Source organism: Mycobacterium sp. 1482292.6 (assembly GCF_001672995.1).
Lineage (GTDB): Bacteria > Actinomycetota > Actinomycetes > Mycobacteriales > Mycobacteriaceae > Mycobacterium > Mycobacterium europaeum_A.
Genome location: NZ_LZKV01000064.1, coordinates 1 through 53,841, shown reverse-complemented (window position 1 = coordinate 53,841; position 53,841 = coordinate 1). Strand labels below are relative to the sequence as shown.

General features: G+C 68.3%; 49 protein-coding genes, 1 tRNA gene, 1 other RNA gene and 3 pseudogenes. 29 read left to right on the top strand and 25 right to left on the bottom strand.

Features of this window, described 5'->3' with window-relative positions; all coding sequences use genetic code 11:
• Positions 1 to 475, top strand: a pseudogene (locus tag A5624_RS05660) (type I glutamate--ammonia ligase); the annotation flags it as partial.
• A 65-nt stretch (positions 476 to 540) separates the two neighbouring features.
• Here the strand turns inward: A5624_RS05660 and A5624_RS05655 are convergent.
• The gene (locus A5624_RS05655; protein ID WP_066862831.1) at positions 541 to 1,152 is read right to left on the bottom strand and encodes a TetR/AcrR family transcriptional regulator; all 612 of its coding nucleotides are present in this window, start codon (positions 1,150 to 1,152) and stop codon (positions 541 to 543) included.
• A gap of 62 nt (positions 1,153 to 1,214) precedes the next feature.
• Positions 1,215 to 2,612, bottom strand: a complete 1,398-nt coding sequence (locus A5624_RS05650) for an FAD-dependent oxidoreductase (protein WP_082990493.1) — start codon at positions 2,610 to 2,612, stop codon at positions 1,215 to 1,217.
• Positions 2,613 to 2,828: 216 nt separating this feature from the next.
• On the opposite strand from A5624_RS05650, the gene A5624_RS05645 reads away from it, so the two are divergent.
• From A5624_RS05645 to A5624_RS05640, 3 genes are all read left to right on the top strand, one after another.
• Positions 2,829 to 5,393, top strand: a complete 2,565-nt coding sequence (locus A5624_RS05645; protein ID WP_369827441.1) for an adenylate/guanylate cyclase domain-containing protein — start codon at positions 2,829 to 2,831, stop codon at positions 5,391 to 5,393.
• Positions 5,394 to 5,420: 27 nt separating this feature from the next.
• A complete protein-coding gene (locus tag A5624_RS29435; RefSeq protein ID WP_369827440.1) occupies positions 5,421 to 6,023 on the top strand; it encodes a hypothetical protein in 603 nt (200 codons plus the stop codon).
• A gap of 197 nt (positions 6,024 to 6,220) precedes the next feature.
• The gene (locus A5624_RS05640) at positions 6,221 to 7,234 is read left to right on the top strand and encodes an NAD(P)-dependent alcohol dehydrogenase (protein WP_066862825.1); all 1,014 of its coding nucleotides are present in this window, start codon (positions 6,221 to 6,223) and stop codon (positions 7,232 to 7,234) included.
• Between the two features lie 69 nt (positions 7,235 to 7,303).
• Here A5624_RS05640 and A5624_RS05635 read toward each other — a convergent pair whose 3' ends face one another.
• Both A5624_RS05635 and A5624_RS05630 read right to left on the bottom strand, forming a co-directional pair.
• On the bottom strand, positions 7,304 to 7,783 hold the full coding sequence (locus tag A5624_RS05635) for a hypothetical protein (protein ID WP_066862822.1): 480 nt from the start codon (positions 7,781 to 7,783) through the stop codon (positions 7,304 to 7,306).
• A gap of 103 nt (positions 7,784 to 7,886) precedes the next feature.
• Positions 7,887 to 8,450, bottom strand: a complete 564-nt coding sequence (locus A5624_RS05630; RefSeq protein ID WP_066862864.1) for a TetR/AcrR family transcriptional regulator — start codon at positions 8,448 to 8,450, stop codon at positions 7,887 to 7,889.
• 142 nt (positions 8,451 to 8,592) lie between these two features.
• On the opposite strand from A5624_RS05630, the gene A5624_RS05625 reads away from it, so the two are divergent.
• The 5 genes from A5624_RS05625 (at position 8,593) to A5624_RS27245 (ending at position 12,943) form a co-directional block, all read left to right on the top strand.
• Positions 8,593 to 9,162, top strand: a complete 570-nt coding sequence (locus A5624_RS05625; RefSeq protein WP_066862819.1) for a carboxymuconolactone decarboxylase family protein — start codon at positions 8,593 to 8,595, stop codon at positions 9,160 to 9,162.
• An 81-nt stretch (positions 9,163 to 9,243) separates the two neighbouring features.
• Positions 9,244 to 10,215 (top strand): hypothetical protein, encoded by a 972-nt coding sequence (locus tag A5624_RS28920; RefSeq protein ID WP_066862816.1) that lies wholly within the window; start codon positions 9,244 to 9,246, stop codon positions 10,213 to 10,215.
• A 92-nt stretch (positions 10,216 to 10,307) separates the two neighbouring features.
• Entirely contained in the window at positions 10,308 to 11,267 is a 960-nt protein-coding gene (locus tag A5624_RS05615; protein WP_066862813.1) for an NADP-dependent oxidoreductase, read from the top strand.
• Positions 11,268 to 11,317: 50 nt separating this feature from the next.
• Positions 11,318 to 12,487 (top strand): 12-oxophytodienoate reductase, encoded by a 1,170-nt coding sequence (locus tag A5624_RS05610; RefSeq protein WP_066862810.1) that lies wholly within the window; start codon positions 11,318 to 11,320, stop codon positions 12,485 to 12,487.
• A 36-nt stretch (positions 12,488 to 12,523) separates the two neighbouring features.
• Positions 12,524 to 12,943 (top strand): zinc-binding dehydrogenase, encoded by a 420-nt coding sequence (locus tag A5624_RS27245; protein WP_082990490.1) that lies wholly within the window; start codon positions 12,524 to 12,526, stop codon positions 12,941 to 12,943.
• A 378-nt stretch (positions 12,944 to 13,321) separates the two neighbouring features.
• On the opposite strand, the gene A5624_RS05600 is transcribed toward A5624_RS27245, so the two are convergent.
• The 8 genes from A5624_RS05600 to A5624_RS05565 all read right to left on the bottom strand — a co-directional run bounded on the left by A5624_RS05600 (position 13,322) and on the right by A5624_RS05565 (position 25,060).
• A complete protein-coding gene (locus tag A5624_RS05600; protein ID WP_066862804.1) occupies positions 13,322 to 14,182 on the bottom strand; it encodes a TIGR03619 family F420-dependent LLM class oxidoreductase in 861 nt (286 codons plus the stop codon).
• Positions 14,179 to 14,823 (bottom strand): PaaI family thioesterase, encoded by a 645-nt coding sequence (locus A5624_RS05595; RefSeq protein ID WP_066862801.1) that lies wholly within the window; start codon positions 14,821 to 14,823, stop codon positions 14,179 to 14,181. The genes A5624_RS05600 and A5624_RS05595 overlap by 4 nt, the downstream gene beginning before the upstream one ends.
• Positions 14,820 to 17,804 carry a bifunctional [glutamine synthetase] adenylyltransferase/[glutamine synthetase]-adenylyl-L-tyrosine phosphorylase gene (locus tag A5624_RS05590; RefSeq protein WP_066862798.1) on the bottom strand — a complete coding sequence of 995 codons (2,985 nt, stop codon included), beginning with the start codon at positions 17,802 to 17,804 and terminating at the stop codon, positions 14,820 to 14,822. Before A5624_RS05590 ends, A5624_RS05595 begins: the two co-directional genes overlap by 4 nt.
• A gap of 72 nt (positions 17,805 to 17,876) precedes the next feature.
• Entirely contained in the window at positions 17,877 to 19,217 is a 1,341-nt protein-coding gene (glnA, locus tag A5624_RS05585; RefSeq protein ID WP_066862795.1) for a type I glutamate--ammonia ligase, read from the bottom strand.
• Positions 19,218 to 19,340: 123 nt separating this feature from the next.
• Complete coding sequence (locus A5624_RS05580) at positions 19,341 to 19,712, bottom strand: DUF732 domain-containing protein (RefSeq protein WP_066862792.1); 372 nt, start codon at positions 19,710 to 19,712, stop codon at positions 19,341 to 19,343.
• 618 nt (positions 19,713 to 20,330) lie between these two features.
• On the bottom strand, positions 20,331 to 21,899 hold the full coding sequence (locus A5624_RS05575) for an alpha/beta hydrolase (protein WP_156748843.1): 1,569 nt from the start codon (positions 21,897 to 21,899) through the stop codon (positions 20,331 to 20,333).
• 154 nt (positions 21,900 to 22,053) lie between these two features.
• The gene (locus tag A5624_RS05570; protein ID WP_156748841.1) at positions 22,054 to 23,616 is read right to left on the bottom strand and encodes an alpha/beta hydrolase; all 1,563 of its coding nucleotides are present in this window, start codon (positions 23,614 to 23,616) and stop codon (positions 22,054 to 22,056) included.
• A gap of 52 nt (positions 23,617 to 23,668) precedes the next feature.
• A complete protein-coding gene (locus tag A5624_RS05565; RefSeq protein ID WP_066862862.1) occupies positions 23,669 to 25,060 on the bottom strand; it encodes a wax ester/triacylglycerol synthase family O-acyltransferase in 1,392 nt (463 codons plus the stop codon).
• A 145-nt stretch (positions 25,061 to 25,205) separates the two neighbouring features.
• On the opposite strand from A5624_RS05565, the gene panB reads away from it, so the two are divergent.
• Together panB and A5624_RS05555 are read left to right on the top strand one after the other, a co-directional pair.
• Positions 25,206 to 26,054, top strand: coding sequence for a 3-methyl-2-oxobutanoate hydroxymethyltransferase (gene panB, locus A5624_RS05560; RefSeq protein ID WP_066862859.1), 849 nt, complete (start codon positions 25,206 to 25,208; stop codon positions 26,052 to 26,054).
• Positions 26,055 to 26,231: 177 nt separating this feature from the next.
• Positions 26,232 to 27,422: a 1,4-beta-xylanase gene (locus A5624_RS05555; RefSeq protein WP_082990495.1), complete on the top strand. Its 1,191-nt coding sequence runs from the start codon at positions 26,232 to 26,234 to the stop codon at positions 27,420 to 27,422.
• 10 nt (positions 27,423 to 27,432) lie between these two features.
• Here A5624_RS05555 and A5624_RS05550 read toward each other — a convergent pair whose 3' ends face one another.
• On the bottom strand, positions 27,433 to 27,813 hold the full coding sequence (locus tag A5624_RS05550; protein ID WP_066862783.1) for a heme-binding protein: 381 nt from the start codon (positions 27,811 to 27,813) through the stop codon (positions 27,433 to 27,435).
• Positions 27,814 to 27,997: 184 nt separating this feature from the next.
• On the opposite strand from A5624_RS05550, the gene A5624_RS05545 reads away from it, so the two are divergent.
• Together A5624_RS05545 and A5624_RS05540 are read left to right on the top strand one after the other, a co-directional pair.
• On the top strand, positions 27,998 to 28,246 hold the full coding sequence (locus tag A5624_RS05545; RefSeq protein ID WP_066862780.1) for a hypothetical protein: 249 nt from the start codon (positions 27,998 to 28,000) through the stop codon (positions 28,244 to 28,246).
• 99 nt (positions 28,247 to 28,345) lie between these two features.
• Positions 28,346 to 29,890 carry a CYTH and CHAD domain-containing protein gene (locus tag A5624_RS05540; RefSeq protein ID WP_066862777.1) on the top strand — a complete coding sequence of 515 codons (1,545 nt, stop codon included), beginning with the start codon at positions 28,346 to 28,348 and terminating at the stop codon, positions 29,888 to 29,890.
• A 74-nt stretch (positions 29,891 to 29,964) separates the two neighbouring features.
• On the opposite strand, the gene rnpB is transcribed toward A5624_RS05540, so the two are convergent.
• An RNA gene (gene rnpB, locus A5624_RS05535) (RNase P RNA component class A) lies at positions 29,965 to 30,365 on the bottom strand.
• Between the two features lie 78 nt (positions 30,366 to 30,443).
• Between rnpB and A5624_RS05530 the strand changes: the two genes are divergently transcribed.
• The gene (locus A5624_RS05530) at positions 30,444 to 31,154 is read left to right on the top strand and encodes a 2OG-Fe(II) oxygenase (RefSeq protein ID WP_066862853.1); all 711 of its coding nucleotides are present in this window, start codon (positions 30,444 to 30,446) and stop codon (positions 31,152 to 31,154) included.
• A 5-nt stretch (positions 31,155 to 31,159) separates the two neighbouring features.
• Here A5624_RS05530 and A5624_RS05525 read toward each other — a convergent pair whose 3' ends face one another.
• Complete coding sequence (locus A5624_RS05525; protein ID WP_066862773.1) at positions 31,160 to 31,792, bottom strand: bifunctional 2-polyprenyl-6-hydroxyphenol methylase/3-demethylubiquinol 3-O-methyltransferase UbiG; 633 nt, start codon at positions 31,790 to 31,792, stop codon at positions 31,160 to 31,162.
• A gap of 47 nt (positions 31,793 to 31,839) precedes the next feature.
• On the opposite strand from A5624_RS05525, the gene A5624_RS05520 reads away from it, so the two are divergent.
• From A5624_RS05520 to A5624_RS05510, 3 genes are all read left to right on the top strand, one after another.
• Complete coding sequence (locus A5624_RS05520; protein WP_066862771.1) at positions 31,840 to 32,415, top strand: helix-turn-helix domain-containing protein; 576 nt, start codon at positions 31,840 to 31,842, stop codon at positions 32,413 to 32,415.
• Between the two features lie 122 nt (positions 32,416 to 32,537).
• Positions 32,538 to 33,380, top strand: coding sequence for an AraC family transcriptional regulator (locus A5624_RS05515; protein WP_066862850.1), 843 nt, complete (start codon positions 32,538 to 32,540; stop codon positions 33,378 to 33,380).
• Positions 33,334 to 33,735: a VOC family protein gene (locus A5624_RS05510; RefSeq protein WP_066862767.1), complete on the top strand. Its 402-nt coding sequence runs from the start codon at positions 33,334 to 33,336 to the stop codon at positions 33,733 to 33,735. Before A5624_RS05515 ends, A5624_RS05510 begins: the two co-directional genes overlap by 47 nt.
• 3 nt (positions 33,736 to 33,738) lie before the next feature.
• Here A5624_RS05510 and A5624_RS05505 read toward each other — a convergent pair whose 3' ends face one another.
• Genes A5624_RS05505 through cobC form a run of 4 tightly spaced genes read right to left on the bottom strand, consistent with a single transcriptional unit; the run spans position 33,739 to position 37,758 of the window.
• The gene (locus A5624_RS05505; RefSeq protein WP_066862764.1) at positions 33,739 to 34,869 is read right to left on the bottom strand and encodes a bifunctional RNase H/acid phosphatase; all 1,131 of its coding nucleotides are present in this window, start codon (positions 34,867 to 34,869) and stop codon (positions 33,739 to 33,741) included.
• Positions 34,866 to 35,603 carry a zinc ribbon domain-containing protein gene (locus tag A5624_RS05500; protein ID WP_066862761.1) on the bottom strand — a complete coding sequence of 246 codons (738 nt, stop codon included), beginning with the start codon at positions 35,601 to 35,603 and terminating at the stop codon, positions 34,866 to 34,868. Before A5624_RS05500 ends, A5624_RS05505 begins: the two co-directional genes overlap by 4 nt.
• Positions 35,600 to 36,733 (bottom strand): Nif3-like dinuclear metal center hexameric protein, encoded by a 1,134-nt coding sequence (locus A5624_RS05495; protein WP_066862758.1) that lies wholly within the window; start codon positions 36,731 to 36,733, stop codon positions 35,600 to 35,602. The genes A5624_RS05500 and A5624_RS05495 overlap by 4 nt, the downstream gene beginning before the upstream one ends.
• Positions 36,730 to 37,758 (bottom strand): Rv2231c family pyridoxal phosphate-dependent protein CobC, encoded by a 1,029-nt coding sequence (gene cobC, locus A5624_RS05490; RefSeq protein WP_066862754.1) that lies wholly within the window; start codon positions 37,756 to 37,758, stop codon positions 36,730 to 36,732. Before cobC ends, A5624_RS05495 begins: the two co-directional genes overlap by 4 nt.
• Before the next feature lie 90 nt (positions 37,759 to 37,848).
• Between cobC and A5624_RS05485 the strand changes: the two genes are divergently transcribed.
• The 3 genes and pseudogenes from A5624_RS05485 to A5624_RS05475 all read left to right on the top strand — a co-directional run bounded on the left by A5624_RS05485 (position 37,849) and on the right by A5624_RS05475 (position 39,858).
• Positions 37,849 to 38,529 (top strand): HAD-IA family hydrolase, encoded by a 681-nt coding sequence (locus A5624_RS05485; protein WP_197497874.1) that lies wholly within the window; start codon positions 37,849 to 37,851, stop codon positions 38,527 to 38,529.
• Positions 38,522 to 39,019 (top strand): annotated as a pseudogene (locus A5624_RS05480) (low molecular weight protein-tyrosine-phosphatase). The gene A5624_RS05485 and the pseudogene A5624_RS05480 overlap by 8 nt, the downstream one beginning before the upstream one ends.
• Positions 39,019 to 39,858 (top strand): SURF1 family protein, encoded by an 840-nt coding sequence (locus A5624_RS05475; protein WP_066862751.1) that lies wholly within the window; start codon positions 39,019 to 39,021, stop codon positions 39,856 to 39,858. The pseudogene A5624_RS05480 and the gene A5624_RS05475 overlap by 1 nt, the downstream one beginning before the upstream one ends.
• Here A5624_RS05475 and A5624_RS05470 read toward each other — a convergent pair.
• Entirely contained in the window at positions 39,840 to 40,763 is a 924-nt protein-coding gene (locus tag A5624_RS05470; RefSeq protein WP_066862847.1) for a cobalamin biosynthesis protein, read from the bottom strand. The genes A5624_RS05475 and A5624_RS05470 overlap by 19 nt on opposite strands.
• A gap of 207 nt (positions 40,764 to 40,970) precedes the next feature.
• Between A5624_RS05470 and A5624_RS05465 the strand changes: the two genes are divergently transcribed.
• Positions 40,971 to 41,366 (top strand): VOC family protein, encoded by a 396-nt coding sequence (locus A5624_RS05465; protein WP_066862841.1) that lies wholly within the window; start codon positions 40,971 to 40,973, stop codon positions 41,364 to 41,366.
• A gap of 5 nt (positions 41,367 to 41,371) precedes the next feature.
• Here the strand turns inward: A5624_RS05465 and A5624_RS05460 are convergent, their stop codons facing one another.
• Positions 41,372 to 42,490, bottom strand: coding sequence for an epoxide hydrolase family protein (locus A5624_RS05460; RefSeq protein WP_066862748.1), 1,119 nt, complete (start codon positions 42,488 to 42,490; stop codon positions 41,372 to 41,374).
• Between the two features lie 91 nt (positions 42,491 to 42,581).
• Here A5624_RS05460 and A5624_RS05455 point away from each other — a divergent pair, with 91 nt between their 5' ends.
• A complete protein-coding gene (locus A5624_RS05455; RefSeq protein WP_197518925.1) occupies positions 42,582 to 43,238 on the top strand; it encodes an adenosylcobinamide amidohydrolase in 657 nt (218 codons plus the stop codon).
• A gap of 44 nt (positions 43,239 to 43,282) precedes the next feature.
• The gene (locus A5624_RS05450) at positions 43,283 to 44,080 is read left to right on the top strand and encodes a DJ-1/PfpI family protein (RefSeq protein WP_066862745.1); all 798 of its coding nucleotides are present in this window, start codon (positions 43,283 to 43,285) and stop codon (positions 44,078 to 44,080) included.
• A 27-nt stretch (positions 44,081 to 44,107) separates the two neighbouring features.
• On the opposite strand, the gene A5624_RS05445 is transcribed toward A5624_RS05450, so the two are convergent.
• From A5624_RS05445 to A5624_RS05430, 4 genes are all read right to left on the bottom strand, one after another.
• Positions 44,108 to 44,179, bottom strand: a tRNA-Val gene (locus A5624_RS05445).
• 44 nt (positions 44,180 to 44,223) lie between these two features.
• Positions 44,224 to 44,685 carry a peroxiredoxin gene (locus A5624_RS05440; RefSeq protein WP_066862738.1) on the bottom strand — a complete coding sequence of 154 codons (462 nt, stop codon included), beginning with the start codon at positions 44,683 to 44,685 and terminating at the stop codon, positions 44,224 to 44,226.
• Positions 44,685 to 45,107 (bottom strand): DUF3052 domain-containing protein, encoded by a 423-nt coding sequence (locus tag A5624_RS05435; protein WP_066862735.1) that lies wholly within the window; start codon positions 45,105 to 45,107, stop codon positions 44,685 to 44,687. Before A5624_RS05435 ends, A5624_RS05440 begins: the two co-directional genes overlap by 1 nt.
• Positions 45,108 to 45,191: 84 nt before the next feature.
• Positions 45,192 to 45,779, bottom strand: a complete 588-nt coding sequence (locus tag A5624_RS05430; RefSeq protein ID WP_066862732.1) for a hypothetical protein — start codon at positions 45,777 to 45,779, stop codon at positions 45,192 to 45,194.
• 184 nt (positions 45,780 to 45,963) lie between these two features.
• Between A5624_RS05430 and aceE the strand changes: the two genes are divergently transcribed.
• The 6 genes and pseudogenes from aceE to kasB all read left to right on the top strand — a co-directional run.
• Entirely contained in the window at positions 45,964 to 48,753 is a 2,790-nt protein-coding gene (aceE, locus tag A5624_RS05425) for a pyruvate dehydrogenase (acetyl-transferring), homodimeric type (protein WP_066862728.1), read from the top strand.
• Positions 48,754 to 48,940: 187 nt separating this feature from the next.
• On the top strand, positions 48,941 to 50,266 hold the full coding sequence (locus A5624_RS05420) for a CdaR family transcriptional regulator (RefSeq protein ID WP_066862725.1): 1,326 nt from the start codon (positions 48,941 to 48,943) through the stop codon (positions 50,264 to 50,266).
• 140 nt (positions 50,267 to 50,406) lie between these two features.
• On the top strand, positions 50,407 to 51,315 hold the full coding sequence (locus A5624_RS05415; RefSeq protein ID WP_066862722.1) for an ACP S-malonyltransferase: 909 nt from the start codon (positions 50,407 to 50,409) through the stop codon (positions 51,313 to 51,315).
• Positions 51,316 to 51,402: 87 nt separating this feature from the next.
• Positions 51,403 to 51,750: a meromycolate extension acyl carrier protein AcpM gene (gene acpM / locus A5624_RS05410; protein ID WP_007770614.1), complete on the top strand. Its 348-nt coding sequence runs from the start codon at positions 51,403 to 51,405 to the stop codon at positions 51,748 to 51,750.
• Positions 51,747 to 52,997, top strand: coding sequence for a 3-oxoacyl-ACP synthase KasA (gene kasA, locus A5624_RS05405; protein ID WP_066862719.1), 1,251 nt, complete (start codon positions 51,747 to 51,749; stop codon positions 52,995 to 52,997). The genes acpM and kasA overlap by 4 nt, the downstream gene beginning before the upstream one ends.
• An 80-nt stretch (positions 52,998 to 53,077) precedes the next feature.
• A pseudogene (gene kasB / locus A5624_RS05400) lies at positions 53,078 to 53,841 on the top strand (3-oxoacyl-ACP synthase KasB); the annotation flags it as partial.

Below are 53,841 nucleotides of genomic sequence, written 5' to 3'. Positions count from 1 at the left end.
CCCCACGGTGAACTCCTACAAGCGCCTGGTGCCCGGCTACGAGGCCCCGATCAACCTGGTCTACAGCCAGCGCAACCGGTCGGCGTGTGTCCGCATCCCGATCACCGGCACCAACCCGAAGGCGAAGCGTCTCGAGTTCCGCTGCCCCGACTCGTCGGGCAACCCGTACCTGGCGTTCTCGGCCATGTTGATGGCCGGCCTGGACGGCATCAAGAACAAGATCGAGCCGCAGGCCCCGGTCGACAAGGACCTCTACGAGCTGCCGCCTGAGGAGGCCGCCAACATTCCGCAGGCGCCCACCCAGCTGTCCGCGGTGATCGACCGGCTCGAAGAAGACCACGAATACCTCACCGAGGGCGGCGTGTTCACGCCCGACCTCATCGAGACGTGGATCAACTTCAAGCGCGAAAACGAGATCCTGCCGGTCCAAATCCGGCCGCACCCTTACGAATTCGCGCTGTACTACGACGTCTAAAGACGTCGAGAACCAACGACGGCCACCCGGTCGGCGATCGGCTCCACGATCGCAGGCCGGGTGGCCTACTGGTATCCGGTTCTGCCCAGCATCGCGGCGAGCTGCCGAAGCAACGAGGTCCGAAATCGATCCGCCGACGGGTTCGGAAAACGCAGCACGCGGGGAATCATTGCTCCGACGAGCGTGGCGAACAACAAATCGACGACGTCTTCGGGCGAGACCACCGGCGCGAACACACCTGCGTCGCGCCCCTCGATGACGGTGCGCACGAACGGCGCGCGGTAGCGCGACCAGCCTTCTTCGCCGTAGTCGCGCAATTCCGCGTCGCGAATGCCGGAGCGCCAGAATTCGATGAGCAGCTGATGGTTGCGCAACGGAGTGTTCAGGTTGCGATCTATCATCGCCACCAGGCGATTCCAGGGATCGGTTTCGGCGTCGGCCACCGCCTCGAACGCGGCAACCTCCATCTCCGTGGCGTGCCGCATCGCCTCGATGAGCATGTCCTCGCGTGAGCCGAAATAGTTCTGCAGCGTGCTGATGGCGACGCCACTGGCCGCCGCGACGTCGGCGAAGCGGGTATTTTCATGGCCCCGCTCCGCCAGCACTGCGGCAGCGGCTTCGACGGCCGCGACTCGGCGCGCGCCGCCGACTCGTCGGGCGCGGCGTTCAACGGGCATTGCTGTATGGTACGAGAATACCAGATTTTGGCAACCCCGGCGGACGTTGTCGATGCGCGGTCTCAGACAGCGACGCGCGGTGGGATGTTGTGGTTGAGGCGGAAGGTGTTGCGCGGGTCGTACTTCGCCTTGACCGTCCGCAGCTCTTCGTAGACGTCGGGCGCATAGGCCCGGCGGGTGCGGTCCTCAGGCGTGTCCGCCGGGCCGACGAAGCTCGGATTCGCCATGTCGTGCAGCCAAGGATCAAGCGCCGCAACAAGTTCGCGGCCCGAGTTACGATAGCCCGCCACTTCGTCGCCTGGGGGCACGACGGTCAGGGCGAACATGGCATAGGCGGCATCCCGCGCACCCACCGCGTTGGGGAAAGCCGCGGGTTTGCTGAAAGACCCTTGCAGATGCCGGATGTCGACGATATTGATCGCGCTACCGGATCCGGGGCCGGCCACGTCGACGATGGCGTCAACGGTGTCTTGGCCCAGTTCCCGAAGCAGCGCGAAATGCTCGACCGCCGGCGCGGGATCGGTTGGATCGTTACTGATGGTGGCGAACTGCGCGTAGGGGATGCTGGCGACACCGTCCGCCAGCACCGGAGCCGCCCGACGCAGCGGGTCGATCAGCCGGGCACCGATGGACGGGTCGCCGACATAGGAGACCCGTACCGATACGGTCAAGCGACCCTGCATGAAGGGCGGAAGGCCGGGCAAGGGAGGTAGATTGAGCAGCGCCAATCCCGTCGTCAACTCATCGGGTGCTGATGCGGTGAGCTCGCGGAAGGCCTTCAGCACGCGCCGGCTGTGTTCGCCCGAGTAGAACAGTGCACCGGCGTACAACGATGTCACTGGGAACAGCGCGAACTTCATCGCGACCACCACGCCGAAATTGCTTTTCCCGCCCAGCAGCGCACCGAAGAGATCGGGTTCGGATACTGCTGATACGCAGCGCAATTGGGCATCCGCGGTGACCACGTCGATGTCAGTGACGTGGTCGGCCGCCCAGCCGTACTTGCGCCCCATCGTCGCGCTCGCCCCGCCGCCAAGGGTGTAGCCGACCACACCCACTCCCGGCGATGACCCCGGCAGTGGAGCCAGCCCGTACTTCGCGGCGGCGTCGACCAGCTGTCCGAACCGAACTCCGGCTTCCACCCGCGCGCAACGGTTTTCGACGTCGATGAATAGGCCCGACATCCGACTGGTCGTGATCATCAGAGTATCCGCGTCGGCGGGCACCGTCGGTCCGTGACCGGTGTTGAGGACGGCGACATAGAGACCGTGCTCGACCGCGAACCTCACCGCCTCGGATACGTCCGCGGCGCCGGCGGCGCCGACCACGACCGCGGGCCGGTGCCGTACCGCCGTGTTGAACACCGCCACTTCGCTGGCGTAATCCGCATCATCGGCCGTGAAGACCGGCCCTCGAACAGCGTCTCGAAGCTGTGAAAGTTTGTCGCGCCACGGTTGCACGGCCGCCGCCCTCCATCTCGGTGAAGTCCCACTACGGTATGACGCTATGGTATGGCCATACCGACAAAAAGGATCGCGGTGTGTCCGAGGTCACAGGGAGCTGGTGCGCGGCCACCCGGTTCACTCCGGCCCCGCCCGACGGGCATGCGCTGGCCGTCAAGTCGGCTTGACCGCGATATCGCGGACACCGTAGATCGGCGGTGAAACGATATCGATGTGGGTGACCGGGTTCGCGGCGCGCGTCAGGCGGCGGGGTCGTGTCGGTCATGCGGCACCGAACTGTCACCGGGCTCGAAGTTCTGTCATCAGTGCGGCATGCCCGTCACACACCCGGACCGCTCGGCTGAGTACAAGCAAGTTACGGTGCTGTTCGCCGACGTGGTTCATTCGATGGATCTCGCCGCGACGCTGGGAGCGGAGCGCCTGCGGGAAATCATGGTCGAACTTGTCGATCTGGCCGCTGCGGTCGTCCAGCGTTACGGCGGCACGCTGGACAAGTTCACCGGCGACGGGATCATGGCGTTGTTCGGTGCGCCGGCGGCGTTGGAGGATCACGCAGTTCGTGCATGTCTTGCAGCGCTCGGCATGCAGCAGGCAACGCGTCGACTGGCCGGCGCGGTCAGCCAGCGGGATGCCGTCGAGTTGCAGTTACGCGTCGGCCTGAACTCGGGTCAGGTGATCGCTGGTGAGATCGGTTCGGCCGCTTTGGGTTACACCGCGATCGGAGACCAGGTCGGCATGGCACAGCGGATGGAGTCCGTGGCGCCGCCAAACGGTGTGATGCTCAGCGCATCCACCGCGCGGTTGGTCGAACGCACTGCGGTCCTCGGCGAGCCGGAGCTGGTCCACATCAAGGGCAACGATCAGCCGGTCCAGGCCCATCGATTGATCGCCGTGCCGGAACGTGATGCCCCCGCCGTCGGCACCGCGTCGAGCCTCGTTGGCCGGCAGTGGGAGATCGCCGCCGCTGAAGGTTTGTTGGCTCGGGCCGCCGGCGGGCATGGCGGCGTGCTTGCGTTGGCCGGACCCGCGGGCATCGGCAAGAGCCGGTTGGTGCAGGAGATCACCGCGCCAACGAGAACACTCGGAGTCGAGGTGTCGCGGGCTTACTGCGAATCGCACACCAGCGAGGTCTCGTTTCAGGTGGTCTCGCGATTGCTGCGGTCGGTGACGGGCATACGGGGCCTTGACGACGGCGCGGCCCGCACCCGAATACGTGCAAACAATCCCGCCGCCGACCCGCAAGATCTGTTGCTCTTGGACGACCTGCTCGGTATCGCCGCTCCCGGCGAGACGCTGCCCGCCATCGATCCCGATGCCCGACGCCGGCGGTTGACCGCCCTGATCCGGGGCATGGTGTTGTCTCGTCGGACACCAGCGGTCTACGTCATCGAGGACGTGCACTGGATCGATGAGGCCAGCGAATCCATGCTGGCCGACCTCCTCGCGGTGGTTCCCCGAACCGCGTCGCTGGCACTTATTACCTATCGCCCCGAATACCGTGGCGCGTTGACGACTATCGATGGCGCCCAGACCTTTGCCCTTGCGCCGCTGAGTGATTCCGAGACCTCAGCGTTGGTCGCTGAGCTACTCGGCGACGACCGGTCGGTCACCGACCTCACCACCCTGATCGCCGAAAACGCTTGCGGAAACCCATTTTTTGCTGAAGAGATGGTGCGGGACCTGGCCGAACGTGGGGTGCTCGACGGCAGCCGAGGAAGCTACCGGTGCGCCAGAGATGTGGCCGACGTTCGGGTGCCGGCGACTTTGCAGGCGACTCTGGCCGCTCGCATCGATCGGCTTGCGCCCCAAGCGAAAAGGACGCTGAACGCCGCGGCGGTGATCGGCTCCCGGCACGATGCGGCATTGCTGGCCAGCCTGGTCGCCAACCCCGACGTGAATTCACTGATCGAGGCCGAGCTGATCGAGCAGGTGATGACCGGCACCCGCACCCAGTACGCGTTTCGGCATCCGCTGATCCGCGCGGTCGCCTACGAGTCACAGCTGAAATCCGACCGGGCCGAGCTGCATCGCCGGCTGGCCACGGTGATGGAGCGGGATCCCGGATCCGTCGACGATAACGCCGCGCTGATCGGCGAGCACCGGGAAGCCGCCGACGACCTGTCCGCCGCCTACGCCTGGCGCATGCGGGCTGGTGCCTGGCTGATGGGGCGCGATGTCGTTGCGGCGCGGCGTAACTGGGAACGCGCTCGCCGGGTGGCCGACACCCTTCCTGCCGATTTCCCCGATCGTGCAACTTTGCGCAGTTACCCCAGAGCGATGTTGTGCCAGACAGCGTGGCGGGCGGGCACCGGCGTTGACGAGACCATATTCGACGAGCTGCGAACGCTGTGCACCGCATCCGGTAACCAAGCTTTGCTGGCCGCCGGCCTATCGGGCGCCGAGTTGTCGTTGACGATGGCCAACCGTCACACCGAGTCGGCGCGGTTGGCTTCCGAACAGATAGCCCTGTTCGATTCCGTCGACGATCCGATGAGCATCTTCGTGGTGATGTCGGCGTCGATGTTCGCCAAGCTGCATGTCGGTGAGGTAGCCGAAGCGCTGCGCGTGGCGCAGGCTGTGACCGATCTGCTGGCCGACGACGGATCCAAGGGCAACATCGCGCGGTGGGGGTTGGGATCTCCACTAGCGGTCGCGGTGCTCTACCGGGCTATGGCCCGCGCGTGTCTCGGCGACCGCTCTTGGCGTGCGGATCTCAGACGCGCCATCGCGATACAGCGAGAGCTTGCCGATGCGGCGATCGTCATCGTGATCACCTAGGGCTACTCCCTGTCCATCGCGAACGGATTGCTGGTACCCGATGCCGCGGCGCTGGCTGAGACCGACGACGTGTTGCGCCATGCCGAAAAGTCTGGCGACGCAGTGGCATTGGCGCTCGCTCAGGTGGCTCGCGGCCTTGTCCTCACGCGCACCGCACCAGCAGATCACAGTGCCGGCGTAGAGCTCATCACCGACGGGCGCGCGGCCCTACTGCTGCAGCGAAACCTGCTCGGCGTATCGATGGTCGACATCGACAGGACAGTTATGGAAGCCGACACCGGGCACCTGGACCACGCCGTCGAAATCGGCCGCGCGACCGTCGATGATCTGATCGCGTCCGGCGAAATGGTGCTACGCGGGGCCGCAATTTCGGCGCTCGTGACTGCGCTACTCAAGAGGAGTGCCGCCGCCGATATCGGTGAAGCGGAGACGCTGATCGAGCGTTTATCTTCTACGCCAACCGAATCCGGGTTCGTCATGACCGACATCTGGGTCGCTAGGTTACGCGCTCTGCTGGCGCAAGCACACGGCGACGTCAGAGCTTATCGCGACCACCGGGACCGCTACCGCACGATGGCGGCAACCTATGGTTTCGAAGGGCACATGGCCTGGGCCAAAGCAATGCCCTGACCTCGGCGCTCGCCACGGCCCGCTATCTTCGAGCTGTCCGCGGTAGCCGTGCGATCGCCGGGAATAGGACCGCACGCAATTGGTTGTGCTGTGGGATGACTGCGATCGCTGAACAAGCCGACGCAACCTCGGCCACGCGACGCTCTGCACGGGTCGATCTCGAATTGATCCAACCCACATCCGAAGGGACTGTCGCCATGCGCGCATACCGATTCGATCATCACGGCGGGCTGGACGGTCTGCAGTTGCACGACGAGCCCGTTCCCGCACCCGAACGCGGAGAACTCCTGTTGCGGATCAAAGCGGTCTCGCTGAACTACCGCGACATCGCGATCCCGCTGGGCCGCTACGTGCGGAAGGCCAAAACCGGTTTGGTGCCGTGCAGCGACGCCGTCGCCGAGGTCGTCGAGGTCGGTGAAGGCGTCGCTGACTACCGCCCCGGCGACAGGGTGGTCGGGACATTTCAACCCAGGTGGTTCGGTGGACCGCTCCCGGCGACCGCAGAGTCCGACAGTTACGGCAGCGGCCAGGACGGATGGCTCACCGAATACAAAGTGGTCTCCCGGGAATCGGTCGTCGCCGTGCCACCCGGCCTGGCGGACGAACACGCCGCCACGCTGCCCTGCGCCGGTGTCACCGCCTGGAACGCGCTGGGCGGTCCCGCACCGCTCCGCGCCGGCCAAACCGTGTTGACTCTCGGTTCCGGCGGGGTATCGGTCTTCGCCGTGCAACTGGCGAAACTTGCTGGGGCTCATGTCATCGCGACGACTTCCAGCACAGACAAGGCACGGATGTTGCAGTCGTTGGGTGCTGACGCGGTGATCAACTACCGCACCGACCCGCAATGGGGCCAACGGGCACGCGAACTAACCGAAGGCCGCGGCGTCGACCGCGTCGTCGAAGTCGGCGGGCCGACCACCATCGAGCAGTCATTGCGGGCGGTCGCCGTGGGAGGGGAAGTGACCCTGATGGGCTTCCTGGGCGAGGACAATCCCGGGATCGACTACTTCTTGCTCAAGGGCAGTGACGCAACAACGCGGTCCATCACGGTCGGCGACCGCACCCAGCTGCACAGTCTCGTGCGGGCGGTCACCGCCACCGGGCTCACACCCGTCATCGACGAAATCTTCGAATTCTCAAATGCCCGAGCGGCATTCGAACGGCTGCGCGACGGAAAGCATCTCGGCAAGCTCGTCATCAGGGTCAGCTGAGCCGGCGTGACGAAACCACCCGCGTGGAGATTGCCGCGCGGGTGGTTTCGCATTTTGCCGCCTCGGCTGTTATCCGCGGCGCGCACAGTCCTTGTCGGCGGGCGCCGACGGCCACGCGCAGGCGTCGATGTCCGTCGCGCCGCCGAAACTTCCTGCGGTGAAGACCCCGAATGTGTTGCCGTTCCTGGCGGTATACGTCGTCCTGCCATCGCTCGAACTGTCGACGATCAGCGTCCAGTGCCCGTCGAGAAGCGCGGTCTTGTAGGCGCTCAGCACCTCGGCCGGCGCTCCATTGACGAAGAAGTGCAGACGGATGCCGCCGTCATGAATGGGATCGGGGCCGTCGGTCCTCTTCGCGGTCGCCGGCGTCGGGACCAGCGACCGCAAGTAGGCGTCGGCGGCGGCCGCGCTCGCGTGCGAGACCGGGCTCGTGACCGTCGTGGCGTGGGGCCCGGACGTGACCGTCGAGAGGCCCACATACGGTGAACCACCGCACGCCGCCGTCACCACCGCGACGGCCGCGGCCGCAACGCAGACACAGGTGCGCATCTTCGACTCCGTTCGGGCAAGGATTCCCGAAACATAGGCGATGCGGCGCAGCGCGAGCGTCCCTTCGCCGCCGTTTAGGTGCCCCGCGGCGCCGAATTAGGTGTCAGGCCGATGGTCCGAAGACCTTCTCCACGGTTCGAGGTATGCGTTTGACGGCGGCCGGTCCGGTGAGGGCCAATTGCAGCAGGTAGCCGGGCAGGACACACAACAACAGGTCGGTGATCGCCGCCGCGTCACGGCTGGGGCGTTTGGGCGATCGTAGGAGCCGTGCCGCGTCCGCGATCGAGTCGCGGAGTCGTTCTGCTAAAACGGGATTGCGCATCGCCTCCGACCAGACGAGCAACGCGATCGCGGCAAATCCATCCTCGGCGTGACGGGCGGTGACGAAGTCGAGGACGGCACCGATGGCCGCTTCCGCGGTCAAGCCGTCCCCGATCGACGCGCGGATCACGTTGACAACCTGATCAAGATTCTCGGCGGCGATCGTCTCGATGACGGCGTCCTTACTGGGAAAGTAGCGGTATACCGCGCCGGAGGAAACACCGGCCTCGTCGACGAGGTCCTGCATCGAAGTGCCATGGAAGCCGTCACGCACAAAGCACCTGCGTGCCGCGGCCAGGATGTGCGCGCGGCGTTCGGCGCGGTACTCGTGTGACACCTTCGGCATCGTCACACCCTAACTCAAACGCACACGATCGTTCGCGTTTGACGTCATCGAGCGGCGGTGGCATCATAAAAAAATGAACGCCCATTCTCTTATCTGAACACCGAACCGTGTGGTGGTTCGGTTTATAAGAAGGGATGAATCAATGAGTGATACACCGCAATTCGGGACTTTCGGCCGGTTTGTGGAGATGCCGGTGCACGCGATGTCACCGGAGATGAAGCAGGCCTATGACTTCACCCGCGAGTTGCGGGGGTTGGTGCCGGGTCCGCACAAGATCTGGCTGGCCAACCCGACACTGTCGAAGGCGATCGTGCCTACCGGGGCTTACTACCAGCGCAGCTCGACGCTGAGTAAGGCGGAGATCGAGATAGCGACCAACCTGGTGTGCGGCCGGTGGCGCAGCGCGTACGCCAGCTACGAGCACGAGATCATCGGCGAGCGGGACGGCGGGCTCGACGCGCGGCGCGTCGAAGCGTTGGTCGCGGGGTTGCCGACATCCTTCAACGATCCACGCCAGCAGGTGGTCTACGAGCTTGCCTCGGCGTTGCTGGCAGAGCGCCTGGTTCCGATGGGGTTGTACCAGCGTGCCCGGGACATGCTCGGCGATGCCGGCATCGTTGACGTGACGGTGCTGCTGGGCTGGTTCACCATGGTGTGCCTGACGCTGGGCGCGTTCGACGTGCCCGCCGACGCTACCGGTTTGGACCAGTGACGCTCCCCCACCCCCTCGGGGGCGGCCGTGGCCTGCACATGCTGCGCAAGTTCAACAAGACACCGAAAGGTAGGACCACCCATGCTTGACGAACCGCTGCCCACGGTCACGTTGGTACCCGTGGCGCTCTTCCCGAAGAATTTCTTCCTGGAAAACCTGGCCGTGCGCGCTGACGGTTCCGTCTTGATAACCGCGGTGCTGCAGAAGGAACTCTGGTACGTCCCCGCCGCCCACAGCGATTCGCTGGTGGAGCCCGTCCTGTTGCATCGCTTTGACCATCCGGTCACCGGCATCGTGGAAGTTGCAGCAGACGTGTTCGTCCTCAGCCTCACAGAGGCCTACACGACCCACGAATCTCTGCTTGTCAGAGTCGATCTCGCCGGCTGGGTTCCCGGCCAACCCGTCATCCCGGAGAACATTTACCGGTTCGACGAACGCGCCCGCGGACTCAACGGCAGCTGCCTGCTCGGCCCCGACGTGCTGGCGATCGCCGACTGCTTCGCCGGCCTGATCTGGCGAGTCGACCTCGCCGGCGACGGCCATGCGGTCACCGCCGACGTGTGGTTGACGCACGACACCATGGCCTTCGACGCCGACAGCGGCCTGTCGCCGCCGCCCCAACCGGGTGTCAACGGACTGCACTACAGCACCCAAACCGGCTACCTGTACTACACCTCGACCGCGCAGAAAGTGTTCATGCGGGTCGCCGTCGACCCCGTGACACGCAACCCTGCCGCGGCGCCGGAGTTCGTCGCCGCGATCGACAACGCAGACGACTTCTGCGTGGACGAGGACGCCGGGTTCGCCTACGTCACCCGCCACCGCGCCAACACCATCGATCGGGTACCGCTGCACCCCGGGCACGGCAGCGAGGTCCGCCACCTCGTCGGCGACCCCTTCGACGAGGCGCTGATCGGACCGTCCAGCGCCGCTTGGGGACGGCGCCCCGACCAGCGCGGAAGACTGTTTTACGTCACCACCGACGGGGGCACCACCGCGCCCCCACGCGGCATCGTGCGCAATGCGGCGCTGCTGCGCGTCGAACTGCTTTGAAACACACTGATCCCCTGCCCTTTTCATTGTTCGTATCGGATGGCACATGTCGACCCTCGGGAATAGGAGCGTCCATGATTGGTTGTGGCGGTATGAAAGCGATCGGTTACACCGAATTCGGTGCTCCTGAGGTCTTGCGTGTCTTGGAGTTACCGGAGCCTCACGCAGGGCGCGGGCATGTTCGCGTCCGCGTCCAGGCGTGCGCTGTCAATCCTGCCGACACAGCGGCCCGGTCGGGCTGGATGCGCAGGACCTATGCGCCAGAAACGCTCCCCGGAGGAAAATACCCCGAACCGCCGTACGTGCCGGGATGGGACTTCTGCGGTGTTGTCGACGAGTCCGCTGATGACGCTGCGATCCCGATCGGCCAACAGGTTATCGGCCTGACGCTCAGCCCGATGGGCGATGTCGGCGCGTACGCCGAATACGTGGTCACCGACGCTCGCTCGGTTGTGCGAGCACCCGGTAACGCCACAGCCGCTGCCGCGTCCACCCTTCTCATGAATGCGCTGACCGCCTACGCCATGCTCGAGGCGCTGGCCGTCCCCGCCGGCGGCACCGTCGCGGTGACGGGCGCGGCCGGAGCTCTGGGCGGCTACGCCGTTCAACTAGCCAAGAGTCAAGGGCTGCAAGTGATCGCGGATGCCGCTGAAACCGATGAGCAGTTGGTGACGGAGCTAGGGGCAGACATTGTGGTCCGCCGCGGAGACAAGGTGGCCGACCACATCCGTGGCGCGATACCTGACGGCGTCGACGGAGTCGTCGACGCCGCACTGTACGAGGACGCGATCGTTCCCGCGATCCGCGATGGCGGCGCCGTCACCTCGGCCCGCCAACACGTCGGCCTCACCGAACGAAACATCGCTTGGCACAGGGTATCCGTGACCGAGCACACCACACGCACCGACGTTCTGAACACTCTGCGCGATCTCGTGGAGCGCGGCGTCCTGACGCTGCGGGTAGCGGACACCCTTCCCGCCGAGCAGGCCGCCGAGGCACATCGGCGGTTAGAGGCCGGCGGGCTGCGGGGCCGGCTCGTACTCACCTGGTAGCTGACACAAGTCGACACACCGCGTCCTGATCAACGGCCGAGAGGAATCGAATGACGAAGAACTTTCGCCCACCTGACTCGTCTCAGGTGGATGACGCTGTCGACATCTCGGGCTTGCTGACTCCGTTGTCGGTAGGCTCGCTGCGGCTGCCAAACCGGTTCGCGCTCGCGCCGATGACGCGCTACGCCACCCCCGACGGCATACCCACCGCGGCATACGTCCCCTACTTTCGGCGGCGCGCCGCGGGCGGATTGGGCCTGTTGATCACCGAATCAGCCCTGATCCCCGACCCGAGCACCGCGACGGACCTCGACATGCTCAGCTACTTCCACGACAACACGAAAGCGGCATGGAAGCCGGTGGTCGAGGCTGTCCACGACGAAGGTGCGGCAATTTTCTCCCAGCTGCTGCACGCAGGCGTCTACCGGGGCCACCAGCCCAGTCTCTTCCCCGACGTCCCCACCGCCAGTCCTTCCGGAATCGACTTCTACGGCGAACCTATCGGTAAGGCGTTGTCCACCAACGACATCGACAACATCATCGCGAGCTACGTGAAGGCGGCCCGCGACGCGCAGTGGGCGGGTTTCGACGGCATCGAAGTGCACGGCGCCCACGGATACCTTCCCGACTTGTTTTTATGGGAGCGCACCAACCAGCGCTCGGATCACTACGGTGGCGCGTTGGCCGACAGGACGCGCTTCCCGTCCGAACTGGTCCGCGCCCTGCGCAGCGAACTCGGACCGGACACTGTGATCAGCTTCCGATTCTCGCAGTGGAAGGCCGACCTCTTCGACGCGCGGATCGCCGACACCCCAAGGGAATTGGAAATGGTCCTCGGCCCGCTTACCGCCGCCGGAGTCGATATCTTTCATCCCTCGACACGTCGACATTATGACGCGGCCTTCCCTGACCTCCGCGGCGCCGACGGTCGACTTAGCCTCGCCGGGTGGACCAAGAAGATCACCGGCCGTCCCACTATTACCGTTGGATCGATCGCACTGACCAAGACCATCGGCGAATCCGGCACCACGGCCGGCGGTCACGCGGACATCGCGTCCCTACATACCCTCGTTCGCCAGTACGAACGTGGCGAGTTCGACATCGCAGCCATCGGGCGTGCCGCCCTGGCAAACCCCGACATCGTTAACAAGATCCACGCCGGACGTAGTCATGAACTCATCCCCTACAACGAGCCCCGACACAAACTCACACTTCGGTGATGAGCGACACGAATCTCATCCGCGAATGAGATCTGAGTGAAAGGACTGTCGCCATGCGCGCATACCGATTCGATTACCACGGCCGGCTGGACGGTCTGCAGTTACACGACGAGCCCGTCCCCTCACCCCAACGCGGAGACGTCGAGGTCGGCGGGCCGGCCACCATCGAGCAGTCACTGCGGGCGGTCGCCGTGGGAGGGGGAAGCGACCCTGATCGGCTTCCTGAGCGAGGACAATCCCGGCATCGACTACTTCTTGCTCAAGGGCAGTGACGCAACAACGCGGTCCATCACGGCCGGCGACCGCACTCAGCTGCACAGTCTCGTGCGGGCGGTCACTACCACCGGGCTCACACCCGTCATCGACGAAATCTTCGCATTTCCAGACGCGAGAGCGGCATTCGAGCGACTACGCGACGGAAAGCACCTGGGCAAGCTCGTCATCCGGGTCAACTGAGTTGGTGCACACCACCACGCTGCAATCGAGCCGCGGTGGTTCGTATTTGCCGCGTTTCTGATTGCCGGCCCGGGGTAGCCGGTTGGTCATGGACGCAACGCTCCCGGCTGCGCCGCTCAATCAAAGCCGGGCTCTGCCTTGGCGCGGCTACATGGAGCGTTCAACGTTGCCGGCGGCTTGTGGCCGGTGGTGCATATGCGAACCTTCGAGGCCGTGCTTGGCCCGAAGGTGGACTGGTGGCTGGTGTATACCGTCGCAGGCCTGATGGGCTGCATCGGAGCGACCCAGTTGAGCGCCACTGGCGAGACGGCATGCCTTCGACTGCGCCGGCGGATAGGGATCGGCTCGGCGTTGACGCTGGGCACGATCGACGTGGCACTAACCGTCGAGCGCGAGGTCCTTGCGGAAGCGTTGCATGCCGTCGATCTTGTCGTCCAGGCTGGCGTCGGGCCCGGCATAGAACATCCACGGCATCGTGATGATGCCGGTGATGCCGGCGTCCTCGACCCGCCGGTAGTCCGCGGTGGTGAACGCGTCGGTCAGCGGTGTCAGGATGGTGAAATCGTCCATGGTCAAACCGTTTTCGGCGCGCAATTCCCGCAGCCGCCCGACCGCCTCGATGGCCCGCTCGGTCTTGATCAAATCGCCGATCCAGCCGTCGTTGCGGGCGGCGCGGCGCAGCGCGACATCGGACAGGCCGCCGACATACACCGGGATCGGCGGCGGGGTGGGTTGCATCTCGAGGCGGGGCGCGGAAAAGAACGCGCCGTCGAACTCCGTCCAGCCCGGCGACCACAGCGCCCGCATCAGCTCGATGATCTCGTCGGTGCGCTTGCCGCGGGCCTCGAATGGCTCACCCATCAAAGCGAATTCCTCGCGGCACCAGCCCACCCCGATGCCCAGCTCCACCCGGCCGGACGCCAGAACCGCGGCGGTGCCAATGGCTTTGGCCGCCGAGAAGGGGTTGCGCATGGCGGGAATGTAGACGGTGTTGACGAACCGCAACCGCGTGGTGACCTGAGCCAGCGCACCCACCAGCACCCAGGGGTCGGGCCAGTCCGTGAAGGGTTGCCAGCGCCGCTGGCCGTCTTTGGTGTAGGGGTACGGCGTGTCCAGCGTCTCGAGGTTGACGACGTGGTCGGGTATGCCGATCCCGTCGTAGCCGAGCTCATCGGCCGCCTTGGCCAACTCGATGATCTCGCGGGTGTTCAAAAACGCGCTGCTGATGTAGAACTTCACTGCAGCTCCTGCGCCCAGGCCGGCTCGATGAAGACGCCGTCGGCCTCGACGGTGACACCGGCGGCATCTGAAATGGTGCCGCGCGCAAAGACTTTGCGGCCGTCTTTGCCGTCGACCCACGCGTCACAGCGCAGCGGACCGAGCGGGGTGCCGCGCAGATATTTCACGGTGATGGTTCCGGTGAACCGCGCCTTGGACAGCCCCTCGCTGGCCGCCTCGCCGAGCATGTGGTCGAGCACCAGGGCGCTGACGCCGCCGTGCACCAGTTTGGGCGGACCCTCGTAGGCCGAGCCGAGGGTGAACTCGCTCCAGCAGCGCCCCTCGCCCTCGTGGTGCACGACGATCGGCGGGGCGATGGGATTGCACACGCCGATCGCGGCGTTGCCCAACGGCAGCGGGCGACCGTTGACGCGGTAGCTCACCCCCATCGGCCGGGTGCGTTGCCGCAGCGACGCGGTGACGGCCTGGATCGTGCGCCGGGCCTCGGCGACGACGTCGTCGTCGGCCTCGGTGCGGATGGTCGCGTCGACGAGCTCACGGACCGCATCGGCCAGCGGAGCGTACAGGGCGGTCACGCGATCGGCCTCCGCCGCGCTGAGCACCTCGAATATGGCGTCCAACGCGCCGGACTCCTGACTCAACTTCCGAACACCTTGCGCACCACCGCTTTTGCCCTTCGCGTCACCCGTAGATAGTTGTCCAGGAACTCCCCGCCATCGTCGGTGGGCCAGCCCGCGGCCACGGCCACGGCGTTGAGCTGGCGTCCGGGCCCGGGCAGCTGGTCGGTGGGCTTGCCGCGGACCAGCACCAGCGCGTTGCGGGCCCGGGTGGCGGTCAGCCAGGCCTGCCGCAACAGGTCGACCTCGTCTGCGGGCACCAGCTCGGCCGCGGCGATCGCGTCCAGGCACTGCAGCGTCGACGTGTTGTGCAGCGCGGGGATCTCGTGCGCGTGCCGCAGTTGCAGCAGCTGCACGGTCCATTCGATGTCGGCCAGTCCCCCGCGGCCCAGCTTGGTGTGGGTGTTGGGGTCCGCGCCGCGCGGCAGCCGCTCGGAATCGACGCGGGCCTTGATGCGCCGGATCTCCTGCATCGCCTCGGTGGACACCCCGTTGGGCGGATAACGGGTTTTGTCGGCCATCAGCAGGAACCGCTGCCCCAGCTCCGCGTCGCCGGCGACCGCGTGCGCCCGCAGCAACGCCTGGATCTCCCACGGCTGCGCCCACTGCTCGTAGTAGGCGGCGTAGGAGGCCAGGGTGCGCACCAGCGGGCCCTGGCGGCCCTCGGGCCGCAGGTTGGCGTCGACCTCCAGCGGCGGGTCGACGCTGGGCGTGCCCAGCAACGCGCGAACCTGCTCGGCGACGCCGTTCGCCCAGCGCACCGCCGCGGAATCCTCGACTCCGGGCGTCGGCTCGCAGACGAACATCACGTCGGCGTCGGAGCCGTAACCCAACTCGGCGCCTCCGAGCCGGCCCATGCCGATGACCGCGATGGCCGCCGGCGCCCTGCCGCTCACCGGCAGGTTGGCCCGGATCATCGCCTCCAGCGCGGCCTGCAGCACCGCCACCCACACCGAGGTCAGCGCCGCGCAGACGTCGGTGACCTCGAGCATGCCGAGCAGGTCGGCCGAGGCGATGCGGGCCAGCTCGCGGCGCCGCAGGGTGCGCGCGCCGGCTATGGCCCGGACCGGGTCGGAGTAGCGACTGGCCGAGGCGACCAGCGCGCGGGCCACCGCGGCGGGCTCGGCGTCGAGCAGCCTGGGGCCCGACGGCCCGTCGCCGTAGTCCTGAATCACCCGCGGGGCGCGCATCAGCAGGTCCGGCACGTACGCGGAGGTGCCCAGCACGTGCATGAGCCGGCGGGCCACCGCGGGCTTGTCGCGCAGCGTGGCCAGGTACCAGCTCTCGCCGGACAGCGCCTCGGACAGCCGCCGGTAGGCCAACAGCCCGCCGTCGGGGTCGGGCGCGTACGACATCCAGTTCAGCAGCCGGGGCAGCAGCACCGACTGCACCCGCCCGCGCCGGCCGCTGAGGTTGACCAGGGCCGACATGTGCTTCAGCGCGGTCTGCGGTCCCTCGTAGCCCAGCGCGGCCAGCTGGCGCTCGGCGGCTTCGGAGGTCATGCCGTGCGCGATCTCCAGCCCGGCCGGGCCGATGGATTCCAGCAGCGGCTGATAGAAGAGCTTGGCGTGCAGCTGGGAGACCCGCAGGTTCTGGTGTCGCAGCTCCTCGCGCAGCACCCCGGCGGCGTCGTGGCGTCCGTCCGGCCGGATGTGGGCGGCCCGCGCCAGCCAACGCACCGCTTCCTCGTCGTCGGCCTCGGGCAGCAGGTGGGTGCGCTTGAGCCGCTGCAGCTGCAACCGGTGCTCGAGCAGCCGGAGGAACTCGTAGGAGGCGGTCAGGTTGGCCGCGTCCTCGCGTCCGATGTAGCCGCCCTGACCCAGCGCGGCCAGCGCGTCCACCGTCGACGCCACGTGCAGCGAGTCGTCGCCGCGGCCGTGCACCAGCTGCAGCAGCTGCACGGCGAATTCCACATCGCGCAGCCCGCCGCTGCCCAGCTTGATCTCGCGGCCGCGGACCTCGGCGGGCACCAGCTGCTCGACCCGGCGCCGCATGGCCTGCACCTCGACCACGAAGTCCTCACGCTCGCAGGCGACCCACACCATCGGCATCAACGCGTCCAGGTAGCGCCGCCCCAGCTCCGCGTCGCCTACGGCCGCACGGGCTTTCAGCAGCGCCTGGAACTCCCAGGTCTTGGCCCAGCGCTGGTAGTAGGCGATGTGCGACTCGACGGTGCGGACCAGTTCCCCGCTGCGCCCCTCGGGCCGCAGACCGGCGTCGACCTGGAAAAACGCCTCGGAGGCCAGCCGCATCATCTCGCTGGCCACCCGGGTGGTGACGGTGTCGGCCTGCTCGCCGACGAAGATGACGTCGACGTCGCTGACGTAGTTCAGTTCGCGGGCACCGCATTTGCCCATCGCGATGACCGCCAGCCGCGGCGGCATCCGGTCGCCGCACACGCTGTTCTCGGCCACCCGCAGCGCGGCGGCCAGCGCGGCGTCGGCCAGGTCCGAGAGGTGGGCCGCCACCACGGTGAACGGGACCACCGGCTCGTCCTCGACGGTGGCGGCCAGGTCCAGCGCGGCCAGCACCAGCAGCTGGTCGCGGTAGCGGGTGCGCAGGCGCACCATCGCCGAACCCGGCGCGGCCAGCGCCTCATCCACGCAGCCGGTGAACACCGCGCGCAGCTCGTCGCGGGTGGGCAGTTTGACGTTGCCGCGCAACAATTTCCAGGATTGCGGCTGGGCGATCAGGTGATCGCCCAGGGCCAGCGACGCGCCGAGCACGCCGAACAGCCGGCCGCGCAGCGGGCGTTCGGCGAGCAGGGCGGCGTTGAGTTCGTCCCACCCGGCGTCGGGGTTCTCCGACAGCCGGACCAGGGCCAGCAGCGCGGCGTCAGGGTCGGCCGCGCGCGACAGCGACCACAGCAGGTCGACGTGCGCCTGGTCGTCGTGCTCGTACCACCCCAGTTGCGCCATGCGTTCGGCCGCTTGCGGATCGACCAACCCGAGCCGGCCGACGCTGGGCAGCCTGGGGCGCTGCGTCGCGGGTTTGGTCACGACCACGACCGTAGCGCAAGCCGCCCGTCTTCAGGCACGAGCGGCGCTAGTGCACAACGGGATATGCCCGATCCGGACCTACAGGGACAGGTAGGTGCTCAGCTCGTATGGGGTGACGTGGCTGCGGTAGTTGGCCCACTCCGTGCGCTTATTGCGCAGGAAGAAGTCAAACACGTGCTCCCCCAAGGTTTCCGCGACCAGCTCGGAGGACTCCATGGCGCGCAGCGCGCTGTCCAGGCTCGTCGGCAGCTCGCGGTATCCCATCGCGATGCGTTCCTCGGCGGTCAGGTCCCACACGTTGTCCTCGGCCTGTGGCCCCAGCACGTAGCCCTTCTCCACCCCGCGCAGCCCGGCGGCCAGCAGCACGGCGAAGGCCAGGTACGGGTTGCAGGCCGAGTCGGGGCTGCGCACCTCGACGCGCCGCGACGACGTCTTGTGCGGCGTGTACATGGGCACCCGCACCAGCGCGGACCGGTTGGCCGCACCCCAGGACGCGGCGGTGGGCGCCTCGCCGCCGCCGACCAGTCGCTTGTAGGAGTTGACCCATTGATTGGTGACGGCGCTGATCTCCGAGGCGTGCTCGAGAATTCCGGCGATGAAGGACTTGCCCACGTCGGACAGCTGCAGCGGGTCGTCGGGGCTGTGGAACGCGTTGACGTCGCCCTCGAACAGGCTCATGTGGGTGTGCATCGCGGACCCGGGATGCTGCCCGAACGGCTTGGGCATGAAGGTCGCGCGGGCGCCGTTCTCGATCGCCACCTCCTTGATGACGTAACGGAACGTCATCACGTTGTCGGCCATCGACAGGGCGTCGGCGAAGCGCAGGTCGATCTCCTGCTGGCCGGGCGCGCCCTCGTGGTGGCTGAACTCCACCGAGATGCCCATGAATTCCAGGGCTTCGATGGCGTGGCGGCGGAAATTCGAGGCGGAGTCGTGGACCGCCTGGTCGAAGTAGCCGGCGTTGTCGACGGGAACGGGCGGCGTCCCGTCGTCGGGGCCCGGCTTGAGCAGGAAGAACTCGATCTCGGGGTGCACGTAGCAGGAGAAGCCCAGGTCGTTGGCCTTCTGCAGCTGGCGGCGCAGCACGTGGCGGGGGTCGGCCCACGACGGCGAGCCGTCCGGCATGGTGATGTCGCAGAACATCCGCGCCGAGTGGTGGTGGCCGTTGGCCGATGCCCACGGCAGCACCTGGAAGGTGGACGGGTCGGGGTTGGCCACGGTGTCGGATTCGGAGACCCGCGAGAAGCCCTCGATCGAGGATCCGTCGAAGCCGATGCCCTCCTCGAAGGCGCCTTCGAGCTCGGCCGGGGCGATGGCGACCGACTTGAGGAAACCGAGCACATCGGTAAACCACAGCCGAACGAAGCGGATGTCCCGTTCCTCGAGGGTGCGGAGGACGAATTCCTTCTGTCGATCCATAACCCGAACAGTATGCAACTGCTGTTAATTCTGTGTTACCGATGCCCGCTCAGAACCATTGCCCACATTGCGGCGCGACGCCACGCGCCGGGGAGCCGTGCGTGCAAAGGCACGCGGTCGCCGCTAGGGCAGCTCGCCTTGATGGCCTGGGCAGTAGACGTCCACCGACGCCGACACGAATTTGACCGCGGTGCGGGTAACGCGGTCGGCGACTATCCGCAGGGACGGGTTTTCCCGGTACGCCGTGTTCACCTCCTCGTCCACGGCGGCCTGGACCGAGGAGCCGTGATCGAGTTCTCCGCAGATCTCACGGGCCCGGTACACCAGGCCCGGCACGTTGTCGGTGGCCGGGATCTGCTTTTGTGCAAGCAACGCCACGAACTGCGCGTCCTGATCCGGGTCGGCCGCCGCGCCGCCCGCGCAGATGACCGCGGCGGCAAGCAGCGCCGAAGTGTTGACCAGAGTCTCGGCGGATCGGGCGATTCGGATGCGCACGGCAGAATCTTCGCTTCTTTGTGTCACCTGCCCGGCCGCTCTCACCTAATGGATACCGAGTGGTAACAGTGGAGGCGGCCGGCACCTGGAATGATCGACATCGTAACCGGTTGTCATCGTGAATCACCACAGCGCTTTCGCGCGAACCCGCAGTTGAGCGGCGCGGCGCGACGGCGGCGTCGGCGCATGACCGCGCTCGCTGCGTATGCGGCGATCGCCGCCTTGATAAGCGCGGCCCCGATGGTGGCCGGGGCTGCGCAGCTGCCGGCGCCTCGGGCATCCGGCGCCCGGGACAGCGGGCCCGCCGCGCTGATCGAGCCCGCTCCGGTAGGAGAGCTCACACCCGATCCGCCCCAGATCCCGCCACCGCCAACGGTCGCGCCGCTCGAGCCACCCGTTGTGGCGCCGCCGCCACCTCGTGCGCAACAACCGCTCTCCCCGCCGCGGCAACAAGGACCCACCCCACAACAGGACGGGCCGCCGCCGGCACCGCCGCCTCCGCCCGAGCCTCCACCGCCGCCTCCGCCGCGGGGCCATGTCCAGCTCTCGCCGTGAGCCAAAAGCCGTGCGGGAGAACCTCTGACATGCGGACCGGACGGCGGGCGGGTGACCCCGCAGTCAGGACTGGCAGTGGTACGAGGCCGGCGGCGGCGTACCGGCGACGAGATACCGGACGACGGCGGTGTCCACGCACTGGTGGCCGTTGAACACCGCGGTGTGCTGGGTCCCGTCGTAGGTGATCAGCGGGCCGCCGAGCTGGCGGGCCAGGTTCACCCCCGCCTGGTACGGCGTGGCCGGGTCGTGCGTGGTGGAGACGACGACGACCTTGCCCGGCGCCATGGGCGGCGCGGCGTGCGGCGCCGACGTCGCCGGCACCGGCCACAGCGCGCACAAATCACGCGGAGCATTTCCGGTGAACTGCCCGTAGCTCAGGAACGGCGCGGCCTGCCGGATCCGCTGATCGGCGCTCACCCAGCTGGCTTGATCCGTCGGGTTGGGCGCGTCGACGCAGCGGATCGCGTTGAACGCGTCCTGGTCGTTGGCATAGTGCCCGTTCTTGTCGCGCCCGTCGTAGTCGTCGGCGAGCAACAACAGGTCGCCGGCGTCGGTGCCGCGGGCCAGGCCGAGCAGCCCGCTGGTCAGGTATTTCCAGTGCGCCGGGGTGTAGAGCGCGTTGATGGTGCCGGTGGTCGCGTCGGCGTAGCTCAGGCCGCGCGGGTCCGCGGTTTTGCCGGGCCTGGTGGCCAGCGGGTTGACCAGCGCGTGGTAGCGGTTGACGAATTGGCTCGGATCGGTGCCCAGCGGGCAGCCCGGTGAGCGCGCGCAGTCGGTGGCGTAGTCGTTGAAAGCCGTTTGGAATCCGGCCATTTGGTTGACGTTCTCGTCGATCGGCCCGACGGTCGGGTCGATGGCGCCGTCGAGCACCATCGCGCGCACGTGGTTGCTGAACTTCTCCAGGTAGGCGGTGCCCAACTCGGTGCCGTAGCTGTAGCCCAGGTAGTTGATCTGGTCGTCGCCCAGCGTCTGGCGCACCAGGTCCATGTCGCGCGCGACCGAGGCGGTGCCGGTGTTGGCCAGAAACGCCGCGCCCATCCGGTTGACGCACTGCTGGGCCAGCTGCCGGTAGAGCTGCTCGATATGCGCGACCCCGCCGGGGCTGTAGTCGACCATCGGCTCGCGCCGGTAGGCGTCGAACTCGGCGTCGGTGCGGCAGCGCAGCGCGGGCGTCGAGTGGCCGACACCCCTGGGGTCGAAGCCGACCAGATCGAAGTTGCGCCTGATCGGAGAGTTCGCCAAATCCGGGGCCATCGCGGCCACCATGTCGACCGCCGAGCCGCCGGGACCGCCGGGGTTGACCAGCAGCGAGCCGACCCGCTGCCCCGACGCCGGGACCCGGATCACCGCCAGCTTGGCCTGCGCCCCCGCGGGATTGTTGTAGTCGATCGGCACCGACACGGTGGTGCACTGCGCGGTCGGGATTTCGCTTGTGTCACTGACGAATTGGCCACAGCTCCCCCACCCCTGCGGCACCGCGGCCGAGGGCGGGTTCGGGCCCGGCGTCTGCCCGGCACCGGGTTCGGGGGTGGCCGCGGCCACCGGCAGCGCGACGACGAAGGTGCCACCGAGCAGCAGCCCGAATGAAAACAGCGCCGAGCTCAAGGATCTCAGGCGCGACATGGCTGTCATCGTTGCAGCCGCGGGTACCCGTCACAGCGCGAAACGATTACGCCTTGGTCTCGGCTCTCAAGTGGCTCGCGCCCTCGCCGAGCGTGCACTCACGGCGCAGAATCGACGAAAACCTCGCCGTGAGTGCACGTTCGGCGGCAGCGTCGCCGGGTGGCTAGCACTTGGCGCCGCTCGGCGGGATGGAACCACCGACCAGATACGCCGTCACGTAGTTGTCGATGCAGCCGTCGCCCTGGAACACCACCGTGTGCTGGGTGCCGTCGTAGGTGAGCAGCGAGCTGCGCAGCTCGTTGGCGAGGTCGACGCCGGCCTTGTACGGGGTGGCCGGGTCATGGGTTGTCGACACCACCACCGTGGGCGCCAGGCCGGGCGCGGAAATGGTGTGCGGCTTGCTGGTCGGCGGCACCGGCCAGAACGCGCAGGTACCCAGCGGCGCGTTGCCGGTGAACTGCCCGTAGCTCATGAACGGGGCGACCTCACGGGAGCGGCGGTCTTCGTCAATCACCTTGGCGCGGTCGGTGATTGGCGGCTGGTCCACGCAGTTGACCGCCACCCGCGCGTCGGTGGCATTGCTGTAGTGGCCGTGCGAGTCGCGGCGCATGTACATGTCGGCCAGGGCGAGCAGGGTGTCGCCGTGGTGGTCGACGAGCTCGGCCAGCCCGTCGGTCAGGTGATGCCACAGGTTCGGCGAATACAGCGCCATGATCGTCCCGATGATCGCGTCGCTGTAGCTCAGGCCGCGCGGGTCGTTGGTCGGGACGGGGCGGCCCACCATCGGGTTGTTCGGATCGACCATCGGGTCGACCAGGCTGTGGTAGACGTCAACGGCTTTGGCCGGATCGGTGCCCAGCGGGCAGGTCGGCTGCTTGGCGCATTCGGCGGCGTAGTCGTTGAACGCGTCCTGGAATCCCTTGGCCTGGCGCAGGTCCGCCTCGATCTGGTCGGCGTTGGGGTCGACGGCACCGTCGAGGATCATCGCCCGCACGTTGTGCGGGAAGGCCTCGGCGTACGCCGAGCCGATCCGGGTGCCGTAGGAGTAGCCGAGATAGGTCAGCTTCTCGTCACCGAGCGCCGCGCGGATGGCATCGAGATCGCGTGCGACGTTGACGGTCCCGACGTTGGCCAGGAAACCCTTGCCCATCTTGTCGATGCAGCGGCCGACGAACTGCTTGGTCTCATCTTCCATGTGGGCCACACCCGCCGGGCTGTAGTCGACGTTGGGCTCGGTGCGCAGCCGGTCGTTGTCGGCGTCGGAGTTGCACCAGACCGCCGGGCGCGACGCCCCCACCCCGCGGGGGTCGAAGCCGACCAGGTCGAAGCGTTCGCGAACCTTCTTGGGCAACGACTGCACGACACCCAGCGCCGCCTCGATACCGGACTCCCCCGGTCCGCCGGGGTTGATCACCAGCGAGCCGATCTTGTCCCCGGTCGCGGGGAAACGAATCATCGCCAGCGTCGCCACGTCGCCGTCGAGGTGGTCGTAGTCGACCGGCACGGCCAGTTTGCCGCACAGCGCGCCGGCCGGAAGTTTGACCTTCGGGTTCGCCGCCCGGCACGGCGTCCACTCCACGGCCTGACCCAGCTTCGGCCCGGACATGACGGCGCGTCCCACCACCACACGGACACAGCCGGCCAGCAGCAGCGCGACGGCAGCCATCGACGTCCAGATCAGCAGCGTGCGCGCGATCTTGGCGCGGCGAGACAGGCCCATGCCCACCTATGCTGCCAGAGGAAACCTGAGATCCGGATGAGCGGCACCGCCGCCGGAGCTACCGCGCGAGCGCAAGCAGCTCTTCGAGCCCCACCGCGAACTCGTCGGCAATCTCCCACAGGTCCGGCACCAGATCCGGACAGGCGACCAGCCCGACGTCGAGTTTGCCCTGCAGCGACATCGCGGTGATGTTGAGTCCCGAGCCGTGAAAAATCGGCCCCAACGGATACATCGATTTGACCTCGCAGCCCAGCAGGTACAGCGGAACCTGCGGCCCGGGCACGTTGGAGACGACCAAATTGTGCACCGGCATGCTGTCGGTGAACCGGGTTCTGGCATACAACCGCATCGCAATACCGAAAACCGCCGGCGCGGCGAATTGCGACCAATCCTGCAGCAGTGATGCGCCGATAGCTGAACTGTGTTCTTTGGCAATCGAATTCGCCTCGGCGATGGCTTTCAGGCGTTCCACGGGATCGTCGATCTGGGTATGCAAACAGGAAAACATCGCCGATACCTGATTGCGGCCGGGCCGGTCGGATTTGCCGTGCACCGAAACCGGGACCGAAGCCACCAGCGACGACTTCGGCATTTCATTTCGGTCGGTCAGGTATTGGCGCAGCACACCGGAAACCAAGGCCATCACGACGTCGTTGACTTTGACGTCGAAATGGTTCTTCACCGTTTTGATGTCGCCGAGATCCAATTCGGCATAAGCGACGTTGCGGCGGTCGCTGATTCTGGCGTTGAAGACGGTCCGCGGCGCCGCGAAGGGACGGGCCATGGTCAGGCCGTCGCGCGCCCGCCGCACGGTGGCGAGCACCGACGAGACGGTGTCGGGCACCACGTTGGCCAGGTGCAGCGGCCGGGTCGCGAAGCGGACCAGCCCGCCCGCCGCGATCTGCCAACCATGGGCTCCGCCGACGCCCTCGGCCGGCTCCGGCGGCGGGGCGTCGGGCTCGGTCGCGCACAACTGCGACATCAGGCTCGCGCCGGTCACCCCGTCGACGCCGGCGTGGTGCACCTTGGTCATCACCGCCAACCGCCCGTCCCGGTGGCAGTCCGTGCCGGCCACGCCCTCGATGACCCACATCTCCCACAGCGGCCGGCCACGATCCAACGGTGTCTCGGCGATGTGGCCGCAGATCTCGGAAAGCTCGGTCCGCCCGCCCGGTGCCGGCACCGCGATGCGGTGCAGGTGACGGTTGATATCGAATTTCTCGTCGTCCACCCAGACCGGGTGGTCGAGGTTCAGCGGACTGTTGGCCAGCTTCTCGCGGAAAGCCGGGATCGCCTTGATGCGCAGTGCCAGCGCGTCGCGCAGCCGGTCGAAGGCATAACCGCCCGGCACCGTCGACGTGTCCAGTTCGATGATCGAGCACACATGCAGAGGCTGCGACGACGTCTCGAGATACAGGAAGCTGGCGTCCAGTCCACTCAGCCGCTGCATGCGCAGCATGGTATGTCTCACACTGCCGCGGCGGTGCAACTGCGCAGAAGAAATGGCAGAATCAGGTAGTCAAACGAACCCGGGGACCAGTCAGGATTGACCCTGCAGGCCACGAGGATCGAACCGACCACCACTAGGGACAATGATGTCTGAGCACAACGTTTACGGTGCCAACTCGCCTGCGCAGCCCGAAAAGCCGCGGCCCAAGATTCGCACCCATCACCTGCAGAAGATGAAGGCCGAGGGCCACAAGTGGGCCATGTTGACGGCCTACGACTATTCGACAGCCCGCGTTTTCGACGAGGCCGGCATCCCGGTCCTGCTGGTCGGCGACTCGGCGGCCAACGTGGTGTACGGCTACGACACCACCGTGCCCGTCTCGATCGACGAATTGATTCCGCTGGTGCGCGGCGTGGTGCGGGGTGCCCCGCACGCGCTGGTCGTCGCCGACCTGCCGTTTGGGAGCTACGAGGCCGGACCGGCCGCCGCGCTGGCCGCCGCCACCCGCTTCATGAAGGAGGGCGGCGCGCACGCGGTCAAGCTCGAGGGCGGCGAGCGGGTCGCCGAGCAGATCGCCTGCCTGACCGCCGCCGGCATCCCGGTGATGGCGCACATCGGGTTCACCCCGCAAAGCGTGAACGGCCTGGGCGGATTTCGGGTGCAGGGCCGCGGTGACGCGGCGGAGCAGACCGTGCACGACGCGATCGCCGTCGCCGAGGCCGGTGCGTTCGCCGTCGTGATGGAGATGGTGCCCGCCGAGCTGGCCACCCAGATCACCGGCAAGCTGACCATCCCCACGGTCGGGATCGGGGCCGGACCGAACTGCGACGGCCAGGTCCTGGTCTGGCAGGACATGGCCGGCATGAGCAGCGGCAAGGCCGCCCGCTTCGTCAAGCGGTTCGCCGACATCGGCGGGGAATTGCGCCGGGCCGCAACGCAATATGCGCAAGAGGTGGCCGGCGGGACCTTCCCCGCCGAAGAGCACTGCTTCTAGATCCACCCCGGCGAATTCCTCACCGCACGCTGCACGCCTGGTCGGCGGCGTTACCGCTGTCACCGCCCAACCGCTGAAAAGCGTTGCGCTACAGCGCTGTACGATTGCCCGTAGAGACCAACCGAACTCTGACGAGCAGGGGTGGACCACATCGACCGGGGGAATCGCGGTGACTCCGTGCACCGTCGAGCGGTGTTGACGTTGCCGCTGCTGGTGGCAGGATGCATGGCTTTGGCCCAGACGCCGCGCGCGTCCGCCCAACCGCCCCGCACCTCGCCGCAGGCGGCCCGGTGGTCACCCGAGCGCGCCAACCGCTGGTATCAGGCGCAGGGCTGGCCGGTCGGTGCCAACTACATCACCTCCAGCGCCATCAACCAGCTGGAGATGTTCCAACGCGAAACCTTCGACCCGCGGCGCATCGACACCGAACTGGGCTGGGCGCGGACCAACGGGTTCAACGCGATACGGGTGTTCCTGCACGATCAGCTATGGGCGCAGGATTACCGCGGGTTTCAGGTGCGCCTCGCCCAATTCGTCGACATCGCAGCACGGCACGGCATCAAGCCGCTGTTCGTCCTGTTCGATTCGTGCTGGGATCCCTTCCCCCAGGCGGGCCCGCAGCGCGCGCCCCGGCCGGGCATCCACAACTCCGGCTGGGTGCAGAGCCCGGGGGCGGCGCGCCTCGACGATCCCGGCTACCTGCACACCATGCGCGGCTATGTCACCGGGGTGCTGACGCAGTTCCGCAGCGACGACCGCGTCCTGGGTTGGGACCTGTGGAACGAGCCGGACAACCCGGCCGATGCCTACGCCAAGGTCGAGCGGAAAGACAAGGTGGATCTGGTCGCCCGGCTACTTCCGCAGGTGTTCGAGTGGGCGCGGCTGGTCGATCCCTGCCAGCCGTTGACCAGCGGCGTCTGGCACGGCGAGTGGGCCGACCCGGGTCGCCGCAGCGTCATCAGCGGCATCCAGCTCGACAACTCCGACGTCATCACCTTTCACTCCTACGCCGCGCCGGCGGAGTTCGAGAGCCGCATCGCCGAACTCGTACCGCAGGGCCGGCCCATCCTGTGCACCGAGTACATGGCCCGGCCGTTGGGCAGCACGGTCCAAGACATCCTGCCCATCGCCAAGCGCGCAGGCGTCGGCGCGTTCAACTGGGGACTGGTCGCCGGCAAGACGCAGACCTACTTCCCCTGGGATTCCTGGGACCAGCCGAACCCGGACCCGGCGATGCCGCAGGAGTGGTTTCACGACCTGCTCGGCCCGGACGGGCGGCCATTCCGCGACACCGAGATCCAGACGATCCTCGAGTGCGGCGACCTGGCGATGCACCTGCAGCCGCCGGCACCACCGCCGGCGGGCTGACGGCGCTCGGTCAGCGGCACCGATTCTGAAAGTCGGTCAGCGGCTGGCGGATGCCCTCGAGGTCGGCGTGGGTCTGCGGGTTGGCGTCCATGTACTGCTTCAGCTGCGCCCGCATGTCGTCGCGCGGCTGCCCCTTCAAACTGGTGAAGTACGCGTTGACGTCCGGGTGGGCGAACAGATACGCCGACGTCGCCGCGGCGACGCCCGACGACACCTGGGCAAGGTCGGCCGCCGTGCAATCCGGTTGCGACGAGGGCGCCGGTTCGGGATCGTCCGCCGGCCAATCCGCGGCGGCCGAACCGGCCGTCGCGAAAAGCATCGCCACGCTCACCGCGCCGGCCGCTATTGCGCCGGACGCGACCCGGGCCGCCGGGCGAACAAAAGACACCATGGAAACGCTCCTTCGTCTTCGCGTCCGCAGGCGCGGCCGTTCGTACCGCAAACCATAAGGGGTTTTCTCGCCGCGCATGCGCGAATTCGGGCCGCATGGAAATGCGGATTCATTCCTCGATCTCGGCCCGCCCGCAGCGCTACGACGGCACAATGCTTCCAGGGTGGCTGGAAGGAGACCGGAGATGAATCGGCGCCGCTGGTTTGCCGCGTTGCTGGCGTTCTCGGGCTTGGCCGGGATTCCCGCCATTGTTAGTCCGGCCCATTCCGCCGATCGGGTGCAGGCGACGGTGTGCGTGGGCGCGGGCCGGCGCATTTCGGTGAGCGGGTGCACCAACATCGCCGACAACATTCAACGCTATGTCCCGCCGCCGGCGGTGTATGCGCCGCTGCCCGAAGACGACACGACGGCCCCTCCTCCGCCGCCGCCGTAAGCCGCGGCCGCCGCCGGCCGATCCGCGGCGGCCTCGTCTTTTCGGTATGGCAGGCTATGGGTGCCCTACGCGCCCGCCCCGCCTTCAGTGGAGCCGAAGATGCCTGCAAAAGCGCCGCAGACCTCGCGTCATCTCGAGGTCGAGCGCAAGTTCGACGTGGTCGAGTCCACCGTGTCGCCCTCGTTCGAAGGGATCGCCGCGGTGGCGCACGTCGAGAAGTCGCCGATGCAAACCCTCGATGCGACGTACTTCGACACGCCCCTACACGACTTGGCGCGCAACAAGATAACGCTGCGCCGCCGCACCGGCGGCACCGATGCCGGATGGCACCTGAAGCTGCCTTCCGGGCCCGACGCCCGCACCGAGGTACGCACACCGCTGGACGCCTCCGGCGCAAACGACAGTGTGCCCGACGAGCTGACCGACGTGGTGTTGGCGATCGTCCGCGACCGGCCGCTGCAGCCCGTCGCGCGCATCACCACCCGCCGGGAGAGCCAGGTGCTGTACGACGCCGCGGGCACCGCGCTGGCCGAGTTCAGCAACGACCATGTCGTCGCGTGGTCGACGCGGGACTCCGACGACGCCGACGCACCGACCGAGCAGGAATGGCGCGAGTGGGAGCTGGAGCTGCTGGAGGCCGGCGGGCTGTCCAGCGGCACGGCCGGCGTCGAGTTGTTGAACCGGTTGAGCAATCGGCTGCTGGACGCCGGCGCCGCACCGGCGGGTCACGGCTCCAAGCTGGCGCGGGTGCTGGGCACCACGCCGGCGGCCGACGGCGCTGCGCCGCCGGAAGATCCGCTGCAGCGCGCGATCGCCGAGCAGGTGCGCGAGCTCCTGGTGTGGGACCGCGCGGTGCGCGCCGACGCCTACGACTCCATCCACCAGATGCGGGTGACGACCCGCAAGTTGCGCAGCCTGCTGCGGGACTACCAGGAGTCATTCGGGCTGCCCGACGACGGCTGGGTGCTCGACGAGTTGCGTGAGCTCGCCGGGATCCTGGGGGTGGCGCGCGACGCCGAGGTGCTCGCCGAGCGATACGAACGCGACTTGGACTCGCTCGCACCGGAATTGGTGCGCGGGCCGGTGCGCGAACGTCTGGTCGGGGGTGCGCAGCGGCGCTACCAGACCGGGCTGCGCCGGTCCCTGATCGCGATGCGCTCGCAGCGATACTTCCGCCTGCTCGACTCCCTCGACCTGATAGCGGCCGAGATCCCCGGCGCGGCCACCGCCGAGGCACCGGCGCCGGTGACCATCGACGCCGCCTACAAGAAGGTCCGCAAGGCCCAGAAGGCCGCCGCCGAGGTGGACCGCGAGCACCCGGACGACCAACACCAACGCGACGAGGCGATACATCGGATCCGCAAGCGCGCCAAGCGACTTCGCTACACCGCCTCGGCGACCGGCGCGGCCGGGGTGTCCGAACAGGCCAAGGCGGTCCAGTCGCTGCTGGGCGATCATCAAGACAGCGTCGTCAGCCGCGAGCACCTGCGTCAGGAAGCCGAAGCCGCGCACGCCGCCGGCGAGGACACCTTCACCTACGGGCTGTTGTACCAGCGGGAGGCCGACCTGGCCGATCGGTGCCGCGACAAGCTCGACGACACGCTGCGCAAACTCGCCAAAGCGGTGCGCAAAGCGGGGCATTAGCTGCCGAGCAGACGTAAAAGCACCCATTTTGACGCCAAAATGGGTGCTTTTACGTCTGGTCACCAATGGGCGGGCGGACGAGTTGGCCTGTAAGCCGGATTCTGTTCCGCGCGGCCGCGCATAGGCAACGGCGGCGCGGCGGCGACCATCCATCTGGACACACCGTCACCGGGTGCCTCGAGCGGCCTACCCGCAGGCTCGGGCGAGCAGCCCTCGAACGCCTGCGCGGCCACACCTTAGGTGCGGCCTTCTTGGCCTTGCTTCGGGTGGGGTTTGCCGAGCCACCCCGGTCACCCGGGATGCTGGTGCGCTCTTACCGCACCGTTTCACCCTTACCACCCGTGGGTGGCGGTCTGTTTTCTGTGGCACTTTCCCGCGAGTCACCTCGGATTGCCGTTAGCAATCACCCTGCTCTGTGAAGTCCGGACTTTCCTCGAACCGCCTTGCGACGGTCCGCGGCCGCCCGGCCAACTCGTCCGCGACGAACCACGGTACTACCTGCACCCATGCCGGGGCCAGCAACCACGGCTCGCGCGGCTCTATCGTGGACCTGATGGGCCGATGGAACAAGCGCGTGGACTCCGGCGATTGGCTTGGGATCGCTGCGGAGGTCGACGAGTACGGCGGGGCGCTGCTGCCGCGGCTGATCACGCCCACCGAAGCGGCCCGCCTGCGCGCGCTTTACGCCGACGACGGCCTGTTCCGGTCGACCATCGACATGGCGCCCAAACGCTATGGCGCCGGGCAGTACCGCTATTTTCATGCGCCCTACCCCGAACCCATCGAGGCGCTCAAGCAGGCCCTCTACCCCCGGCTGCTGCCGATCGCGCGCGAGTGGTGGGCCAAGCTCGGCCGGGACGCGCCGTGGCCGGACAGCCTCGACGATTGGCTGGCGGCCTGCCACGCCGCCGGCCAGCGCAGGTCCACCGCCCTGATGCTGAAATACGGTGCGGGTGACTGGAATGCGCTGCATCGAGACCTGTATGGTGACTTGGTTTTTCCGCTCCAGGTCGTCATCAACCTGAGCAACCCGGACACCGACTACACCGGCGGCGAATTCCTGCTCGTCGAGCAACGGCTGCGGGCCCAATCCCGTGGCATGGCAACACAATTGCCGCAGGGGCACGGGTATGTCTTCACCACCCGGGAACGGCCGGTGCCCTCGGCGCGGGGTTGGTCCGCGGCGCCGGTGCGCCACGGGGTCTCGGTGGTTCGCTCCGGTGAGCGCTATGCGATGGGACTGATCTTTCACGACGCGGCGTAACAGGCCTACCCGGTTCGTCGCAGGACCATCACGTTGTCGGCCATCGTTCCGAGTTCCCCGTTCGGGCCGACCATTTCGCGCTCGACGGCCTCGGTCCGCAGCCGCGTCCAGCGCGGCGCGTCGAGATCCAGCGACCCGAGGACCTCCTCGATCCCGGGGAAGTGGTGATCGTGATGCTCCGCCCATGGCGGGGGCGCACCGTGGTCGACGATCAACAGCACGCCACCGCGATTCACCCGCTCGGCCGCCCGCTGCAACACCCCGTCGCGTTCCAGCCGGGCCGGCGAGTGCAGATATTGCGCGGACACCAGATCGAAGGTCCCGTCCGGGAAGCTCTCATTGAGATCATGACGCTGAAAGTCGATGCGCGCGAGCAGATTCCGTGCCGACGCGGCCTCTTTCGCCCGGCGCAGCGCGGTGGCCGAGACGTCCACGGCCACCACCTGCCAGCCGCGCTCGGCCAGCCACAGGGCGTCGGCCCCCTCCCCGCAGCCCAGGTCGAGCGCCCGGCCCACCGGCAGGTCGGCGGTCACCTCGGCCAGGCGGGGATTGACCCGTCCGCTCCACACCCGCTCCGCCGAGCGGTAGCGCTCCTCCCAAAACTGCACAGCATCATCAGGTTTGCACGAATTCTCCATACCGCGAGCTTGCCTACCCCGTGCCTCATTTGCCAAGCTGAATTGCCATGCAGGCAAAAACCACCCCCGACATCGACCTCCTGGTGCGCCAGCGGCTCCGGGAACTGCGCGCGCAACGCGGCCTGACGCTGCAGGAGGTCGGCGAGCGGGCCGGGATCGACGTCTCGACGCTGAGCCGCCTCGAATCCGGGAAACGTCGGCTGGCTTTGGATCACCTGCCCCGGCTGGCCCGGGCCCTGTCGGTCAGCACCGACGAACTGTTGCAGGCGCCGCCGGCTCCCGACCCGCGGGTGCGCGGCGCCGCGCGCACCCACCACGGCGTCACCTATTGGCCGCTGACCCGGCAGGGCCCCGCCGGCGGCCTGCACGCGTTCAAGGTCCGGGTCAGCGCGCGGCGCCGCACCCCGCCCGCCGAGCTGCCGGTGCACGAGGGCCAGGACTGGATGTATGTGCTCTCCGGGCGGATGCGGCTCATTTTGGGCGAGCGCGACTTCACCATCGACCCCGGCCAGGCCGTCGAGTTCTCGACATGGACGCCGCACTGGTTCGGCGTGGTGGACGGCCCGGTGGAGGCCATCGTCATCTTCGGCCCGCACGGCGAGCGCCTCCACCTGCACAGCTGAACGGCACCCGCGCAAACGGCCCGACCGTCGCGTTCACCCGGGCGCGGCGTTAGCGTGGCGTGGTGGACCGGGCTTGGGAATACGCCGTCGCGCCGCCGCGCAGCGCGCCCGGTGTCGTCTCGATGGTCGGCTACCGGGGCCTCGACGTTCCCGACGGCGTGCACCGTGGCATGCCGTCGGCGACGTTGACCTTCATCGTCAGCCTGGACGACGGGGTGGAGGCCGGTGACACCGCCGGCGCCCTCGCGGTGGCCCGCCCCAACCCGTTGCTGCTCGGCGGCCTGCACTTGCGGGCCAGTCACGTGCGGCAACGGCGCGGGCAGGCCGGCGTGCAGCTGGCCGTGCATCCGCTCGCGGCGCGTGCGCTGTTCGGCGTGCCGAGCGCCGAGCTTCTCCTCGCCGAATACGACGCGACCGCCGTGCTGGATCGCGGCGCCGTCGAACTGCACCATCGGGTGACCGAAGCGCACGGCTGGCCGGACGCGTTCGCGCTGGTGGCCGGCTACCTCATCGACGCACGGCAATGCCGGGACGCCGCGACGGTGCGGCCCGAGGTCGCACAAGCCTGGCATCTGCTGCAGCGCAGCCGGGGCCGGGCCCCGGTCACCGGCCTGGCCGACGCGGTCGGCGTCACGCCGCGACACCTCACGACGCTGTTTCGCCAGGAGGTCGGGCACTCGCCGAAGACCGTGGCGATGCTCATGCGGTTCCAGCATGCGACGGCGCGGATCGCCGAGTCGGCACGCCGCTACGGACGCGTCGACCTCGCACGAGTCGCGACCGCCACGGGGTACAGCGACCAGGCGCACATGACCCGCGAGTTCGTCCGGTTCGCCGGTGTGCCGCCGCGACAGTGGCTGGCCGAGGAGTTCCGAAACATTCAAGACGGCGGCCACTCCTGCACCGCACAGTTCGAGGATGACCACTTCGAATCCGACCGTCTGGTTGACACTGCAAGCCCATAACGCGCCCAAGCTGATCGACTACTACGTCGACACATTCGGCTTCGTCCTCGCGGCGCGCTACGGCCAGGGTGAAACCGTCGATCACGCCCAACTGAACTGGCCGCAGGGTTGCGGCGGGATCATGCTCGGCAGCCACAAGCCCGGGGCGCAGTGGTGCCGCGAACCGGGCACCGCCGGCGGTTACATCGTCACCGCCGATCCCCAGACGCTCTACGAGCGCGTCCTGCAGCGCAAGGCCGACGTCGTGCGGCCGCTGGGCGAAACGGATTACGGCGCACGCGAATTCACGGTGCGCGATCCGGAAGGCAACCTGTGGTCCTTCGGCGACTACCGCGGCGAGACACCGCCGGCGTGACGCTTACAGATACGCGGTCTGGTTCACCAGGCGCACCGAAGACGCTCCGTCGGAATAGAATTCGGCAATGCTCAACGACGCGAGGTCGAGGTGCAACCGGTACAGGATGCCGGGCCCGGCGTCCAGTGCCTCGCGCAGCAACATCTTGATGGGGGTCACGTGCGAGACCACCAGCACCGTCGTACCCTGCTGGGCGGCGACGATCCGGTCACGGGCCGTCGACACCCGATCGGCCACCGCGTCGAAGCTCTCCCCGCCCGGCGGGGCGGTGCTGGTGTCGCGCAGCCAGCGGCCGTGCAGTTCGGGGTCGCGCTCGGCCGCCTCGGCGAACGTCAGCCCCTCCCAGGCGCCGAAGTCGGTCTCGATCAAGTCGTCGTCGACGGTGACGTCCAGCCCCAGCGCCTTGGCGGCGGCCGCCGCGGTGTCATAGGCCCGTTGCAGCGGCGAGGCGAAGACCGCCGAAATGCCGCCGCGCTGCGCCAGATAACGCCCCGCCGCGTCGGCCTGCCGGCGCCCCAGCTCGGTCAGCGCCGGGTTACCGCGCCCCGAATAGCGGCGGTGCACCGACAGCTCGGTCTGGCCATGCCGCAGCAACAGCAGCCGGGTCGGGGTGCCACGCGCGCCGGTCCAGCCCGGCGCGGACGGGGACGGCGTCGCCGCGGGCTCGACCGGTTCGGGTTTCGGCGCCGGCTCAGGCTTTGGCGCCGGTTCGGGCGTTTCCGTCACAGCCTCGGCCGCGGCGTCCATCGCCTCGTTGGCCAACCGATCGGCGTGCGTGTTGCGCTCCCGGGGGATCCACGCGTAGCTGATCCGCGCGAACCGCGCCGCGCGGCTTCGGGCCTGGTTGTGCAGCTCGATCAGGTCGGGGTGCTTGACCTTCCACCGCCCGGACATCTGTTCCACCAGCAGTTTGGAATCCAGGTACACCGCGGCCTCGGTGGCGCCCAAATTCAGGGCGTCGTCCAAACCGGCTATCAGACCCCGGTATTCGGCGACGTTGTTGGTCGCTCGGCCGATGGCCTGCTTGGCCTCGGCGAGCACGGTCGTGCGGTCCTGGTTCCACACCACCGCGCCGTATCCGGCCGGTCCGGGGTTGCCCCGCGATCCACCGTCGGCCTCGATCACGACCTTCACTGATCAAAACCCTTGACCCGCAGCAGGATCGCGCCGCATTCCGGGCAGCGCACCACCTCGTCCTCGGCGGCGGCCGAGATGCGGGACAGCTCGCCGCGGTCGATCTCGAGCCGGCAGGCCCCGCACCGACGACCCAGCAGCTGCCCGGCGCCCGGGCCTCCCCCGGCACGCTGGCGTTCGTACAGGGCGGACAGCGCCGGATCCAGTGCGGCGCTCAGCGAGTCACGCCGCGACGACTGAAGCTCACGGGCCTCGCTGAGCTCGGCGACCGCGGCATCGAGAGCCTCACGCGCGCTCGCCATTTCGGCCTCCAGTGACGCCAGCGTCTGCTGCTCACCGTCGAGCTGGGATTGCAGCTCCTCGCGACGTTCCATCACCTCCAGCAGCGAGTCCTCCAGGCTGGTTTGACGACGCTGCAGGGTCTCCAGCTCGTGCTGGAGGTCCGACAGTTGTTTGGCGTCGATCGTTCCCGACTGCAGCAGCGAGCGGTCGCGGTCTTCGCGCTGGCGCACCGCGTCGATCTCCGCCTCGAGCCGCGACACGTGGGCGTCGATGTCCTCCACGGCGATGCGCACGGCGCCCAGCCGGTCACCGGCGGCCTCGTACTCGGCCTGCAACCGCTCGCAGGCCTGTTGCTCCGGCAGATGCGTGGCCCGGTGTGCGATGCGGGACAGCTCGGCATCGAGTTTCGACAACTCGAGTAGGGAACGCTGCTGCGCCACTTCGGCTTTCATGAACTCTCATCCTGATGCTCGACGTTCCAAGGGTCGGTGCGAATCGAGCTCACCCGCACGGGAAGCTCCGCACCGAAACGCGACCGCAGCAGGCCGGCGGCCTGTTCACACCAGGGGAATTCACTTGCCCAATGTGCCACATCGATCAAGGCCACCTCGGAGGCCCGTCGGTGCTCGTCGGCCGGGTGGTGCCGCAGATCGGCCGTCACGAAAGCCTGCACGCCCGCACCGGCCGCGGCGGCCAGCAACGAATCCCCGGCGCCGCCGCAGACGGCGACCCGCGACACCGGCATGGCGGGGTCCCCCGCCGCCCGCACCCCCCACGAGGTGCGCGGCAGCGCCGCGCTGACGCGAGAGACGAAGTCGCGCAACGGTTCCGGACGCGCCAGGGTCGCGACGCGGCCCAGCCCGGTGTCGCCGGGCGGGGGTACCAGGGCGAAGATGTCGAAGGCGGGTTCCTCGTAGGGATGGGCGGCGCGCATCGCCGCCAGCACCGCGGCCCGGGAACGGGCGGGCGCGACCACCTCGAACCGGTCTTCGGCCACCCGCTCGACGTTGCCCACGCTGCCCACCGCCGGTGAGGCGCCTTCGTGCGGCAGGAACTGCCCGATGCCGCTGACGCTCCAGCTGCAGTGCGAATAGTCACCGATATGTCCGGCGCCGGCCGCGAACACCGCCGCCCGCACCGCGTCGGCGTTCTCGGCGGGCACGTAGACCACCCACTTGTCCAGGTCGGGTGCGTCCGTCGCCGGCTCGAGCACGGCCTCGACGTGCAGGCCCAGGACCGCGGCCAGCGCGTCGGACACCCCCGGGCAGGCGGAGTCGGCGTTGGTGTGTGCGGTGAACAGCGAGCGTCCGGTCCGGATCAACCGGTGCACCAGCGCGCCCTTGGGGGTGCTGGCCGCCACGGTGTCCACGCCGCGCAACAGCAACGGGTGATGGGCCAGCAGCAGGCCGGCATCGGGAACTTCGTCGACCACCTCCGGCGTGGCGTCGACCGCGACGGTCACCGACCGCAGCTCGTCGTCAGGGTCCCCGCAGACCAGCCCCACCGAATCCCAGGACTCGGCGAGCCGCGGCGGGTAGGCCTCGTCGAGCACCGCGATGACGTCGGCCAGCTTGATGCTCACCGGTCGGCCTCCGCGATCGCCCGCACCAGCAACGGCCACTCGCGGCGCACCGCGGCGCGCAGGTACCGCTCGTCCAGGCCGACGAACGTGTCACAGCGACGGATGGCAATCCCCCTGTCATGCAGTCGTTTTCGTAAATGAACGGCCTCCGGCGTGCGGAACAGCACGAACGGGGCCCGGCCGTCGACCACGTCGGCGCCCACCGAGGCCAGCCCGGCCACCATCTCGGCGCGCAGCTGCCCCAGTCCGGCCGCCCCGGCCGCCGCGTCGGCGACCGCCTGCGGATCGCAGCACGCCGCGATGGCCGTCAGCTGCAACGTCCCCACCGGCCAGTGCGCCCGCTGGGCGGTCAACCGCGCCAGCACGTCCGGGGAACCCAGCGCGTAGCCCACCCGCAGCCCGGCCAGCGCCCAGGTCTTGGTCAGGCTGCGCAGCACCAGCACGTCGGGCAGCGCGTCGCCGGCCAGCGATTCCGGCTCGCCGGGAATCGAGTCGGCGAACGCCTCGTCGACCACCAGGATCCGCCCGGGCCGGCGCAACGCCAGCAGTTGCTCGCGGGTGTGCAGCACCGAGGTGGGGTTGGTCGGATTCCCCACCACGACGAGGTCGGCGTCGTCGGGAACGATCGCGCCCGCCAGGCCGAACGGCGGCTCCAGCACCACGTGGTGCACCGGCACCCCGGCCGCGGTCAGCGCGACCGCCGGCTCGGTGAACGCCGGGGCGATGATCGCCGCCCGCCGCGGGCGCAGGTTGCCCAGCAGGGCGAACGCCTCGGCCGCCCCGGCAAGCGGCAACACCTCGTCGCGGGTCCGGCCGTGTCGCTGGGCCGCGGCGTCCTGCGCCCGGTGCGCGTCCTCGGGGCTCGGATAGCGCGCCAGGTCGGGCAGCCGCTCGGCCAGCCGGCGCAGCAGCCACTGCGGCGGTTGGCCGTGCCGGACGTTGACGGCGAAATCGAGCATCCCGGGCGCGACGGCCTGATCGCCGTGGTAGCGCGCCGCAGGCGGGCTCAGGTTCAGACTCGCCATCCGTGAAACACTAGTGCGCCGCGCGGGTCGGCCGGACGTACACCGGCATCACCGTCACGACCGGTCGCACCCATCGAGGACAATGGTGAGGTGACAGGCACAACGTCCGCCGATCCCCAGGCCCCGGGGGCGCAGCTGGTGATCTTCGATCTCGACGGCACCCTGACCGATTCCGCGGAGGGGATCGTCACCAGCTTCCTGCATGCGCTCGACCACATCGGCGCGCCCGTGCCGCCCGGCGACCTCGTTGCCCAGATCGTCGGCCCGCCGATGGACGACACCTTCCGGGCCATGGAACTCGGCGACCACACCGAGGAGGCGATCGCGGCCTTTCGCGCCGAGTACGGCTCCCGCGGCTGGGCGATGAACGCGCTCTTCGACGGGATCGAGGCGCTGCTGGCCGATCTGCGTGCCGCCGGTGTCCGGCTGGCCGTGGCCACCTCCAAGCTGGAAACGACGGCGCGGCGCATCCTCGCCCACTTCGGGCTCGACCAGCACTTCGAGGTGATCGCCGGCGCGAGTCCCGACGGGGCGCGCAAGGCCAAGGTCGAGGTGCTGGCGCACGCCCTGTCGCAGCTCGAGCCGCTGCCCGAACGGGTGCTGATGGTCGGTGACCGCAGCCACGACGTGCACGGCGCGGCCGCGCACGGCATCGACACCGTGGTGGTCGGCTGGGGTTACGGCAAGGCCGACTTCGCGGACGCGTCACCCACGGTCGGCGTGACGCACGCCTCGACCATCGACGAACTACGGAGGGCGCTGGGTGTCTGAGCGTGAACGCCTGCACGTGACGTTCGTGTGCACCGGCAACATCTGCCGTTCGGTGATGGCCGAGAAGATGTTCGCCGACCAGCTGCGCCGCCGCGGCCTGGCCGACGCGGTGCGGGTGAGCAGCGCCGGCACCGGCAACTGGCACGTCGGCGAGTGCGCCGACTAGCGCGCCGCCGACGTGCTGCGCGCCCACGGCTATGCATGCGAGCACCGCGCCGCGCAGGTCGACGCCGAGCACCTGGGTGCCGATCTGGTGGTCGCCCTGGACCGCAACCACGCCCGAATGCTGCGGCACCTCGGCGTCGACGACGACCGCGTCCGGATGCTGCGGTCCTTCGATCCGCGCACCGGCGCCCACACCCCCGACGTCGACGATCCCTACTACGGCGACGCACAAGACTTCGAACGCGTCTACACCGTCATCGAGGCCGCGCTGCCGGGCCTGCATGACTGGGTCGATGAACGGCTCGCGCAGAACGGATCGCCTTGATGCGCCGGTTCGCCTTTCTGCTGCGTCCGGGCTGGATAGCGCTGGCGGTGGTGGTCGTCGCCTTCGCGTACCTGTGCTTCACGGTGCTCGCGCCCTGGCAGTTGGGTAAGCACAGCAGGACCTCGCAGGAGAACCATCAGATCGAATCCTCGCTGAACACCGCGCCCGTCCCATTGAAAACCCTACTGCCGCAGCAGGATTCGTCGGCCCCCGGCGCGCAATGGCGCCAGGTCACCGCCACCGGGCACTACCTGCCCGACGTGCAGGTGCTGGCCCGCCTGCGGGTGATCGACTCGAAACCGGCGTTCGAGGTGCTGGCGCCGTTCGTCGTCGACGGCGGGCCCACGGTGCTGGTCAATCGCGGCTACGTGCGCCCGCTGGAGGGGTCGCACGTCCCGCCCATCCCCCCGCCCCCGACGCAGACGGTGACCATCACGGCGCGGCTGCGCAACTCCGAGCCCGCCGCGGTGAACAAGGACCCGTTCGTGGGAGACGGTGTGCAGCAGGTCTATTCGATCGACACCGCACAGGTCGCGGTGCTCACCAGGGTCCCGCTGGCCGGGTCCTACCTGCAGTTGGTCGACGGGCAGCCCGGCGGGCTCGGGTTGGTCGGCGTGCCTGCGCTGGACGCCGGCCCGTTCCTGTCCTACGGCATCCAGTGGATCGCGTTCGGCATCCTGGCCCCGATCGGGTTGGGCTACTTCGCCTACTCGGAGATCCGGGCCCGCCGCCAGGAGAAGCAACAGCGGGCCGCCCCCGCCGCCGAGACGGCGCCCGCGTCGCAAGCGCCGCAAACGGTGGAGGCCAAACTGGCCGACCGCTACGGCCGGCGGCGGTAGCCCGCCAGGGAAAGTGCAAGCTCGGCGAGGACCGCGGCGCCCGCCTGCACCAGCGACGACAGCATCACCGCGCGCCGCAGGTCGGTCACCGTCGGTTCCCGGCCGTCGCCGAGTGTGGGCCGGATCTGCAGCTCGTGGCGGTATTGGGTGGGACCGCCCAGGCGCACGCCCAGCGCCCCGGCGAAGGCCGCCTCGACGACACCGGCATTGGGGCTGGGATGACGGCCGGCGTCGCGGCGCCAGGCCCGCGCCGCACCGGACGGTGATCCACCCACCAGCGGCGCCAACAGCACCGTCAGCGACGCGGTCGCCCGCGCGCCGACGTAGTTGGCGACATCATCCAATCTCGCTGCCGCCCAACCGAATCGGAGATAGCGCGGCGAGCGATATCCGATCATCGAGTCCAGGGTGTTGATGCCGCGATACACCAGCACCGCGGGCACGCCGCCGGCCGCCGCCCACAGCAGCGGCGCCACCTGGGCGTCGGAGGTGTTCTCGGCGATCGATTCCAGCGACGCGCGCGTCAGGCCCGCGGCGTCCAGCGACGCCGGATCACGCCCACATAGCGACGGCAGCAGCCCGCGGGCGGCCTCGACGTCGCCGCGTTCCAGCAGCTGCGACATCTCCAGGCCGGTGCGCACCAGCGAGGTTCCCCCGAGCGCCACCCAGGTGGCCGCGGCCGTCGCCGCGATCGACCACCCCCGGCGGCGACGCCCGGCGCCGCGTCGCACCGCCAGCCCGAGCAGGCCCACCGCCGAAATCAGCGCCCCGACATGGACCGCGCCGGCAAGCCGGCTGTCGCGGTAGGTCATACGTTCCAGCGCGGCGGCGGCTTGGCCGAACAGCGCGACCGGATGACCCCGTCGCGGGTCGCCCAGCGCGCGGTCGGCCAGGTAGCCGATCATCACGCCCGCGATCCGGGTCCGGGTCACAACCACCCCAGCAGCGTCTCACACTGGAATCCATGCGGCCGTTGAGGCAACAAGTGCCCGAGCGGATGTGGGGCGATGAGGCATCGTTCGTCTCCGGTGCCGCGCTGGCCGTCGACGGCGGGTACTCGGCCAGCGGTCCGATGGCCGGCAAGCCCCGCACGGCGGACTATCGTGCAACGCATGACCTTTCCCGCGCTCAACCACGTCGCGGTCACGGTGCGCGACATCGCGATCAGCGGCCCGTGGTATCGCAGGCTGCTCGGCGCCGACCCGATCCTGGACGAGCACACGGATGCCGGCTTTCACCACCAGGTGTGGATACTTGACGGCGGCACCATATTCGGCATTCACCAGCACGACCGCGCTGCGCCCAACGAGAAGTTCAGCGAACACCGCGTCGGGCTCGACCACGTCGGCTTCGGCTGCGCCAGCCGCGCCGAGCTGGAAGATTGGGTCACCCGGTTGGGCGAGCTGGCCATCGAGCACGGCGGCATCGTGGATGCGCCCTACGGCTCGGGGTTGAGTTTTCGCGACCCAGACGGCATCGCGCTGGAGTTCTTCGCCCCGCCCGGCTGAGCGGCTCAGCGCACCGTTGCGAAGAACGCGCGCAGGTCCTCGACAAATAGCTCCGGTTGTTCGAACGCCGCGAAATGCCCGCCGCGCGGCATGTCCGTCCAGTGGGTGATGTTGTAGACCGGCTCGCACCAGCTGCGCGGCGCCTTCAGCAGCTCCCCCGGGAAAGCCGCTACGCCCGTGGGCAATTCGACGCGATCGCCGCCACCCCACACCGCGAAGCTCTCCCAGTACAGGCGGGCCGAGGACGCGGCGGTGTTGGTCACCCAATAGACCATCACGTTGTCGAGCAGCTCGTCGCGGCTGAGCGCGTTCTCGGGGTGCCCGTCGCAATCGGCCCAGTCCCAGAACTTTTCGACGATCCAGGCCAGCTGCCCCACGGGCGAATCGGCCAGGCCGTAGCCCAGGGTCTGCGGCCGGGTGGACTGCTGCTTGGAATAGCCGGTGCCCCACTTGCGGTGGTTGGCCAACCCGGCCAACGCTCGCTGCTCCTCCTCGGTCGGGTTGGTCAGCGCCTCCTTGGTGGGCCGGCCGACCGGCATGTTCAGGTGGATGCCCACGCAGTGGCCCACATTGCGGCCGATCTGCGTCGTGACCGCGGCACCCCAGTCACCGCCCTGCGCGCCGTAGCGGTCGTAGCCCAGGCGCAGCATCAGCGTTTCCCACGCCTGCGCGATCCTTTCCACACCCCAGCCGGTGTCGGTGGGCTTACCGGAGAACCCGTAGCCGGGCAGCGACGGACACACGACGTGGAAGGCGTCCTCGGCGCGGCCGGAGGCGGGATGGGTCAACGGCTCGATCACCTTGTGGAACTCCACAATTGAGCCCGGCCAGCCGTGGGTGATCACCAGCGGGAACGCGTCGGCGTGCGGCGAGCGCTGGTGGACGAAATGGATGTCCAGCCCGTCGATTTCGGTGGTGAACTGATCGAAGCGGTTGAGGGCCGCCTCCCGCGATCGCCAGTCGTAGTCGTTGGCCCAGTAGTCGGCCAGCTCGCGGGCATACGCCAGCGGCACGCCCTGGCTCCAGTCGTCCACGCATTCGGCCTCGGGCCACCGCGTGCGGGCCAGCCGCGCTCGCAAGTCGTCGAGGACCTCGTCGGAAACGTCGATGCGGAACGGTTTCACGCGTTCATAGTGCCGCTGACGGTGATACCGGCGACGCGCGGGGCCTTCCCCCCGGCGAACCGGGCGCGCCGTGGCACGCGAGGATGTAGCCATGGATCCCAGGCTCGCCGCACGGGTGGAGCAGAGGCGGTCGATCCCGGTCCTGGTCTGGCGATTCGCCGAGCCGCGAATGTGCGTCTCGTCGGGCCCGCTCGGCGGCGGGATCGGCTCTCGGGATTGGCTCGTCAACGCCACGGTCCCATTGGATTACGACCGGACCGACCCGGACCGCCACCTGACCGAGATCGGCGCCGCGCTCCGGCTGGACGGCGCCGGGTGCGGGTTGCTCACCGCGGTCGACGTGACCCGCCACCACCTCGCCGCGGACGGCGGCGTGCATGCGACAGCGACCGTCGGGCTCTCCAGCCCCGCCTGGGCCGCGGCGCCCGACCACCACTTCCGCCGCGAGGCGCCGTACCGGGTGGGCACGATCAACATCGTGGTCGCGGTGCCGGTGCGGCTGTCCGAGGCGGCGCTGGTCAACGCCGTCGCCACCGCCACGGAGGCCAAGGTGCAGGCGCTCCACGAGGCCGGGATACGCGCCACCGGAACCGCCTCGGACGCGGTCGTCGTGCACTGCCCCAGCGACGGGACGGCGGAGCAGTTCGGTGGACCACGATCGACGTTCGGCGCCCGGATCGCCCGAGCGGTGCACGCCGCCGTGCTCGCGGGCGGCCGGTCCTGGCTCGCGGGGCCGTCCGTCGAGTAGGCGGCCGGCGATTGCCACCACCCGCCCGGGGGTATCGCTGACCCATGGCAACGACGACGGCGCCCCGAGTCCTGGTGGTGGTGTCCGCGGCCGACCGGATTCCGCTACGGAACGGCCGCAGCGAGCTGACCGGCACCTACCTCGGTGAACTGATCGAACCGACGGACGCGATGCGTCGGGCCGGCTTCGAGCTTGCGTTCGCCACCCCGGGCGCGCGGGCGCCGGCCATCGATGGCACCTCGTGCAGCCTGATGTACTTCGCCGGCTCCCGGAAAAGGCGTGACGCCGCCCTGAGCAGCTATCGGGAGCTGCTCGAACTCGGTCTGGCCACGCCGGCCAAACTCGAAGAGATCAGCCACGACGTCCAGCGCCTGGACGGGTTTGACGCCATGTTCGTGCCGGGCGGCCATGCGCCCCTGGTCGACCTGCTGCACCGCGACGCCTTTGCCGACGACTCGCTCAACGACGACTTCGGCGCGCTGGTCCGTCACTTCCACGACGCCCGACGCCCCACCGGCCTGATCTGTCACGCTCCCGCCGCGCTCGCCGCGGCGCCCACCGTCGACGGGCGCTGGACCTATGCGGGTTACCGGATGACCTGCTTCAAGACCGGCGTCGACACGATGTTGTCCACGGTCCCGTTGGCGCGGCGCTTCCGGGGACGCCTGAAGGATGACCCGACCGAACTGTTGAAGTCTCGCGGCGCCCACGTCGAACAGACGGTCCTGCCGATGGGCAGCAAGGTCGTCGAGGATCGCGAGCTGATCACCGGCCAGGACCCCTACTCGGCCAAGGCGTTCGGAGCCGCCTTCGTCAACAAGGTCCGCGCCGCACAAGCCTGACGCGCTCGTCCCGCCGGCCAAACCGAGTGGGCGCGGACGGTATCGAACCGCCGACCGCTGGTGTGTAAAACCAGAGCTCTACCACTGAGCTACGCGCCCGTTGCTGCGGGCAGGCTACCCGCCCGACGGCCAAGTCCCCAAAATCAGGCCCGTAAAGCCGCCAGGGCTTCGGTCCAGAGCCGCTGGTCGCGCGACTCGCCGGGCTGCTTCATCTCGGCGAAGCGGATGATCCCGGACCGGTCGACCACGAACGTCCCGCGGTTGGAGTAGCCGGCGTCCTCGTTGAACACGCCGTAGCTCTGGCTGACGGCGCCGTGCGGCCAGAAGTCCGACAACACCGGAAAGGTGAAGCCGCTGTCCAGCGACCAGACCCGGTGCGTGGGTGGCGGTCCCACCGAGATGGCCAGCGTCGCGCTGTCGTCGTTCTCGAAATCGGGCAGGTGGTCACGCAACTGATCCAGCTCGCCCTGGCAGATCCCGGTGAACGCCAGCGGGAAGAACACCAGCAGCACGTTCTTGGCGTTCCGGTAGGAGCTCAGCGTGACTCGCTGCTGGTTCTGGTCGCGCAAAGTGAAATCCGGGGCGGGGGTGCCGACGGACAGCATCAACGCTTCCCGGCCCGGGATTTGGGCTGTACCAACCGGCTGGCGCTCCAGTCGCCCAGGTTCACCGACGAGGTCGGCATCAAACCGGCGGTGGGTGCGGCCTCGGCGATTTCGGCGGGCAGAACGTGGCCCGGCTTGCCGGTCTTCGGGGTCAGCACCCAGATCACGCCGTCTTCGGCCAGCGCAGTGATCGCGTCCATCAGGGTGTCCACCAGGTCGCCGTCACCGTCTCGCCACCACAGCAGTACGACGTCGACCACCTCGTCGGTGTCCTCGTCGAGTAGGTCGCTGCCGCAGGCTTCCTCGACCGCAGCGCGGATCTCGTCGTCGGTGTCTTCGTCCCAGCCCCACTCCTGGACAACATGGTCGGGTTGGATGCCCAGTTTGCGAGCGTAGCTCGGGGCGTGATCCGCCGCGACCACCGTGGAGCCTCCTTCAACGTCCGAACGCTGTGCGATTCGCGATTATCGTCGCACAGCCAGAACTCGGTCCATACTTCCGCATCATCAGGTTGCCAGGCACAGTTTTACTGCGTTCTTTTTCGTGTCGTTGAGCTGATCGACCCGTTTGTTGAATTCCGACGTCCCCGCGTGCGTCCCAATGGCGTTGGCCACGGCGCGGGCGGCGTCGATGTAGGCGTTGAACGCGTCCTTGATCTGCTGCGACATCGCGTCGCTGAAGCTGTTGCCCACCGTGGTGGCGCTGTCGTTGAGGGCGTCGATGGCCGGGCCCTCGGTCGGTCCGGTGCCCCGGCCCGCGTTGAACGCCTTGACGAATTCGTTGGTCTTGTCGATCGCGTTCTTGCTGGTGGTGATCAGCGTGGCGCAGGCGGTGCGGACGGCCTTGGTGGTCAGCGATTGCTGCCGCTGGGATTCGCGGACGCTCGACGTCGCCGACGACGCGGACACCGACGCCGACACCGACTGCCGATAGGCCGGAGCCACCTTGGTGTCGGGCGTTGCCGTGCCGTTGGTGACGGAGGTGCATCCGACGATGCCCATCAACGCCACCGCGAGACACCCGAGGGCCAAAGCCCCGCGCCGGGGGAAGTCCCCCACCTGCGTCTGAGGGACGGCACGCCACCGGATGAGCACAAGCCAGACGTTACCGGGTGACCCCGCCGCTTGCCCCAGACCCGCCGAGTTGGTGTTCGCCGGCTGACGCCGAGCCGGCTACCCGACGTCGGCTATCCGCGCGCAACGCCGGTGCGGCACGATGGTGGGCAGGGTGCGACCCACCCGTTACGGCACACATTCCGCCAACAACAGGAGTAGTGCGTTGACAACTGAGTTCGTGCGCCACGATCTGGCCACAAACCCCAACGGCGCAACCGAACCCGACCGCGTTCGGGTGATCCGCGAGGGGGTGGCCTCCTACCTCCCCGACATCGATCCCGAAGAGACGTCGGAGTGGCTGGAGTCCTTCGATGAACTGCTGGAGCGCTCCGGCCCGTCGCGGGCGCGTTACCTGATGCTGCGATTGCTGGAGCGGGCCGGCGAGCAGCGAGTCGCCATCCCGTCGCTGACCTCCACCGACTACGTCAACACCATCCCGACCGAGCTGGAGCCGTGGTTTCCCGGCGACGAGGACGTCGAGCGGCGTTACCGGGCGTGGATCCGGTGGAACGCCGCCATCATGGTGCACCGCGCCCAGCGCCCGGGAGTCGGTGTGGGCGGCCACATTTCGACCTACGCCTCGTCCGCGGCGCTCTACGAGGTCGGCTTCAACCACTTCTTCCGCGGCAAATCGCACCCCGGCGGCGGCGACCAGGTGTTCATCCAGGGCCACGCCTCCCCCGGCATCTACGCGCGCGCCTTCCTGGAGGGCCGGCTCACCGCCGACCGGATGGACGGCTTCCGGCAGGAGCACAGCCACGCCGGCGGCGGACTGCCCTCCTACCCGCACCCGCGGCTGATGCCCGACTTCTGGGAATTCCCGACGGTGTCGATGGGTCTGGGCCCGCTCAACGCCATCTACCAGGCGCGGTTCAACCATTACCTGCACGACCGCGGCATCAAGGACACCTCCGACCAGCACGTGTGGTGCTTTCTGGGTGACGGCGAGATGGACGAGCCCGAAAGCCGCGGCCTGGCGCACGTCGCGGCGCTGGAGGGCCTGGACAACCTGACGTTCGTCGTGAACTGCAACCTGCAGCGCCTCGACGGCCCGGTGCGCGGCAACGGCAAGATCATTCAGGAGCTGGAGTCGTTCTTCCGCGGCGCCGGCTGGAACGTCATCAAGGTGGTCTGGGGCCGCGAATGGGACGCCCTGCTGCACGCCGACCGCGACGGCGCGCTGGTGAACCTGATGAACACCACTCCGGACGGGGACTACCAGACGTACAAGGCCAACGACGGCGCCTACGTGCGCGACCACTTCTTCGGCCGCGACCCGCGCACCAAGGCGCTCGTGGAGAACATGAGCGATTCCGAAATCTGGAACCTCAAGCGCGGCGGCCACGACTATCGCAAGGTCTACGCCGCCTATCGCGCCGCCGTCGACCACAAGGGTCAGCCCACGGTGATCCTGGCCAAGACCATCAAGGGCTATTCGCTGGGAGCGCATTTCCAGGGCCGCAACGCCACGCACCAGATGAAAAAGCTTGCGCTGCAAGACCTTAAGGACTTCCGCGACGCGATCCGGATTCCGATCAGCGACGCGCAGCTCGAAGAGGACCCCTACCTGCCGCCCTACTACCACCCCGGCTCGGACGCCGAGGAGATCCGCTACATGGTCGACCGCCGGCGCACCCTCGGCGGGTTCTTGCCCGAGCGGCGGACGAAGGCCAAGGCGTTGCGGCTGCCCGGGCGCGAGACCTACGCCGCGCTGAAGAAGGGATCGGGTACCCAGGAGGTCGCCACCACCATGGCGACGGTGCGGACCTTCAAAGAAGTGTTGCGGGACAAAGAAGTTGGGCCGCGGATCGTGCCGATCATTCCCGACGAGGCGCGCACCTTCGGCATGGACTCGTGGTTCCCGTCGCTGAAGATCTACAACCGCAACGGCCAGCTGTACACCGCCGTGGACGCCGAGCTGATGCTGGCCTACAAGGAAAGCGAAGCCGGGCACATCCTGCACGAGGGCATCAACGAAGCCGGGTCGGTGGGGTCGTTCATCGCGGCGGGCACGTCGTATGCCACCCACAACGAGCCGATGATCCCGATCTACATCTTCTATTCGATGTTCGGCTTCCAGCGCACCGGCGACGGATTATGGGCCGCCGCAGACCAAATGGCACGCGGGTTCTTGCTCGGAGCCACCGCGGGGCGCACCACGCTGACCGGCGAAGGGCTGCAACACGCCGACGGCCACTCGCTGCTGCTGGCCAGTACCAACCCCGCGGTGGTCGCCTACGACCCGGCCTTCGCCTACGAAATCGCTTACATCGTGGAAAGCGGGCTGGCGCGGATGTTCGGGGAGAACCCGGAGGACGTGTTCTTCTACATCACCATCTACAACGAGCCGTACGTGCAGCCGCCCGAGCCGGAGAACTTCGATCCCGAGGGCGTCTTGCGGGGCCTCTACCGCTACCACGTCGCCACCGAACAGCGGGCCAATAAGGCGCAGATCCTGGCATCGGGGGTGGCGATGCCCTCGGCGCTGAAGGCGGCCGAGATGCTGGCCGCGGAGTGGGACGTCGCCGCCGACGTGTGGTCGGTGACCAGCTGGGGCGAGCTGAACCGCGACGGCGTGGCCGTCGACAGGGCGAGGCTGCGCCACCCGGACCGGCCGGCCGGTGTCCCGTACGTCACCCAGGCCCTGTCGAACATCAGCGGTCCGGTGGTCGCCGTCTCGGACTGGATGCGGGCCGTCCCCGAGCAGATCCGGCCCTGGGTGCCGGGCACCTTCGTCACCCTGGGCACCGACGGGTTCGGCTTCTCCGACACCCGGCCGGCGGCGCGGCGGTACTTCAACACCGACGCCGAGTCGCAGGTGGTCGCGGTGCTCGAGGCGCTGGCGCGCGACGGCGAGATCGACCCCTCGGTGCCGGTCGCGGCCGCCCGCCAGTACAAGATCGACGACGTGCAGGCGGCCCCGGAGCAGACGTCCGACCCCGGGGTGGCCTGACCCCCGCCTGTGCACGGCGTGGCCCGCGTCGAGCGTGAAGGTAGTTTCACGTTGGGCGCCGAGCGTGAAGGTAGTTTCACGCTCAACGCCCCACCGGCCGCTCAGGCCAACGCATTGAGGCGTCCTTAAGAACGCCACGCCTCCGCCTTTGGCGGAAACTTCCAGAAAAGTCGCGTAGGTTTTAGGGGTGAATGACAACCCCTTCGCCGGTCCGTTCGCCAAGCAGCCCCGATCGCCGCTGGAGTTGCTCGACACGGTGCCGGAGTCGGTACTGCGGCGGCTGAAGCAGTACTCCGGCCGGCTGGCCACCGAGGCGGTCTCGGTCATGGGCGATCGGTTGCCGTTCTTCGCCGACCTTGAAGCATCGCAGCGGGCCAGCATGGCGCTGGTGGTGCAGACGGCGATCAACAACTTCGCCGAGTGGATGCAAGACCCGCACAGCAACGTCAGCCACACCGCGCAGGCCTTCGAACTGGTGCCCCAGGACCTCGCCCGCCGCATCGCGTTGCGCCACAGCGTCGACATGGCGCGCGTGACCATGGACTTCTTCGAGGAGGTCGTCCCGCTGCTGGCCCGCTCCGAAGAGCAGCTGACGGCGCTGACGGTCGGCATCCTGAAGTACAGCCGCGACCTGGCGTTCACGGCCGCGACCGCCTACGCGAACGCGGCCGAGGCGCGCGGGGCGTGGGACAGCCGGATGGAGGCCAGCGTCGTCGATGCGGTGGTCCGCGGCGACACGGGCCCGGAGCTGCTGTCCCGCGCCGCGGCGCTGAACTGGGACACCACCGCGCCGGCGACGGTCGTGGTCGGTACCCCGGCCCCCGGGCGCGACGGATCCACCGGTCCCGACGACAGCGAACGGGCCAGCCAGCGCGTCCGCGACATCGCCGCACAGCACGGGCGCGCGGCCCTCACCGACGTGCACGGCACCTGGCTAGTCGCGATCGTGTCCGGCCAATTGTCGCCGACCGACAAATTCCTGGGCGATCTGCTGGTGGCGTTCGCCGACGGCCCGGTGGTCGTCGGGCCCACCGCGCCGATGCTGACGGCTGCCTATCACAGCGCCAGCGAGGCGATCTCCGGCATGAACGCCGTCGGTGGCTGGCGCGGCGCGCCACGTCCCGTGCCGGCGCGCGAACTGCTGCCCGAACGCGCCCTGATGGGCGATGCGTCGGCCATCGTGGCGCTGCACACCGACGTGATGGGCCCGCTGGCCGACGCGGGTCCGACGCTGATCGAAACTCTTGACGCTTACTTAGATTGTGGCGGCGCGATTGAGGCGTGTGCCAGAAAGTTGTTCGTTCATCCAAACACCGTGCGCTACCGGCTCAAGCGGATCACCGACTTCACCGGCCGCGATCCCATGCAGCCCCGTGATGCATATGTGCTGCGAGTGGCGGCGACGGTCGGCCAGCTCAACTACCCGGCCCAACCCCCCAGCGCCGCCACCAACGCCATGCCTGCGGTTCCGCTGCCGGTGAAAGCGGCGGTGGCGGGGCAATTCGGAAGATAGTGACCCAGGCAACAGGTCGCGGCACGATATCAAACCCGTAGCTTACGGAGCCGTTTTGTAGGGTGTACACAAAAACCTAAGACGAGGTTCATAATCTGTTACACCCGCCAAAACCGTTTCCACAGTGTTCTCTTAAACACGTGATTGCATTGCTTGCGCCCGGACAGGGTTCGCAGACCGAGGGGATGCTCTCGCCATGGCTGGAGCTCGCCGGCGCCGCTGACCAGTTGGCGCTGTGGTCCAAGGCCAGTGGCCTCGACCTCGTGCGCCTGGGCACCACCGCATCGACCGAAGAGATCACCGACACCGCGGTCACCCAGCCGCTGGTCGTGGCCGCCACGCTGCTGGCCCACCAGGAGCTGGCCAGGCGCGGCCTGTTGTCGGACGCGGAACTGGTCGTCGCCGGCCACTCCGTCGGGGAGATCGCCGCCTACGCGATCGCCGGCGTGATCGCCGCCGACGACGCCGTCGCGCTGGCCGCCACCCGCGGCGCCGAGATGGCCAAGGCTTGCGCCGTCGAGCCGACCGGCATGTCCGCGGTGCTCGGTGGCGATGAGGGCGAGGTCCTGGCCCGCCTCGAGCAGCTCGACCTCTTCCCCGCCAACCGCAACGCCACGGGACAGATCGTCGCCGCAGGCCCGCTGACCGCGCTGGAGAAGCTGGCCGAGGACCCGCCGGAAAAGGCCCGGGTGCGCGCGCTCGGGGTGGCCGGGGCGTTCCACACCAAGTACATGGCGTCGGCGCTCGACGGCTACGCCGCCGCGGCGGCCGCCGTCCAGACGTCCGAGCCCACCGCCACGCTGCTGTCCAACCGCGACGGTAAGCCGGTCGCCTCGGCGGCCGCGGCGATGGAGGCGCTGGTCTCTCAGCTGACCCAGCCGGTGCGCTGGGATCTGTGCACCGCGACGCTGCGTGACCTGGAAGTCACTGCGGCCGTGGAGTTCCCGCCCGCGGGCACGCTCACCGGTATCGCCAAACGAGAACTTCGGGGGGTTACGGCACGTGCCGTCAAGTCGCCCGCAGACCTGGACGCTTTGGCCGAGCTCTAAAGCCAGCTCGGCCAGTTGCACAACCAGTACAACCGCATATCACGTCAATTCGACTAACACACAACACATTACGAAGGGAAGAAAGCTGTGGCTGTCAGCCAGGAAGAAATCATCGCCGGTATCGCCGAGATCATCGAAGAGGTGACCGGTATCGAGCCCTCCGAGGTCACCCCGGAGAAGTCGTTCGTCGACGACCTGGACATCGACTCGCTGTCGATGGTCGAGATCGCCGTGCAGACCGAGGACAAGTACGGCGTCAAGATCCCCGACGAGGACCTCGCCGGTCTGCGCACCGTTGGTGACGTCGTCTCCTACATCCAGAAGCTCGAGGAAGAGAACCCCGAGGCTGCCGAGGCGCTGCGCGCCAAGCTGGAGACCGAGAACCCCGAGGCGGTCGCCAACGTCAAGTCGAGGCTGGAAGCGGACAGCAAGTGAGCAAGCCTTCCACTGCTAATGGCGGTTACCCCAACGTTGTGGTAACCGCCGTCACGGCGACGACGTCGATCGCGCCGGACATCGAGAGCACGTGGAAGGGTTTGTTGGCCGGCGAAAGCGGCATCCACGTCCTCGAAGACGAGTTCATCACCAAGTGGGACCTGCCCGTCAAGATCGGTGGCCACCTCAAGGAGCCCATCGACGAGCACATGAGCAGGCTCGACTTGCGGCGCATGTCCTACGTCCAGCGGCTGGCGAAGTTGCTCAGCACTCAGCTGTGGGAGTCGGCCGGCAGCCCGGAGGTCGACCCCGACCGGTTCTCGGTCGTGGTCGGCACCGGTCTCGGTGGCGCCGAAAGGATCGTGGAGAGTTACGACCTGATGAACGAGGGCGGCCCCCGCAAGGTGTCGCCGCTCGCCGTTCAGATGATCATGCCCAACGGCGCCGCGGCGGTGGTGGGCCTGCAGCTGGGCGCCCGCGCCGGGGTGATCACCCCGGTGTCGGCGTGCTCGTCGGGCTCGGAGGCGATCGCGCACGCGTGGCGCCAGATCGCAATGGGTGACGCCGATTTCGCCGTCTGCGGCGGGGTCGAGGGTCCCATCGAGGCGCTGCCGATCGCGGCGTTCTCCATGATGCGGGCCATGTCCACTCGCAACGACGAGCCCGAGCGCGCGTCACGGCCGTTCGATAAGGACCGCGACGGCTTCGTGTTCGGCGAGGCCGGGGCCCTGATGATCATCGAGACCGAGGAACACGCCAAGGCCCGCGGCGCCAAGCCGCTGGCCCGGTTGCTGGGCGCCGGCATCACCTCGGACGCGTTCCACATGGTGGCGCCCGCGGCTGACGGCGTGCGCGCCGGCCGGGCAATGCAACGGTCGCTCGAGTTGGCGGGGTTGTCCCCCAAGGACATCGACCACGTCAACGCGCACGGGACGGCAACGCCCATCGGCGACACCGCCGAGGCGAACGCCATCCGGGTCGCCGGCTGCGAGCAAGCGGCGGTGTACGCACCGAAGTCGGCCCTGGGGCACTCCATCGGTGCCGTCGGGGCTCTGGAATCTGTCCTCACGGTATTGAGCCTTCGGGACGGCGTGATACCGCCAACACTCAACTACGAAACACCCGATCCCGAAATCGATCTGGATGTTGTCGCGGGCGAACCTCGCTACGGCGATTTCCAATACGCGATCAACAACTCGTTCGGGTTCGGTGGTCACAACGTGGCACTCGCCTTCGGGCGGTACTGAGTACTACGTCCGGCGACGACGCGGGCCGCAGCAGGCCCGCGGAGGAGCCGGACAGCATGGAAGGAACGTTCGCAAGACCCATGACAGAGCTGGTTACCGGGAAAACGCTCCCGAACGTGGTCGTCACTGGCGTCGCCATGACGACCGCGTTGGCTACTGACGCCGAGAACACCTGGAAGCTGTTGCTGGACAGCCAAAGTGGTATCCGCAAACTCGAGGATCCATTCGTCGAGGAGTTCGACCTGCCGGTGCGCATCGGCGGACACCTGTTGGAAGAATTCGATAGCCAAATGACCCGTATCGAGCTGCGTCGGACGGGTTATCTGCAGCGGATGTCCACCATTCTGGGCCGGCGGGTCTGGGAGAACGCCGGCTCTCCCGAGGTCGATCCCAACCGGCTGATGGTCTCCATCGGCACCGGCCTGGGATCGTCGGAAGAGATGGTCTTCAGCTACGACGACATGCGCGCTCGCGGCATGAAGGCCGTCTCTCCGCTCGGGGTGCAGAAGTACATGCCCAACGGCGCCTCGGCGGCGGTGGGCCTGGAGCGCCAGGCCAAAGCCGGGGTGATCACGCCGGTGTCGGCGTGCGCGTCGGGTTCCGAGGGGATCGCGCAGGCCTGGCGCAACATCGTCTTCGGCGAGGCCGACATTGCCATCTGCGGTGGCGTGGAAACCCGTATCGAGGCGGTGCCGATTGCGGCTTTCGCCCAGATGCGCATCGTGATGTCGACCAAGAACGACGACCCGGTAGGGGCCTGCCGCCCGTTCGACCGCGACCGCACCGGATTCGTCTTCGGCGAGGCCGGCGCGCTGATGGTCATCGAAACCGAAGAACACGCCAA

What these genes read in the sequence shown, in the direction of transcription:
- A5624_RS05655 (WP_066862831.1), bottom strand. Translation starts at nt 1,152, where the DNA reads ATGCCCGTTGAACGCCGCGCCCGACGAGTCGGCGGCGCGCGCCGAGTC.
- A5624_RS05640 (WP_066862825.1), top strand. Translation starts at nt 6,221, where the DNA reads ATGCGCGCATACCGATTCGATCATCACGGCGGGCTGGACGGTCTGCAG.
- A5624_RS05635 (WP_066862822.1), bottom strand. Translation starts at nt 7,783, where the DNA reads ATGCGCACCTGTGTCTGCGTTGCGGCCGCGGCCGTCGCGGTGGTGACG.
- A5624_RS05630 (WP_066862864.1), bottom strand. Translation starts at nt 8,450, where the DNA reads ATGCCGAAGGTGTCACACGAGTACCGCGCCGAACGCCGCGCGCACATC.
- A5624_RS05625 (WP_066862819.1), top strand. Translation starts at nt 8,593, where the DNA reads ATGAGTGATACACCGCAATTCGGGACTTTCGGCCGGTTTGTGGAGATG.
- A5624_RS28920 (WP_066862816.1), top strand. Translation starts at nt 9,244, where the DNA reads ATGCTTGACGAACCGCTGCCCACGGTCACGTTGGTACCCGTGGCGCTC.
- A5624_RS05615 (WP_066862813.1), top strand. Translation starts at nt 10,308, where the DNA reads ATGAAAGCGATCGGTTACACCGAATTCGGTGCTCCTGAGGTCTTGCGT.
- A5624_RS05610 (WP_066862810.1), top strand. Translation starts at nt 11,318, where the DNA reads ATGACGAAGAACTTTCGCCCACCTGACTCGTCTCAGGTGGATGACGCT.
- glnA (WP_066862795.1), bottom strand. Translation starts at nt 19,217, where the DNA reads ATGGATCGACAGAAGGAATTCGTCCTCCGCACCCTCGAGGAACGGGAC.
- A5624_RS05575 (WP_156748843.1), bottom strand. Translation starts at nt 21,899, where the DNA reads ATGACAGCCATGTCGCGCCTGAGATCCTTGAGCTCGGCGCTGTTTTCA.
- A5624_RS05565 (WP_066862862.1), bottom strand. Translation starts at nt 25,060, where the DNA reads ATGCAGCGGCTGAGTGGACTGGACGCCAGCTTCCTGTATCTCGAGACG.
- panB (WP_066862859.1), top strand. Translation starts at nt 25,206, where the DNA reads ATGTCTGAGCACAACGTTTACGGTGCCAACTCGCCTGCGCAGCCCGAA.
- A5624_RS05550 (WP_066862783.1), bottom strand. Translation starts at nt 27,813, where the DNA reads ATGGTGTCTTTTGTTCGCCCGGCGGCCCGGGTCGCGTCCGGCGCAATA.
- A5624_RS05545 (WP_066862780.1), top strand. Translation starts at nt 27,998, where the DNA reads ATGAATCGGCGCCGCTGGTTTGCCGCGTTGCTGGCGTTCTCGGGCTTG.
- A5624_RS05540 (WP_066862777.1), top strand. Translation starts at nt 28,346, where the DNA reads ATGCCTGCAAAAGCGCCGCAGACCTCGCGTCATCTCGAGGTCGAGCGC.
- A5624_RS05530 (WP_066862853.1), top strand. Translation starts at nt 30,444, where the DNA reads ATGGGCCGATGGAACAAGCGCGTGGACTCCGGCGATTGGCTTGGGATC.
- A5624_RS05525 (WP_066862773.1), bottom strand. Translation starts at nt 31,792, where the DNA reads ATGGAGAATTCGTGCAAACCTGATGATGCTGTGCAGTTTTGGGAGGAG.
- A5624_RS05520 (WP_066862771.1), top strand. Translation starts at nt 31,840, where the DNA reads ATGCAGGCAAAAACCACCCCCGACATCGACCTCCTGGTGCGCCAGCGG.
- A5624_RS05515 (WP_066862850.1), top strand. Translation starts at nt 32,538, where the DNA reads ATGGTCGGCTACCGGGGCCTCGACGTTCCCGACGGCGTGCACCGTGGC.
- A5624_RS05510 (WP_066862767.1), top strand. Translation starts at nt 33,334, where the DNA reads ATGACCACTTCGAATCCGACCGTCTGGTTGACACTGCAAGCCCATAAC.
- A5624_RS05500 (WP_066862761.1), bottom strand. Translation starts at nt 35,603, where the DNA reads ATGAAAGCCGAAGTGGCGCAGCAGCGTTCCCTACTCGAGTTGTCGAAA.
- cobC (WP_066862754.1), bottom strand. Translation starts at nt 37,758, where the DNA reads ATGGCGAGTCTGAACCTGAGCCCGCCTGCGGCGCGCTACCACGGCGAT.
- A5624_RS05475 (WP_066862751.1), top strand. Translation starts at nt 39,019, where the DNA reads ATGCGCCGGTTCGCCTTTCTGCTGCGTCCGGGCTGGATAGCGCTGGCG.
- A5624_RS05470 (WP_066862847.1), bottom strand. Translation starts at nt 40,763, where the DNA reads ATGATCGGCTACCTGGCCGACCGCGCGCTGGGCGACCCGCGACGGGGT.
- A5624_RS05465 (WP_066862841.1), top strand. Translation starts at nt 40,971, where the DNA reads ATGACCTTTCCCGCGCTCAACCACGTCGCGGTCACGGTGCGCGACATC.
- A5624_RS05455 (WP_197518925.1), top strand. Translation starts at nt 42,582, where the DNA reads ATGGATCCCAGGCTCGCCGCACGGGTGGAGCAGAGGCGGTCGATCCCG.
- A5624_RS05450 (WP_066862745.1), top strand. Translation starts at nt 43,283, where the DNA reads ATGGCAACGACGACGGCGCCCCGAGTCCTGGTGGTGGTGTCCGCGGCC.
- A5624_RS05440 (WP_066862738.1), bottom strand. Translation starts at nt 44,685, where the DNA reads ATGCTGTCCGTCGGCACCCCCGCCCCGGATTTCACTTTGCGCGACCAG.